Source organism: Streptomyces sp. NPDC002144 (assembly GCF_053593695.1).
In genome coordinates, this window is record NZ_JBSFDB010000007.1 from 55,243 (window position 1) to 112,197 (window position 56,955).

Here is a 56,955-nt window from a genome sequence, read left to right on the forward strand (position 1 = left end):
CCGACGGCGCCGCCACCACCGGCGATCGCGCCGTAGATGCCGAAGGCCTTGGCGCGCTCCTTGGCGTCCGTGAACATCACGGCGAGCAGGGAGAGCGCGGCGGGGGCGAGCATGGCGCCGAAGACGCCCTGGAGGGCACGGGCGCCGAACATCATGGCGCCGGTGGTGGCCGCCCCGCCGAGCGCGGAGGCGGCGGCGAAGCCGGTCAGGCCGATGACGAAGGCGCGCTTGCGGCCCCACAGGTCGGCTATGCGGCCGCCGAACAGCAGCAGGCCGCCGAAGGCGAGCGCGTAGGCCGTGACGACCCACTGGCGGTTGCCGTCGGAGATGCCCAGGTCCTGCTGGGCGGAGGGCAGCGCGATGTTCACGATGGTGGCGTCGAGGACGACCATCAGCTGGGCGAGCGCGATGAAGACGAGCGCCTTCCAGCGGTTGGAGTCGGGAGCACCGACGGTGCTTCCTGGAGCCTTTGAGGCTGTGTCAGACATGGGGGTACCCACTTCGGGACTTCGTGGCGGAAAAACGGAGACGAAGACTCACGGCCCGTCGTCGTCGACGGCCGCACTGCTCGGAGATTGGGACTGGTTCGGAGCGCTGAACTAATCGGTCAGGGGACGGCGCAGCTCCTCCATGGTGGTGGGCGTCCCCGGCAGGACCGACGGGGCCGGAGCCCTCAGGCCGTCCAGGAACAGCTGCAGATGACGGTGGACGAAGCGGTCGTTGACGAGGCAGCCGGTGCCGGCCGGGGGCCGGCTCAGCTGGGCGACGACGATCATCAGGTCGCCGACGCTCACATCGGTGCGGAGCCGGCCGGTCCGCTGGGCGCGGTCCATGAGTTCCGCGACGATCCGCTCCAATCGCTCGCGTGCCGCTTCGAGATCGGGGTGGTGCTTGTCGAAGGTGCTGGAGACCATCGGGCACAGCGCGCTGATCCGCTCGTCGGCGGCCGCGTGCACGAATCGCTCCAGCGCCTCGAAGGCGTCCCCGGTCTCGGCGAGTGCCTGCTCGGCCGCCTCCGACGTCCGGTCCATGACGGAGCAGACGACCTCACGGACGAGCGCGTCGCGATCGGGGAAGTTGCGGTACACCGTGGCGTTGCCGACGCCGGCCCGGCGGGCGATCTCGTCGAGCGGCACGTCGGGGCCGTACTCGGTGAACATCTCGCGGGCGGCGCTGACGATCCGCTCCCGGTTGCGCACGGCGTCGGCGCGGGGCCTGGTCACCTTGCGCTGTGCGGGCTGCGCGGTCGTCGTGGCGGTCACGGCGTCCTCCTCGGTTCTGGGGCCCGTCGACGGGCTCTTGGGTCAACGGGCGGTGCGATCCGGGGAAGCGCTCCCCGTTTCGCTCGGACGCATGGTTAAACGGGGAAGGCGTCCCCGGTTATTTCCCGCCCGCCGCCCTATTTCCTGTGATCTAGGTCACACCCGCGTTTATGCGGGGAAACCCCGTTCGGACTCCTCCAGCGAGCGCCCGCCCCGGCCCCGACCCAGGGTGATCCAAAGGGCGCAGCCCACCGCGACGGCTGCCATGGAGGAAGGGCCCGTGCATGCCGCTCAGCCGTCGGATACGCCCGCGCACGGTGGCTGCCCTCGCGTCCGTGACCGCGCTGATCCTGGCCCTCGGCACCTCGGCCGGCACCCGCCACCCCGGCACCGGCACCAGGGCGGCCGGGGCGGGCCCGAGCGCGATGGCCCGCAGCGCCGCCCTCGCACCCTGCATGATCACCGGCAACCGGACCGTCCAGATGTCCGAGGGCGTGCCGACGACGACGGGCTACTCCCGCTCCACGGGGACCGTGCACGCCCTGACGCTGATGATCGACTTCCCGGACGCGCCGGGTCCGGGCGACGCCCTCGACCGGTTCCGTGAGTTCTTCCCCCGGACCCGCGAGTGGTTCCGCACGGCCTCCTACGGCCGGCTCGACTACCGCCCCGAGACCCCGATCCCGCACTGGCTGCGCATGCCGAAGCCGTTCAGGGCGTACGGCATAGAGCGCGGCGCCCCCTTCGACCCCGGCTACCGGGAGCTGGTCCAGGACATCGTCGGCGCTGCCGATCCGCAGGTGGACTTCCGCTCGTACGACTTCCTGAACGTGCTGGTGACCCCGAGCGCGGGGCCCTCGGCGCTGGACACGGTGCTGTCGGTGACCTTCGCGGGCAACGCGGACGCGCCCGTGGCCGACGGTGTGCCGGTGGCCAACGCGTCCTTCGTGTACTCCCGGCAGGACGACGGCTCGGGCTCCTACGCGGAGACCGGCTACCGCGTCCTGCCCCACGAGAACGGGCATGTCTTCGGGCTGCCCGACCTGTACACGCAGGAGGGCGGGGGCGCGGTCGGCCACTGGGACATCATGAGCGAGGACTGGGGGGCCGACAACGACCTGCTGGGCTGGCACAAGTGGAAGCTCGGCTGGCTGGACCCGTCCCAGGTCAGCTGTGCGGCGACGCGGGGCACGACCGAGTACACGCTGACCCCGCTGGCCCGCGCGGGCGGCCCGAAGCTGGTGTTCGTGCCGGTCAGCGGCCGCGCCGGGTACGCCCTTGAGCTGCGCACCCGTGAGGGCAACGACGAGGCGGTGTGCCGGGCGGGCGTCCTCGTCTACCGGGTCGACGCGGACGTGGACACCGGGATGGGACCGGTGACGGTGTACGACGCCCACCGCGACAGCGGCGGCTGCACCCGCAGTCCCAACGTGAACGCGGAACTCTCCGACGCGCCGTTCACCCCGGGCGAGGTGTTCCGGGACCAGAGACGCCGGATCCGCATCGCGGTGACGGAGGTGGACGGCACGGGCGCGTACCGGGTGCGGGTCACTCGGCGGTGAGGGGGGCGAGGGTTTTGGGGGCGGGCAGCCGGGGCGGGGCAGGGCGCCTTGGGGGCTGGGCGGCCGGCGGTGAGCGGGGGCAGGCGCCGTGGGTGCTGGTGGCCGACGGTTTGCGGGACGGGGCGTCCCTGGGGTGCGGCGAAGTGCCCTGAGTGCTGGGCACCCGGCCATAGAACCGAGCCGGGGCGTCTTGGGGGCTGGGCACCCGGCGGTGAGCTGAGCGGGCGTCCTGGGGTGCTGGGCGGCCGGCGGTGAGCGGGGGCAGGCGCCCTGGGTGCTGGTGGCCGGCGGTTTGCGGGAAGGGGCGTCCCGGGTGCGGCGGAGCGCCCTGGGGGCTGGGCAGCCGGCCATGGAACCGAGGCGGGGCACCCTGGAGCCTGGGCAACCGCATATGAGCGGGGCGGAACACCCTGCAGCCTGGGCGCCCGGCGGTGAGGGGGCGGTGGTCGCATTACGGTAGGGCTGCCCTGACCGCCGTACCGGAGAAGCGATGCCCGCGAACCCCGAGCCCGACGCCGTCGCCTCGTCCGCCGTACCGGCCGAGGCGGTCACGCCGCTGATCCGCGGGGTCGCCGTGCTGCACCGGCTGACGGAGGCGGGCGGCACGCTGAGCCTGAGCGCGCTGGAGCGGGCGACGGGCCTGGCCCGCTCCACGGTCGACCGGGTCACCGCGACGCTGGCCCGCATGGGGTACGTCCGCCTCGACGGCCGTGACGTGTTCCTCGCCCCCCGGCTGATGGAACTGGGCAACGCCTACCTCGCCGCCCTGCGCCTGCCCGCGCTGCTGGACGCGCGCGCGGACGCCCTCGCCGACGAGCTGGACGAGTCGGTGTCCCTGGCCGTCGCCGACCGCGACGGCATCCGCTTCATCCACCAGGCCACCCGGCGCCGGGCGATGTCCCTCAGCTTCCGCATCGGCGACCTCCTCCCGGCCGAACGCACGGCGCCGGGCCCACTGTTCGCCACGGAGTGGACCGAACCCGACTGGCAGGCATGGCGAAAACGCCGGACGGCGGACCCGCAGGACAGAAGCTTCCCGGCGGTCCCGCCGCGGGAAGAACCTGGCGCCGCCCCGGACTTCGAGCGGCGGGTGGCCGCGGCCGCGGAGGACGGGTGGGCCTTGGACGATCAGTTGATCGAGCCGGGGCTCGTCGCGGTGTCCGTGCCCGTGCGGGATCCGCGGACCGGGCGCATCGTCTGCGCGGCCAGCGTCGTCAGTCACACCAGCCGGCACACCGCGGCCGACCTGCGCGACACCCTGCTCCCCCGGCTGCGTACGGCGGTACGGGCCATGGAGGACGATCTGCGCGCGGCGCCGCCGCGGAAGGGCGAGGCGTCGCCGTCCGGTCTCGCCACCTGGACCGGCGCGTCGAAGCAGGAGCTGGGCCGGGAGTTCGTCGAGTCGCTGGCCCGCGGACTGACCGTGCTGACGGCCTTCGGCGAGGGACGGTCCGCCCTGACCCTCACCGAGGTAGCCCAGGCGACGGGCCTGGCCCGGGCCACCGCGCGCCGGGCGCTGATCACGTACGAACACCTGGGCCTCGTCCGCGCGACGGACCGCTTCTTCGAGCTGACGCCCCGCGTGCTGGGCCTGGGCTTCCCGCCGCTCTCCCGTACGACCCTGCCCGAGATCGCCGGCCCGCGCATGGCCGAACTCGCCGCCCGCGTCCACGAGTCGACCTCGCTGTCCGTGCTGTCCGGCACCGACATCCAGTACACGGCCCGCGTCGCCACCCGCCGCGTCATGAGCGTCAACCTCGCGATCGGGACGCGGCTGCCGGCGTACGCGACCTCGATGGGCCGGGTGCTGCTGGCGGACCTGCCGGAGCCGGACCGTACGCTCGGCCCCCTGCGTCCTCTCACCTCGCACACGATCACGGACCCCGCCGCCCTGGCCGCCGTCCTGGACGAGGTTCGGGCAGCCGGCTACGCCCTGGTCGACGAGGAGCTGGAGGAGGGTCTGCGCTCCATCGCCGTCCCGGTCCGCGGCCGCACCGGCCGCGCCGTCGCCGCCCTGAACGTCGCCATGCACGCCGCGCGCCACTCGGTCGAGGGGTGCGTACGGGATATCCTCCCCGAACTGCGCCGCACCGCGGCCCTCGTCGAGGCCGACCTCCACGTGGCGGGCCGCTTCACCCGGATCCCGGTGTCCTGACCGGCGTCCCGGCGGGCCTCCCGCCCGGTGTTCCGGCCGGTGTTCCGACCGGGTCTCTTCAACTCTTTTCCAATCCCTTGTCGAAAGTCCCCCGCAGGCCATAGCCTTGCGCCGCGCCGGTGCTGGTGTCGGGACCGACCCGGCTCCGGGCCGCCTGGGAAGGGATGGGGACGACGTCAGTGAAGACGCCAGTGAAGCGCACCTCGCGTGACATCCGTACCGCGAACCGGTACGAGGTGTTGCGCCAGATCATCGCGGAGTCCCCCACCTCCCGCCAGGAACTTGCGGCCGCCACCGGACTGAGCCTGGCCACGGTCGCCACCCTCGTCGGCGAACTCCTCGACCTGCGGATGATCACCGAGGTCGGTTTCGAGGACTCGGCGGGCGGCCGCCCCCGGGGCCTCGTCGCCGTCAACGCGTCGGGGGGCGCGTTGATCGGCGTCGACATCGCGGAGACGTACGTCCGCGTCGAGCTGTTCGACCTGGGACTGAACGTCCTCGCCCGCGCCATCGAGGAGATGCGTCCCGGCGAGAACCAGCCCGAGCAGGTGGTCGCCCACGCCGCCGCGGCCGTCGGCTCGGTGGTCATGCAGGCCGGCGTGGAGGGCGCCCGGGTGCTCGGCGTCGGGGTGAGCGTCCCCGGCCAGGTCGACCGCGCCACCGGCGTCTCCGAGTACGCGCCCAACTGGGACTGGCACGACGTACCGCTGCTGGACCTGCTCACCGAGCACATCGCCTACCCGCTGTACCTGGACAACCCGCTGCGCGCCTGCGCGGTCGCGGAGTTGTGGTTCGGGGCGGCGCGGGGCCGCACGGACGCCGTGGTCGTCAACCTCGGCACCGGCGTCGGCGCCGGACTGGTCCTGGACGGGCGGCTGCACCGGGGCGTGAGCAACAGCGCCGGCGAGTGGGGCCACAACACGATCGTGCTGGACGGACGCCTGTGCCACTGCGGCAACCACGGCTGCGTGGAGACGTACGTCGGCGCCCCCGGCATCATGCTGAACCTGCGTGAACTCAGCCCGGACAGCACGCTGTTGCACCCCGAGGACCAGACCGCCACCATCGACGCGCTCTCCCGCGGGGTCGTCGCGAACAACCCCGTGGCGGTCAAGGTGGTCCGGGACACGGCCCGTTACCTCGGCGCCGGCATCGCCGACCTGGTCAATCTGATCAACCCCGAAGTGGTCGTGCTCAGCAGCTGGGTCGCCAAGACGCTGGGCGAGCCCCTGCTGGACGAGGTGCGCGCAGCCGTCGCCCGGCACGCCCTGAAGCGGCCCATGGCCGCCACCGAGATCGTCCTCTCCCCCATTCCCACCGACCCGGTGTGCCTGGGCGCGGCCACGTTCGCGCTCGAGGGGGCACTGCAGTCCGTGGGGCAGAGGGCCACCGTAAGACGCACCATCCCCGCAAGGAGCCGTACCGCACCACCTTCATGACGACGGAAGGGATGCACGTGTCTCACCCCCACCGCAGTAGACCGGTCCTGTTCGCGGCCGCGGCCGCGCTGGCCGTCGCGGGACCCCTGATATCCGCCCCGACCGCCTCGGCCGCCACCCCCACGGCGGCCGAGGTCTCCCCCCACGCCGCCCAGACGATCGACGACATCGGTGCCTCCGGCGCCTGGTGGGTCAACGACCTGCAGCACTTCAAGCCCGAGGTGCAGGCCCAGGTGGCCCGACTGCTCTTCTCCCAGCAGGGGTTGGCCCTGAGCTCGTACCGCTACAACATCGGCGGCGGCGGGGCCGCGGTCACCACCCCGGCCCGCGTCGCCGAGGACTTCCTGAACGCCGACGGCTCCTACGACTGGAGCAGGGACAAGGGCGGCCGGACCTTCCTCAGGTACGCCGCGAAATACGGCGTCAAGGACCTGATCGGCTTCGTCAACAGCGCTCCCGCACAGTGGACCACCAACGGGCAGAGCTGCGGCGGCCAGTTGAAGCCGGAGAACGAGGGCAACTACGCCAAGTACGTCGCCGACGTGACCCAGCACTTCGCCCGGCAGGGCGTGCGGCTGGACTACATCAGCCCCTTCAACGAGCCGGACAACGACTTCGGTTCGTGCGGCCAGGAGGGCATGAAGGTCACCGTCGACCAACGCGACGACATCGTGCGGGCGCTCGGCGCCGAGCAGAAGGCCCGCAAGCAGAAGACCTCGATCATCGCCGACGAGTCCAGCCAGACCACCCAGTTCGTCTCCGAGCTCCCGCAGTGGATCTCGCAGCCGGGCACCGCCCCGTACGTGTCCGCGCTCGCCCACCACACGTACAACAACCCGGGTGACGGGCAACTCGCCAACGTCTACGAGACGTCGAGGACCGTCGGCCAGAAGTCCTGGGCCACGGAGATCTGCTGCTTCGGCAAGGGCTCCACGGGCTGGAACCAGGAGTACGACCCGTCCATCGACAACGCCCTGCTGATGTCGAGGATCATCTACAAGGACTTCGCGACCGCCCACGACTCGGCCTTCCAGTGGTGGGTGGCCCTGGCCAGCGGCTACGGCAGCTCCCCCACCGAGAAGAACGACGTCGGCTGGAACGACGGCCTGGTCTACTACGACCCCGACTACGCGACGAACGGCAACCAGAGCCTGTACTTCACCAAGCGCTACTACGCGCTCGGCCAGTACAGCAAGTTCGTCCGCCCGGGCTCGGTCGCGCACAACGTGACCGGGGCGCCGGACGGCGTCGAGGTCTCCTCCTACGACTCCGGCGGCAAGTGGGTCGTCGTGGTCAACAACCACAACTCCGCCGACACCCCGCTGAGTCTGCACTTCAACAGCAAGGCGCCGGTACGGGCCGCACAGGCCGTACGGACGTCGGCCACCGAGAACTGGGCGAAGGTCGCCAGGCCCTCGGTGAGCGGTGGCACGGTGTCGGCCACGCTCGCCGCCCGCTCGGTCACGACGTACGTCTTCGACCAGAAGGGCCGCGCCAGTACGGCGGTCACGGGCGCGCTGGTGGGCAAGCAGTCCGGCAAGTGCCTGACCGCGAGCGACTCGGGAGCCGCCATCGGCACCTGCACCGGCACCTCCGAGCAGTCGTGGTCGTACGACGCCAAGGGCGGCCTGAAGAGCGCGAACGGGTATCTGACGGCCGGGAGTTCGGGCCTGACGACCAGTGCCGACTTCACCGGTGACGCGAGCCAGCGCTGGCTGCTCAACGCCAACGGACAGATCCTCAGCGAGGCGTCCGGCAAGTGCCTCGACGTCAGCGGACAGGCGACCGCCGACGGCAGCAAGGTGATCCTCTACAGCTGCAACGGCGGCACGAACGAGGCCTGGAACAGGGCCTGACGAGGATCCAGCAAGATCCGAGCAAGATCCGACCGGGATCCGACCAGGATCCGACCAGGATCCGACCAGGATCCGACCAGGATCCGACCAGGATCCGACCCCCACTGACCGAGGGCCGCCGGCCACCTGACCCCGGCGGCCCTCAACCTCCTTTCACCCCACCCCCGTTCGGGATCCCGAACCGCGTACAACGTTTCGCGCAGACTTCGTCCAACCCCTTGCCTAAGCCCTTCGCGAACGCTTAGCTTCCCGCACTGCAATCCCTTTGAGCCATCTGGCGCTGAGCGACAGAGCCGCAGCCGCAACAGAGACAAGGACGTCACCATGTCGGCATCGAGCAACAGCAACTGGTCCCGTCGATCGATCTTCCGGGCCGCCGCGGGCATGGCCGCAGCCGGCACCCTCGCCGCGTGCGGCAGCAACAACGGCCGCGGTGGATCCGGCGGGTCCGGTTCCGGCAAGCACCTGGTCCAGTACTTCCACGCCTACGGCGAGGCGGGTACGGAGCAGGCCCTCAAGCGGTACGCGGCCGCGTACAAGAAGGCCGACGTCAGCACCAGCTGGATCACCGGCAACAACTTCGAGTCCGCGCTCTTCGCGACCCTGCTCAGCAGCAAGGCGCCCGACGTCTTCGAGTTCCACCCGCAGCTGCAGCTCGTCAAGAGCGGCCAGGTGGCGGACCTCAGCGACCTCATCGACCCGGTCAAGGACGACTTCAACCCGAACGACATCAAGTCCCACACGGTCGACGGGAAGATCTACGGGATCCGGATGATCGACGACCCGCAGTTCTTCTTCTACCGCAAGTCGCTGCTGGAGAAGGCCAAGGTCGAGGTCCCGACGACCCTCGACGAGCTGATCGAGGCCGCCGCCAAGCTCACCACCGGCAAGGTCAAGGGCCTCTTCCTCGGCAACGACTTCACCGCGATCCAGAACTCCCTGATCTGGTCGGCCGGCGCCGACACCCTCGACGCGAAGAACCAGATCGCCTACCACACGCCGGGCGTCATCGAGGGTCTGAAGAAGCTGCGGACCCTGTTCACCAGCGGCCACGTGCTGCTGGACGCCCCGACCGACTTCTGGGACCCGTCCTCGCTCAACCAGGGCCTGTGCGCCATCCAGTGGGGCGGCATGTGGTCCATGCCGGCCATGCAGAAGGCCCTCGGCGACGACCTCGGCGTCTTCCCCTTCCCGAAGATCGGCAGCGCCGGCAAGCAGTCCGTCTACAACGGCGGCTGGTCCATCTTCGTCAACGCCAAGGGCAAGAACGTCGAAGCGGCCAAGGAGTACGTGAAGTGGCTGTGGATCGACCAGAAGCAGTACCAGGAGGACTGGGCCACCTCGTACGGCTTCCACATCCCGCCGCGCACCTCGATAGCCAACGAGGCCACCAAGCTCAAGTCCGGCCTGCCGGCTGAAGGCGTCAAGCTCTTCACGGACTACGGCCACTTCGACAACATCGGCTGGGACCAGACGATGATCACCGCCTTCAACGACGTGCTCGCGTCCTCCGTCCGCAAGAACGGAGACCCCGAAGCCGCGCTCGACGCCTGCGACAAGAAGGTCACCGTCGAGCTCAAGAAGCTGTTCGGATAAGCCGCCGGGAACACCACGACATGTCGACCACCACCACACGCGGGGTCGCCCAGCCCGCCCCGGCCAAGGCCTCTCCGGCCCGGCCGCGGCGGGGCCTGCGGGGCAACCCGACCTTCAACTTCTGGCTCTTCACCGGGCCGTTCCTCATCGGCCTGGCGACCTTCGTCTTCGTACCGATCGTCTGGAGCATCTGGCTCAGCTTCTTCGACGCCCGGTACACGGTCACGCCGAGCAAATTCATCGGCTTCGACAACTACAAGCAGATCCTGACCAACAGCAACTTCCCCAGCTCGCTGGTGACGTTCACCGTGTTCGCCGCGTTCATCGTGCCGACCACCTGGGCGCTGTCGCTGGGGCTCGCGCTGCTGGTGAACCGGCTGACCTTCATGCGGGCGTTCTTCCGGTCGGTGTTCTTCCTGCCGACCGCCGTCTCGTACGTGGCCGCCGCCCTCATCTGGAAGATGTCCATCTTCAACGGCGTCCGCTTCGGCCTGGCGAACACCGTCATGAGCTGGTTCGGCGTCGACAACACCGCCTGGATGTCCAACCCGAGCCCGCCCTGGTACTGGCTGGTCATCGTGACCCTGCGCCTGTGGATCCAGGCCGGCTTCTACATGATCCTGTTCCTGGCGGCGCTGCAGAACATCCCGCCGGAGCTGTACGAGGCCGCCGCCATCGACGGCGCCAAGCGGGGCTGGCAGACCTTCCGGTACATCACGCTGCCCCAGCTGCGGGCCACCTCGACCGCGGTGATCCTGCTGCTGCTCATCGCCGCGTACCAGGCGTTCGACGAGTTCTTCAACATCATCGGCACCAAGGCGACCTGGGCGCAGACACCGCTGATGGAGCTGTACAAAACGGCCCTCGGCACCGACCAGGACTACGGCGCCGGCAGCGCGGGCGCGGTCATCCTGTCCCTGCTGATCTGTATCGTCACGCTGGCCCAGGGCAAGATCATGGGCTTCGGAGGAGGGGAGGACAAGTGACCGTCACCACGCCGCACGCGGGCAAGGACCGCAAGAAGCGCGGAGGTGTCCTCGGCAACACCGGCCTGTACATCGCCGTAACCGTCGCCGCGTTCCTCTTCCTGATCCCCTTCTACCTGATCCTCCGCAACGCGCTGTCCACCGACCCGGAGATCACGGGCGAGAACTGGAAGCTGCTGCCCTCCTTCCAGTGGGGCAACATCTCCGAGCTCTTCGACGACCCGACCGTCGAGTTCGCCCACTCCATGTGGAACTCCACGGTGATCGCCGTCCTGAGCACCGTGGGCACCCTGCTGTTCTGCTCCATGGCCGGATACGGCCTGGCCCGCATCCCCTACAAGCACGCCAACAAGGTCTTCTACGTCGTTCTGGCGACCCTGATGGTCCCCACGGCCGTCACCTTCGTGCCCAGCTTCGTGCTGGTCTCCTCCCTCGGCTGGATCGACACCTACCGGGGCATGATCATTCCGGGTCTGTTCAGTGGTTTCACCTGCTTCCTTTTCCGGCAGTACTTCCTGGGATTCCCCAAGGAGCTGGAGGAGGCGGCGCGCGTGGACGGGCTCGGCTACTGGGGCGCGTACTGGCGGATCGTCGTACCCAACTCGCTGAACTTCTTCGCGGCGATCGCCACGATCACGTTCATCAGCGGCTGGAACGCCTTCCTGTGGCCACTGGTGATCGGCCAGGACCCGAGCGCCTGGACCGTGCAGGTCGCGCTCTCCTCCTTCATGACCAACCAGACCGTGAACTTCCATCTGATCTTCATGGCCGCCGCCATTTCCATCCTGCCCCTGGTGTTCGTGTTCCTCTTCCTCCAGCGCTGGCTGGTCCAGGGGATCGCGCAGACGGGCATCAAGGGCTGACGCCTTTCTCACCATGACCTGGAGACCGATGACTTCCCGCACCTCCCCCACCCTCGGCTCCGCTCGGGCGGGGGGACCCGCATCCACCGACTACGTCGAGGACGTCTCCCCCGGCAGCGGGGCGCTTCCGCCCCGCGCCTGGTACGCGACCTCCGACGCGAAGTCGCTTTCCCTGAACGGCAGCTGGCGGCTGCGTGTGTCGCCGACCGCCGACGCCGAGGACGACTCGTTCGCCGAGCCCGGATTCGACGCCGGGGACTGGGCCGAGGTCACGGTCCCGGGTCACTGGGTGCTCCAGGGCGACGGCGCCTTCGGCCTGCCCATCTACACCAACCACCTCTACCCCTTCCCCGTCGACCCGCCGCACGTGCCGACGGAGAACCCCACAGGCGACCACATCCGCGTCTTCGACCTGCCCGCGGACTGGCCCGCGGGCGGCGGCGCGGTGATCCGCTTCGACGGCGTGGAGTCCTGCGCCCGCGTCTGGCTCAACGGCACGGACATCGGCGAGTTCAAGGGCTCCCGGCTGCCGCACGAGTTCGCGGTCGGCCACCTGCTGAAGCCGGCCGGCAACGTGCTGGCCGTCCGCGTCCACCAGTGGTCGGCCGGTTCCTACCTGGAGGACCAGGACCAGTGGTGGCTGCCGGGCATCTTCCGTGACGTGACGCTGCTGCACCGCCCGGCCGGCAGCGCGCTCGACTTCTTCGTGCACGCCTCCTACGACCACCTCACGGGCGAGGGCACCCTGCGCGTCGACTCCGACGTCGACGGGCGGGTGCTCGTGCCCGCCCTGGACATCGATGTCGAGACGGGGACGACGGTCACGGTGCCGGTCCAGCCGTGGTCGGCCGAGGTGCCGAAGCTGTACGAGGGCGAGCTGGTCACCGAGGGCGAGCGGGTGCCGCTGCGCATCGGCTTCCGTACGGTCGCCCTGGAGGACGGCCTGATCAAGGTCAACGGGAAGGCGGTGCTGTTCAAGGGCGTCAACCGGCACGAATGGCATCCGGAGAAGGGCCGCGCCCTCGACGTTGCGACCATGCGCGAGGACGTGCTGCTGATGAAGCGGCACAACCTCAACGCCGTGCGCACCTCCCACTACCCGCCGCACCCCGCCTTCCTCGATCTGTGCGACGAGTTGGGCCTGTGGGTGATCGACGAGTGCGACCTGGAGACCCACGGCTTCACCGAGCAGGCCTGGCGGGACAACCCCGTCGACGACGATCGCTGGACCCCGGCCCTGCTCGACCGGGCCGCCCGTATGGTCGAGCGCGACAAGAACCATCCGTCGGTGGTGATCTGGTCGCTGGGCAACGAGGCCGGCACCGGCCGCGGCCTGACCGCGATGGCCGAGTGGATCCACGACCGCGACGCCTCGCGCCTGGTGCACTACGAGGGCGACTGGAACTGCCGCGACACGGACGTCTACTCACGGATGTACGCCGGCCACGCCGAGGTGGAGCAGATCGGCCGCGGCCTGGACGGCGGCACCCACAAGCGCCGCGAACTCCCCTTCATCCTCTGCGAGTACGGCCACGCCATGGGCAACGGCCCCGGTGGCATCGCCGACTACCAGCGCCTGTTCGAGACGTACGAGCGGCTCCAGGGCGGCTTCATCTGGGAGTGGATCGACCACGGCGTCACCCACCCCGAGCTGGGTTATGCCTACGGCGGCGACTTCGGCGAGGAGCTGCACGACGGCAACTTCGTCTGCGACGGCCTGGTCTTCCCCGACCGGCGGCCCTCCCCCGGCCTGCTGGAGTTCAAGAAGGTCATCGAGCCGGTCTCCCTCGAGGCCGCCGACGGCACCGTACGGGTCACGAACAAGCAGGACTTCGCCGACCTGTCCGCGTTCGCCTTCGAGTGGTCGTACCAAGTGGACGGCGAGAGCGTCGAGTCGGGCTCCCTGTCGGTGCCCGCGCTCGCCCCGGGCGAGTCGGCGGACGTCAAGCTGCCCGAACCGCCGGCCGACCACGGACGCGGCGAGTCACAGTGGACGGTACGGGCGCTGCTGGCGGCGGACACCGCGTGGGCACCGCGGGGCCACGAGGTCGCCTGGGGCCAAGTCCCGGTGTGCGCACGGCCGTTGCAGGCCGTCCCGGCCACCGACGGCCCCGTGCTCGGTGACCGCGTGATCACCCTCGGCCCGGCTTCCTTCGACGCCCGCACGGGCGCCCTGACGGCCATCGGCGACGTCCCGGTGACCGGCCTGCGGCTGGATGTGTGGCGGGCGACCACCGACAACGACGAGGGCGCCGGTTGGGACGACGGCATCCGGTACGCGGAGCTGTGGCGCAAGTACGGCCTGCACCGCATGCGCCACCGCATCGACTCCGTCGAGGCGACCGACGACGCGCTGACCGTCCGCACCCGGGTGGCGCCGGCCGCCTGGGAGTTCGGACTGGCGACCGTCTACCGCTGGACGTCCGACGGCAACCGGCTGCGGCTGACCGTGTCCGTGGGCCCGCAGGGCGAGTGGCCGGTGCCGCTGCCGCGGCTGGGCGTACGGTTCGGACTCGGCGCGGCGGACAGGGTGAGGTGGTTCGGCGGCGGCCCCGGTGAGGGCTACCCGGACACCAAGTCGGCGTCCCGCATCGCCCGTTACGAGTCCACGGTGGACGACCTCCAGACCCCCTACCTCCGCCCCCAGGAGAACGGCGCCCGCCCCGACGTCCGTTGGGCGGAGCTCGGCGGACTGCGGATCGAGGGCGAACCCGAGTTCCTCCTCACGGCCCGCCGCTGGACGACGGAACAACTCGACGCCGCCACCCACCGCACCGACCTCACCCCGGGCGACACGGTATGGGTCAACCTCGACCACGCCCACCACGGCATCGGCACGGCGTCCTGCGGACCGGGGGTGCTGCCGCAGTACCGGCTGGAGGCGGGACCGGCGGAATTCTCGTTCGTGTTCTCGCCGACGGGCTGATGTGATGCCCCTCTGAGAGGGCCGGGCGAGGCAAGGGCCGGAGAGCTCGAAGCAACGCGTGCCTCCCCGCCGCCCACGGCGGCGGGGAGGCGGTATTCCGCGCCCATCCCGCCGACACGAGGAGCTGCCCCATGTACGCCGCCGTAGACCACGTGACCGCGGCCTACGACCTCGGCACCGGCACCGGCACCGGCACCGGCCGCTGGACCATCGAGCCGGTCACCCGGGGCGCGCTGGGCCGGATCTGGAAGATGTCGGGACCGTCCGGCGACTGGGCGGTGAAGGAAATGCTCTTCGGCTGCGACGAGCGCCAGGTACGGCGCGAAGCCGCCTTACGCGACGCGTCCGCGGCCCTGGGTATCGCGTCCCCCCGCCTGCTGAGGAACGGCGAGGGTACGCACGTCACCCGTCTCCCCCCACACCTGGGCGGCTCCTGCCTGAAGCTCTACGACTGGGTGGACGGAACCGCCGCCGACCCCACCGCCCCGGAGATCCTGGCCTGGGTGGGCCGAAGCCTGGCCCAGCTCCACCGGGCCGGGGCAGGACCGACGCAGCCCCCGCACGCCTGGTACGAGAAATGCCCCACCACCTCCGAGTGGCAGGCCCTGCACCGAAAGGTCGCCGACTCCGCCCTCCCCTGGTCCGACGCCCTGGCGGACGTCGCCGCCAGATCGTCCGATCTCTCCCGCTACGTGACCCCGGCCGACCGCACCGCCCTGGTGACCTCCCACCTCGACGTCCAACCCCAGAACGTCCTGGTCGGCCGTGACGGCCCGGTCCTGATCGACTGGGACAACGCGGGACCGACGACACCGGCACGCGAACTGGCGTCGGCGGTGTTCGCCTGGTCGGGCAGGAACCGCCCGAACCCGGACGCGGCCCGGCACCTGGTCCGGGCGTACGTGGCGGCCGGGGGCCCCGGAACGATCCGCACCCCGCACGCCTTCTCCATGCTCCTCGCGACCAGCCTGAACTACGTCCATGTCCAGGCGGAAGCAGCGGCGGACCAGACGAGGACACCGGACGAACGGGCGTTCGCGGACGATCAGGTACGTACCTCCCTCACCGCCCTCCCGGACCTCCCCACGCTCTCCCTCCTGATCAAGGAACTCGCCCCCGAGTGGTGACCAACGCTCCAACCGGCCCCACCACCAGCCGCTACACTGTCACCGGTGACCCGGCCACCGGCCGACCACCAGATCCCAGCCTTCGTAGCTCAGGGGATAGAGCACCGCTCTCCTAAAGCGGGTGTCGCAGGTTCGAATCCTGCCGGGGGCACACGACTAAGGGCCAGCTCAGGGGCGTAATCCCCTCGAACTGGCCCTTTCCCATGATCCCGGCCGTGCCACACCCGTGCCACATGGCCCGCTAGGAGTCCGTCTCGCCCCGCTCCTTGCGGATCATCGAACCGAGTCGATCGGCGATCTCACGGTCACGGCCGTTGACCACGTGCTGATAGATCAGCGCGGCGCGCGGTGTGCTGTGCCCCATCCTGGTCATCAGCTCACGCAGGCTTCGCTCCGAAGGCGGCGAGGGTGTTCCCGGTGTGCCGAAGATCGTGGAACGCACGTCCGCCGTGATGCCCGCCCTGGTTCGCGCGTTGATCCAGTCGTCCCGGAAGTTGCTCCGTCGCAGCCGGCCACCCTGGGACCGACGAAGACGTGACCGTCACGGCCGGCCCCGGCCTGCATCTCTGCCTGTGAACGGCGGACCATGAGCGCGCCGTTGCTCCCATCCCGTACGCCATCGACCCAGGCAGAGCCGAGCAGACGCGGCCCATGGCGTACGGGATGGGAGCCGGGGAGCGTTGTGGTTCCTGCTAGCCAGGGCTGAAGCGGGTCGCGTGACTTCGGGTGCAACAATCATTGCGGAACAGGCCTGGGACGGGACCGTGATCCGGATCGAGCCGGTATGGACCTGGAGGAACTGGGTCCAGATTGCCGTTTTCCTCGCGTGGGGAGTCATGGTCGGACATTTCGGTGGTGACGGCTGGTGGTTCCTTCTCAGCCTTCTAGTCTTGATCGCCCAACTCGTGTATTTGCCCCGCACTGCGCCGTTCCGCCGGGTCAGGCCCGGCAACGCGGACTGACGATCGCCAGAGGGCAGCGCTTGTCAACGCAGCGTGCGGCGACTGACACCAACCGCTGACACCAACAAGCGCGAACAGCAGCGATCGAAGCCGGACCTCAGTGGACGATCTGCCGTGGCGCAGGCCCGGTTGGCCGACGTCGGTAGCCCCCGTGATCGACCTGATAAGGATGAGGCCAGACATCAAAGACTCGGCCTCGGGCGCCGGCCACACCGTCGGTCGGCGCCCTCGTAGCGGCTCGGTCATTGGGACTCCACCGACTAGACGCCGACAGCGAGGCCTCATGGCTGCGATCGATGAACAGATAGAGCAGGTGGAACGCCGTTTTGGCGTGCAGTTGCCGGAGGACTACCGGCTCTTCCTCAGGTCGCGAACCGGCATGAGCCAGTTCGTACCACCGGCCGACGACTACCTCATGCTGGACTCCGCTGACGAGCTGATCGACATCAACGAGGCCGGGGAGTTCCTGGAACGGTTCCCTGGCAGCCTGGTCATCGGTGGCGACGGTGCCCGCGAACTACTGACCTACGACTTCCGGCAAAGCCCGCCCCCGCTCGTCCTGCTGGACACAGCTGCCAGCGACTGGTCAGCAGCCATCCCGCAGGCGCCGTCCCTGACCGTCTTCCTGGACCAGTTCCCCGAAACCGGGTGGATCTGGGGCGGCGATTCCAGATGACCAGGCGAGGAGACGTCAGCGACCCGCTACGCCGATAGTTCGCATCGAGAGTGTTCACGTCGGCCTTGGACCGTTCTCCTTCTCTGCTGTGACCTGCAATGATTCAGCCCGAATCATCATTGCGAGAGGGTCCAGGCATGCAACCTGCGAGACCAGGCTGTCCCAACACCGCGTCTCGCCGGCGCATGAAGCGGCCGCGTGTTTCGCTGCTGGTCGCGCTCGGCATCGTTGCCATCTCCGTTACGGGGTGTGGCAGTTCCGATGACAAAGGGCTGCCGGTGCACGTGGTCAACGAGTCGGCTTGGGATGCCCACGTGTTCGGTTGCCCAGGGTGCGGAAAACTCGGCATTGCGATCGAAGGGGAACCTGACCGAAAGCCCGGCGAGAGCGGCGGTTCCCTCATGGGGTGGACCGAGGGACGCGCGTGGCCCAGGACGTACAAGGTCGTTGTCCGCGGAGTGGAGTCGGTCTGCCCATTCATCGACCCCGAGCCTGGTAAGGCGGAGGGCGCAGTGGGGACCCGTGACGTCATCTACGTAGTGGACCAGAGCGGGAAATGCGTCGAAGGCCCGGCGAGCATGGACGACTTCTGACACCAGCGGCCGGCACCAACAGCGTGAACAGCGGCGGTCAACACCAGATCTCAGGCGAGGGGCCGTGGCACTCTCGTGCCAGAACACGTGTGTCGCAGGTTCGAATCCTGCCGGGGCACGTCTTTGATCAAGGTCCCCGGAGGCGCCGTGCCCGGCGTCGGCGCCCTGGGGGGAGACGTGATGCGCAGCGCGGACGCCCGCGAGGCGCGCCGACGGCGGGCGGAGCTTTTCGCCTCGGTCTCCTCGAGCAGGACTGCCGGCGGTGGCAGGAGGGCTGCCGCGACTACGCCCCCGGACACGGGGCTCCTGGAAGGACGGGGGTGGGTGGTGGCTAGCGCTCGGTCGTGGTGCCGGCCGCCCCCGGCACGATCAGCCCCGTCTCGTAAGCCACCACCACGGCCTGGGCGCGGTCGCGGAGGGTGAGTTTGGAGAGGATGCGGGTCACGTGTGTCTTGACCGTGGCTTCGCTCAGGCCGAAGTGGGTGGCGAGTTCGGTGTTGCTGAGGCCGTTGCCCAGGGCGCGGAGGACTTCCCGTTCTCGGGGGGTGAGCGCCGCGAGGTCGCGGTGGAGGGGGGTGGTGTGGGGGGTGCCGTGGGAGACGAAGCGTTCGATGAGGCGTCGGGTGATGGCCGGTGCGAGCAGCGCGTCGCCGGTGCGGGCGAGGCGGACGGCCGCGACCAGGTGTTCGGGGGTGACGTCCTTGAGGAGGAAGCCGCTCGCTCCCGCGGTGAGGGCGGCGTAGACATAGCGGTCGAGGTCGAACGTGGTCAGGATGAGGACCCGGGGCGGATCGGGCACGAGGCCGGAGAGGATGCGCCGGGTGGCCTCCAGACCGTCGGTCCCGGGCATGCGGATGTCCATCAGGACCAGGTCGGGGCGGGTGCGGTGGACCGCGTCGATCGCCTCGTCGCCGTCCGAGGCCTCGGCGACGACCTCGATTCCGTCCGCGGCGAGGATCAGGCCGAAGCCGGTGCGGACCAGTATCTGATCGTCGGCGATCACCACCCGCGGCGGTGGCTCGCTCACGCCGGTTCCTCGACCGGCAGGACGGCGCGGACCCTGAAGCCACCGGTGGGCCGTTCCCCCGCCTGCAGGGTGCCGCCATGGACGGCGAGGCGTTCGCGCAGGCCCATCAGGCCGTAGCCGGCGGCAGCACTGGGGCCCGGGTCGACCGGGGACATCGCGGTGCCGCCCGTGTCGGACACCTCGATGTGCAGCGCGCCCGGGACGTGGTCGACGCTGACCCGTACCCGGGCGCCGGCCGCGTGCTTCACGGCGTTGGTCAGCGCCTCCTGCACCACGCGGTACGCGGCCAGCTCGACACCGGCGGGTAGCGGTACGGGAGTTCCGGTGACGGTCAGCTCGATGGGCACGCCGGTCTTGCGGACACGGTCGGTGAGGGCCTGCACATGCCCGAGTCCGGGTTGCGGCGCCAGATCAGCGTCCGTGACCGGGCCGGGGCCGTGATCACCATCGGCCGCCATCCTCAACAGGCCCATCACCTGCCGCAGTTCCGTCATCGCGGTGCGGCCCCCCGCCTCCACCGCCAGCAGTGCCTCGCGGGCACGGTCCGGGGCGGTGTCCATCACCTTGCGGGCCGCGCCTGCCTGGATGACCATCACGCTCACATTGTGGGTGACGACGTCGTGGAGTTCGCGGGCGATACGGGAGCGTTCGCGGTCGACGGCCAGCCGGGTCGCGGTCTCGTGGTTCTCCTCCAGGACCCGCAGGCGTTGCTTCCAGGTGTGGACGGCGTTGGCGGCCAGCCCGACCCCGAGCAGGGCGAGGAAAGGGACGACACCGGGCGTGAAGGACGGGAAGTTCTCGTCGTGGAAGACGCCCAGGAGGACGGCCCCGGCCAGCAGGCCGGCCAGCGCCCGCCCGCGGTACGGGCTGTACACGGCCGCGCTGTAGGCGGCGACCACGCAGGAGACGAAGGTGTAGACGGTCGGGTCGCCGCCGCCCAGCCGCTGGTTGAAGAGGAGGCACACCCCGGTCACCGCCCAGAACGCGGTCAGCGGATACCGGCGCCGTACCACCAGGGGCAACGCGGTCAGTGCGGCCAGGGCCAGTTGCCAGGCCTGGACCGTGCCGAAGTGCTGAGCCATGTCCGCCGGCGGGAAGGGGGCGTTCGGCGCGCTCGGCGGGGTCGGTACCGACGAGGGGGTCGACAGCACGACCGGCGGGAGGGGAACCGTGCCCCTGCCCTGGCGGTGGGCGGCGATCACCGTGCAGGCCGCCAGGACGACGGCGAGGATCGCGTCGGCCGCCCACATCCACCGGGACGGCCGCGGCAGCGGGCTGCGCTGCCGCAGCGCCGAGACGCTCGTCCTCCACCACTCCGCGATCTCCGCCGCGGCGCCCGCGGTCCCGCCCGTACGCACCGTCCCGACAGCCCCGCCCATGCGCACAGTGTGGCAAGCCCCGGAGACGGCCACATCCCTCCCGCGGCGGACGGCCGGGGACGGCTCGTACATCGCCCGCGTACATCGCTGGGATGACACGGCCGGAGGGTCATCCGGGGGCGGCAGCCGGTCTCGCCGTCACAGGCGACGCGGCCGCCGCGACCCGGCCCCTACCGTCGGGCCGAATCCGACCACCGGCCCGTGGAGGCACCGTGCCAGCGACCGCGCCCGTCATCGACATCCGTGATGTGACCAGGACGTACGGCGAGGGGCCGCCGGCGCTCGCCGACGTGACCCTGAGCGTGCGCGCCGGAGAGGCGGTCGCCGTGCTGGGGCCGTCCGGCAGCGGCAAGTCGACGCTGCTGAACCTGATCGCCGGGCTCGACCGGCCCAGCGCGGGCAGCGTCACCGTGGCCGGGCTGCGGGTGGACGGGATGGGCGAGGCGAGGTCTGCGGAGTTCCGGCGGACGAAGATCGGCATGGTCTTCCAGTTCTTCCATCTGCTGGACGACCTGACGGTCACCGACAACGTGCTGCTGCCCGCCCAGTTGGCGGGTCTGCCCCGGGCGCAGGCGCGGCGGCGGGCCGCCGGTCTGCTGGAGCATCTGCGCATCGACCGGCACGCGGACGCCTATCCCGGCCGGTTGTCGGGCGGGGAGCGGCAACGGGTCGCCGTCGCACGGGCCCTGATGAACCGTCCGGCGCTGCTGCTGGCCGACGAACCCACCGGCGCGCTGGACACAGCCTCCGGCGAGGACGTCCGGGAGCTCCTGGCCGAGCTCAACGCCGACGGACAGACGATCCTCCTGGTCACCCACGATCTGCGCCTCGCGGAGTCCTGCGCGACCAGGACCGTGGAGCTGGTCGACGGCCGCGTCATACGGGACACCGAGCACACCCCGGCGTTGACCCGATGAGCAGTCCCCGCAAGGCCGCCCTCACGCAACTACGCCTCCACTCCCCGGCGGTGACCGTGAGCGCTCTCGGCAAGGTCGTCCGGGCCGGAGTCGGGCGGCGGCGTCTGCAGACCGCCGTCATGATCCTCACCACGCTCATGGCCGTCACCGCGTCCGTGCTGGCCGCCGGACTGCTCGTCTCGGCCCGGGCGCCCTTCGACCACGGCTTCGCCCAGCAGCGAGGCGCCCATCTGACCGTCCAGTTCGACGGCACGAAGGTGACCCGCCGTCAAATAGCCGCTACCGCCCACGTGTCCGGCGTGAGCGCCGCCTCCGGCCCCTTCCGTACCCTCTCCCTGCGCCCGCGCACCGCCTCGGGGTCGGACGCGCTTCCGGCCGGTGTCGATCTGCCGCCGCTGACCGTCGTCGGCCGGGCGGACGCCGGAGGCCGCGTCGACGGGGTCAGGCTCGTCGCGGGTTCCTGGGCCACCCGGCCCGGACAGATCGTGGTGGCGTACGGCGGGATGCCCGTGCAGCCGGGGGCCCGGCTGACGTTTCCCTCCGCGCCCAGCGCCCCCACGCTGACGGTGGTGGGGGTCGCCCGGTCGGTGACCGGCACCGCGGACGCCTGGGTGACTCCCGCGCAGGCCGAGGCGTTGAGCGCGCGGGGCGGCCCGGTGTCGTACGAGATGCTCTACCGCTTCCGTCACGCGGGCACGGACGCCCAGGTCGCCGCCGACCGGGCCGCGATCGCCGCGGCGGTGCCGAAGGACGCGCTGAGCGGATCGCGGTCCTATCTGGCCGTACGGCAGCAGGAGACCGCCAACACGATGGCGTTCGTGCCCTTCCTGGCCGCGTTCGGGGTGCTCGGGCTGCTGCTGTCGGTTCTGGTCATCGGCATCGTCGTCAGCGGCGCGGTCGGCGCCGCGACCCGGCGCATCGGCATCCTCAAGTCCCTTGGTTTCAGCCCCGCGCAGGTCGTACGGGCCTATGTGGGGCAGGCGCTGATCCCGGCGGGCGTGGGGTGCGCGCTCGGGCTGGTGCTGGGCAATCTGCTGGCCGTTCCGGTGCTCGGCGAGGTCGGCACGGCCTTCGGCGGTCCGGAGGCGTCGGTTCCCGTGTGGATCGACGTCGTGGTGCCCGGGGCGGCCCTCGCGCTGGTCGCCGGGGCCGCTCTGGTGCCCGCGCTGCGGGCCGGGCGGCTGCGGACCGTGGAGGCGATCACCGTCGGACGTACGCCCGGTACCGGCCGGGGGCGTCTGGCGCGGCGGCTCGCGGGGCGGCTGCCGGTTCCGCGGGCGGTGGGGCTCGGGCTGGCGAACCCCTTTGCCCATCCGGCGCGTTCGGCGACGACGGCCGCCGCGGTCGCCTTCGGCGCCGCCACCGTCACCTTCGGGGTCGGGCTGGCCCTGACGCTCGGGGCCGTCCAGTCGGGCCGCATGCTCGACTCGGCCGGGTCCGTCATGGTGGCGGCCGGCGGCGGGCAGGCGCCGCCCGGTGCCCAGGCGGTCCACGCGGGCGGCGGCCCCGACGCGCCGAAGGCCGATCCCGCCCAGGTCGCCGCCGCGCTCCGCGCCCAGCACGGCACCAGCCGCTTCTACGGCATCGCGCAGGCGGAGGTGAGCGCGTCCGGGATCACCGGTGCCACCACCGTGGTGGCCTACCAGGGTGATACGGCGTGGGCGGCCCCGCAGATGGTCTCGGGCCGTTGGCTCGACGGGCCGGGGCAGGCGGTGGTCACCACCCGGTTCCTGAAGGCCGCCGGGATTCGGGTCGGGGACACCGTGACCCTGACGGAGCGGGGGCGGCGGGCCTCGGTGCGGATCGTCGGTGAGGCGTTCTTCACGGCGGGCGAGGGCATGGAACTCCTCACCCGGACCTCTACGCTCGCGGCATTGGGGCTGGACGCGACACCGGGCCAGTACGGCGTACGGACGAAGCCGGGGACGGACCTGGCGGGGTACCTGACCTCGCTCAACGCGGCTCTGCAACCGGTCGGTGCGGTCGCGCAGGCCAACACCGCGCAGGGGTCCGACGTGATCGTGACGATGGACGCACTGGTCGGGACGCTCACCCTGATGCTGGTCGCGGTGGCGGGCCTGGGGGTACTCAACACGGTCGTCCTCGACACCCGCGACCGCGTCCACGACCTCGGCGTCCTCAAGGCCCTGGGCATGGCGCCACGCCAGACCGTCGCCATGGTGGTCACCTCGGTCGCCGGGATCGGCCTGCTCGCGGGCGCGGTGGCGGTCCCGGCCGGCGTCGCCCTGCACCGGTACGTCACGCCGCTCATGGGCAAGGCCGTCGGCATGACCCTGCCCGCCTCGGACATCGCCGTGTACCACACGCCCGCGCTGGCGGCGCTCGGCTGCGGCGGGCTGGTCATCGCGGTACTGGGCGCCCTGCTGCCGGCCGGCTGGGCCGCCCGGACGGACACCGCCACGGCGCTGCGCACGGAGTGAGCACTCCGACCAACACCGCCACCGCGCTGCGCACCGAGCGAGCCACCCGGACCCACACCACCACCCCACTGCCCACCGGGTAAGCCACTCGAACCGACACCGCCACCGCACTACGCACCGAGCAAGCCGCCCAGACCCCCACCGCCACAACACAACGCACCGACCGAGCCACTCGAGCCACTCGACCCCGCACCACCACAGAACCGCGCACCACGTCCGCCGCCCCATGCGCCAACCCGCCTTCACCACACGCACGTTGGGCCGCGAGCGGCAAGAAGTCCGGTACCGAGTCCGCGCGCCTCAGGGCTTCCGGCCCCCTCACCCGGTACGAAAGCCCTCATACGATCCTGGCCGCCCCGCACGCGGTTCCATTCGTCAACTTGCTTCACAGGAAACCCGGTTACGTTCACCGGATCCATCCGAAAGGACCGCAAGTCATGGCCACACCCCTGACGGCCGCACAGATGCTCGCCGCGCTGAAGGCCGAGGGCCTCACCGTGCACGAGCACGCCGGCTGGAAGACCCACAACCGCGACGCGGCGACCGGCAAGAGCTTCGGTCCCGTGATCGGCGTACTGATCCACCACACCGCCGGTCACGGTGACAGGGAACTCTGCTACAACGGCAGATCGGACCTGCCCGGTCCGCTCTGCCACGCCTGGCTCGGCAAGACCGACGGCCTGTGGACGATCGCCAACGGCCGCGCCAACCACGCCGGCGGTGTCGACCTCGACGTCCTCAACGCCCTGCGCGCGGAGAAGCCCCTCCCCGTCGACAACCAGGCCAACGCCGACGGCAACGACGTCCTGTACGGCCTGGAGATCGAGAACCTCGGCGACGGCAAGGACCCGTACCCGGACGCGCAGTACGACCAGGCCGTGCTGTGGGCCGCCGCGATCTGCCGGGCGCACGGCTGGTCGGAGAAGTCGGTCGCCGGGCACAAGGAGGTCCAGCCCGGCAAGGTCGACCCGAGCTTCGACATGGACGACTTCCGCGCCGACGTGAAGAAGCAGCTCGCGACGGAACCGGCCAAGACCGCTCCTGCCCCGTCCAAGACCTCCCCCGCACCCTCCAAGACCCACCCCGCCCCTCCCAAGGCCGGCAAGCCCCGCGTCGACCTCTCCCGTCTCGTCCAGGCCGCGAAGACCGACCCGGGCGCCAAGCAGGGCCACGTCTCCTACATGGCGGGCACCAACCTCACCGAGGCGGCCCTGGTGAAACTGGGCTACCTCGCCAAGACCTACGCGGGCGACGGCTCCTTCGGTACGACCACGATCGCCGCGTACGCCAAGTGGCAGCGCCACCTCGGCTACAGCGGCGCCGAGGCCGACGGCATCCCCGGCAAGATCTCCCTGAGCAAACTGGGGGACACGACAGGTCTGTTCACGGTCGTCGCCTGACCATCGGGGCCGGTGGGTCAGGTCGTCGCCTGACCCACCGGGCCGGACCGACGCGTCACGAGATGGCGCGCAGCCGCCCGTGGGAGCGGCCTCGCAGGAGGTCCACCGCCTCGGCGGTGGCCTCGTCCTCGGGCAGCAGGACCACCAGTTGCTGCGCGTCCGAGGACACGTCGAGGACCTCGCGCAGCAGCCGCAGTTCGTGTCCCGAGGGATGGTTGAGGCGCAGGACCCCGCGCCGGGGGACCACATGACGGTTCAGGCGCCGGGTGAGATCGGGACCGGCCAGGGGGGCGAGCTCCGCGGTGAACCACTCGGAGGTCTCGACGGACGGCCCGAGCCACAGATCGAAGGCCTGCTCGTCGGCGACCTCGTCCCAGTCGGCGAAGAACGTCCGGGCGCGGGGGTCGGTGAAGACGTAGCGGGTCAGGTTCGGGATGTCGGTGTCGGTGTCGGTATCGGTGTGGGAATCGGTACCGGTGTCGAGGAGTCCGCTGCCGTTCATCACCGTCTCGAAGGCGGCGGTGCGGGCGAGGACGTCGCCCAGCTTGTTGGTGACCAGGGCGATGCCCGGTTCGAGCAGCCGCAGCGTCCGCAGGAGGGACGGCCGCACCTGCCGGGACGGCGGCGCGGGCCGGGGATGGGCGACGCACTCACCGCCGGTGATCTTCGCGAGGTAGCGGAGGTGGCCGCGCTCCGCCGGGTCGAGGCCGAGGGCGTCCGCGAGGGCGTTGACCACCGCCACCGACGGGTTGCGGTCGCGGCCCTGCTCGATACGGGTGAGGTACTCGACGCTGATGCCGGCCCGGGCGGCGAGGTCCTGCCGTCGCAGCCCCGGTGATCTGCGGCGACCGCGCTCGGGCAGGCCCAGCGACTCCGGCTGAGTGCTGTCGCGCCTGGCCCGGATGAAATCCCCCAGTGGCGTCCCCATGGGCCGAGCATAGGACGGAGTTCCCGGCCCGCGCAGTGGCTCAGGCTGGCCCTGCGGGGGCCAGCCTGAGCACGGTCTGGCTGCCCGCGCGGCGGACGTCGATCGTGGTGGGCATGGAGAACACACACAGGCTCGTCATCGTCGTCGGCAGCGTCCGGGAGGGCCGGTTCGGTCCGGTCGCGGCCTCCTGGGTGGCCGAACAGGCCCGTGCGCACGGTGGTTTCGAGGTCGAGGTCGTCGATCTCGCCGAGTACGACATCCCGTTGGCGCTGCCCGCCGAGTCGCCGAAGTACGCCGGGGCCGCCTACCCCCGGCCGGCCGGCATGGCGGCGCTGACCTCGGCGCTCGAGGGCGCCGACGCGTTCGTCGTCGTCACGCCCGAGTACAACCACAGCTATCCGGCCTCCCTGAAGGCGGCCGTCGACTGGCACTTCACCCAGTGGACGGCCAAGCCCGTCGCCTTCGTCAGCTACGGCGGCGCGGCCGGCGGCCGGCACGTGGTGCTGCACCTGGAGAACGTGCTGACCGAGCTGCACGCGGTCACCATCCGCGACGGTCTCGCCTTCCCGAACTACTTCACCGCCTGGCAGGACGGCCGTCCGCTCGACCCCGAGGCGTCCGGTTACGCCAAGTCCCTGCTGGACCAGCTGTCCTGGTGGGCGGCCACCCTCCGCGCGGGCCGTGACGCCGCGCCCTATCCCGCCTGAGGCCGGACGAACCGGAAGTCGGCGGGCGCCGGTTCACGGGTGCGGTCCGCGTACTCGCCCATGTAGCCCGGCCAGTTGGCGACGTCCCGGCCGTCCGGTGTGCGGTACCAGGACGAACAGGACTGCCAGGCCGTCCCCGAGAAGCGCGCCCGTACGGCCTCCACGCCCGCCTCCTCCACCTCCGGCCGCACGTCGAGGGCCGACGCGCCCGCGCGGCGGGCCAGTTGCAGGGCCCGGCGGACGTAGGCGGCCTGGGCCTCCAGGAAGAACAGGACGGAGCCGCCGGAGGTGTTGGTGTTGGGGCCGTACATGAGGAACAGGGAGGGGAAGCCGGGGACCATGATGCCGAGGTGCGCGCGGGCGCCCCGGGCCCACGCCTCCTCCATGGACCGGCCGCCCTCGCCCCGTACCGCCATCGGAAGCATGAAGGTGTTCGTACGGAACCCGGTCGCGTGGATCACGCAGTCCACGGCGTGCACCCGGCCGTCCTCGGTGAGCGGGCCCTCCCGGGTCATCCGGGTGATCGGGTCCGTGATCAGTTCGACGTTAGGGCGGCGCAGGGCGGGCAGGAAGTCGGAGCTGAGCAGGACGCGTTTGCAGCCGAAGGGGTAGTCGGGCCAGGCCTTGCGGCGCAGTTCGGGGTCGGGGAGCTGGCGGCGCATGTGGGCGGCCGAGAGAAGGGCGCCGACGCGGCCCGCCGTGCGCGGGTGGCGGATGCAGAGGGTGATCAGCTCGATGCCGTGGTACAGGAACCGCCGCCACAGCCGCCGCGCCCACGGCAGGCGCAGGGCGCGGTCGAGGGCCGCCGGCATCGGGCGGTCGGGGCGCGGCAGGAACCAGTTGCCGGTGCGCTGGAACACCGTCAAATGATCGACCAGGGGCGCGATTTCCGGCACCAGCTGGGCCGCGCTCGCCCCTGTCCCGATCACCGCCACCCGCTTGCCCCGCAGGTCGTGGTCCTGGTCCCAGCGCGCGGAGTGGAAGCTGTGCCCGGCGAAGTCGGCGAGGCCCTCCAGCGCGGGGAGCGCGGGCTTGTCCAGCTGTCCGGTCGCCAGCACGACCGCGTCCGCGACCCGTTCCTCCGCACGTCCCCCGCGCCGGGCGCGGACCGTCCAGGTGCAGCTCTCCTCGTCCCAGGTGCACGAGGTCACCGTCGTGTCCGGCACGACCCGGGGGGTGACGCCCAGGGCGTCCGCGGTCTCGCGCGCGTACCGCAGGATCTCGTCCCGGCGGGAGAACAGCCGCGGCCAGGTGGCTCGTTGGGCGAAGGAGTACGAGTAGAGGTGGCTCGGCACGTCGCAGGCGGCGCCCGGGTAGCGGTTGTGGAACCAGGTCCCGCCCAGCTCGGGGGCGGCCTCCAGCAGGGTCACGCCGTCCAGTCCGTGCCGCAGGAGTTCGGCCGCGACCGCGATGCCGCCGAAGCCCGCGCCCACCACGACGACCCTCGGAGCGGGTGCCGGCTCCGGGCGGTTTTCTTGACGTTCTCCTGACGCTCGTGAGCGCATCCGGTCAACTCCGTCCGGTGTCTTCTCCTCTGTCTCAGTCCTTTCGAGGATCGATCCTTCCGAGGAATGGAGTGCCATGGAAGGCACTGTGGTCGCGGTCGTGCTGGTGGCCCTGGTGGCCCTGCTCGTGCTGCGCAGCGGGATGCGGGTGGTCAACCAGGTCGAGCGCGGGGTCGTGTTCCGCTGGGGCAAGGCGCGTCCGGGGCACCGGAATCCCGGCATCACCTTCCTGATCCCCTTCGCCGACCGGATGCGCAAGGTCAACGTGCAGGTGGTGACCATGCCGGTGCCCACGCAGGAGGGCATCACCAAGGACAACGTCTCGGTCAAGGTCGACGCGGTCGTCTACTTCCGGGTCGTCGACCCGGCACGGGCCGCGATCGAGGTCCAGGACTACGTCTTCGCCGTCGGCCAGGTCGCCCAGTCCTCGCTGCGTTCCATCATCGGCAAGAGCGACCTCGACGACCTGCTCTCCGACCGTGAACGGCTGCACGAGGGCCTGGCCCTGATGATCGACAGCCCGGCCGCCGGCTGGGGCGTCCACATCGACCGCGTCGAGATCAAGGACGTCCAGCTGCCGGAGTCCCTGAAGCGGTCCATGTCCCGCCAGGCGGAGGCCGAGCGCGAACGCCGGGCCCGGGTCATCACCGCGGACGGCGAGTTCCAGGCCGCCCAGCAGCTCGCCAACGCCTCCCGCATCATGTCCGACACCCCGGAGGCCATGCAGCTGCGCCTCCTGCAGACGGTCGTGGAGGTCGCGGCCGAGAAGAACTCGACCCTGGTGATGCCGTTCCCGGTGGAACTGCTGCGGTACTTCGACAAGGCGGCCCAGCAGATCGGGGCTACGACTCCTGCGGCACCGGTACCCGCTCCGGCGCCCCCCGTCGAGCAGCCGTAGCGAGCGCCACCGTCACCCCGCCCGACGCGGCCGCCATGAGGGTCATCGCCGTGCCGGGCGTGGTGAGTTGGGCGATGGAGCCGGCCAGGGCCGCGGCCACGCCCTGCATCGTCAGCATGCCGGAGGAGTGCAACCCCAGGGCGTGGCCGGAGAGTTCGTCCGGGGTCAGGGCCATCAGCCGCTCCTGCTGGACGAGGCTCGCGCCGAAGCCGACCGAGGCCAGGGTCACGGCGACCGCGGCGAGGGGGAGCGCGGGGCGCAGGGCGAAGAAGAGGTAGGGGCCGGCCAGCAGCAGGAGCAGCGGCGTCGCCAGGCGCCGCCGTACGGCCGTCGGGACCAGGCGGCCGACGGTGACGTCCCCGGCGAACATGCCCAGCGCCCCGCAGGCGAACAGCGCGCCGGCGGCGTGGGGCGCGTAGGAGACGTAGAGCGACTCGCAGCCCACGACGAGGCCGTTGGGCAGCCACAGGCCCAGATAGGTGAGGCGGCGCGGGCGGTCGGACCACAGCAGGGCGTTGGTGCGCCAGGTCGCCGAGACGGACGGGCGGCCCGAGGAGCGCGGCGGGCGCTCGGTCAGCCCCAGGCGCATGCCGAGGGCGGTCGTGGCGTAGAGCGCGGCCGCCAGCAGCAGACAGACCTGCGGGGACAGGAAGGCCAACAGGGCCCCACCGGTCGCGAACCCGGTGATCTGCATCAGCCCGGAGAGCATGTTGAACACCGAACGCCCCAGCAGATAGCCGTCCTTGGACAGGATCTCGTTCAGCAGCCCCCAGCGCACTCCCCCGCCCAGCGAGGCGACCAGGCCCTGCAGGAGGACGACGCCGAAGACCGCCCCGATCGGCAGGCCGGGCAGCGCGAGGACCGCCGTACTGGCCGCGAAGGCGAGGGCGACGCCGGTCAGCGCCGTGCGCGGGCGCAGCCGGTCGGCGCCCGACAGCAGCAGGGAGGCGCCGAGCACCTGGGCGAGCTGCGGCCCGAACATGCTCACCGCCGACAGCAGCGGCGAGTCGGTCGCGCGGAACACCAGGGTGCCGAGCGCCAGCCCGCCGACCGTCTGCCCCACGGTGTGGGTGGCGGAGGCGAGGAAGAACGGGGTGAACTCGGGCGTGCGGAAAAGCTCTCGGTAACTGCGCATGCGGGGAGTCTCCGGAGGGCGGGAAAGCGGGCGTTAGTGTTTCGCGCGAGCGCGAAAGGTCACTGGGGGTGGCATGGGCTGGTGGCAGATCAACGCGGACACCCTCGCGGGCAGCCGGTTCGTCCTGTCCCCGCTCGCCGAGACCCTCGCGTCGCTGAAGCTGCTGCACGCGGGCGAGGCCGCGCACCCGGGCGAGCAGGTCTGGCTGGGCCGGCATCTGCCCGCCTACCGCGCGCTGCTGGCCGCCGACCCCGTCACCGCGCTGCTGGTGCGCGCCGGGCTCGGCCGGGTGTGGACCGCGGACTTCCTCGCCCCGACCCCGCGGGACGGGGAGGGCGTCGAGGAGGGCCTCGGCCGCGTCCGGGCCACGCCCGCCGACCGGGCCCGCGCCGACCTCGTCGTCGCCCTGGCCGGCGGCCCGCTCCCCGCCGCCCTGGACCGCGACGACCTGCCCGAACGCGCGGCCGGTCTGCTCTCCCGCGTGTGGACCGAGACCGTACGGCCGTACTGGGACCGGCGCCGACGGGTCCTGGAGGCCGATGTCGTCGCCCGCACCGCGCAGGTCAGTCAGGGCGGCTGGGCTGCCGTGCTGGACGAACTGCGGCCGGGGCGGACCCGGTGGCTCGGTGAGAACCGGCTCCAGGTGAACCTGCACGAGTATCCGCCCCGCGAGATCTCCGGCGCCGAGCTCGTCTTCGTGCCCGTGACCCCGCAGCGGCAGGGCGGCTGGGTCTCCTGGGAGGACGCCCGGGAGCGGTACGCCCTGGTCTATCCGTGCGCGGGCGTGCTGTCGGGCGGTGAGCGCAGGGCCGTGCCGGCGGCCCTCGGCGCGCTGCTCGGGGCGGCGCGGGCCGAGGTGCTGGTGCTGCTCGACTCGCCGCTCAGCACGACCCAGTTGGTGGCGGTGACCGGGCAGGCGCTGGGGTCCGTCGGCCGGCATCTGAAGGTGCTGCTGGACGCCGGCCTGGTGGAACGCCGCCGTGCGGGGCGGTCGGTGCTGTACTCCCGTACACCGGCCGGACACGTCCTGGTGGAGGCCCGGAAACGGGCCGACACTTACCGGAGTTAGCATCCGGTTATGACGACTGCAGAGAGCAACGGCGCCGCTCCCCTCGACGTGGAGATCGGCGCCCTCCAGGGTGGATCAGCCGACCTGTCCCAGTACGCGGGCAAGGCGGTCCTCATTGTGAACGTGGCCTCCAAGTGCGGGCTGACCCCGCAGTACAACGGGCTCGAGCGCCTCCACGAGCGCTACGCCGAGCAGGGCTTCACCGTCCTCGGCGTGCCCTGCAACCAGTTCATGGGGCAGGAGCCGGGCAGCGCCGAGGAGATCGCCGAGTTCTGCTCGGCGACCTACGGCGTGACGTTTCCGCTCACCGAGAAGATCGAGGTGAACGGCGAGAACCGGCACCCCCTCTACGACCGCCTGACCGGCTTCGCCGACGCCGAGGGCCACGACGGGGACATCCGCTGGAACTTCGAGAAGTTCCTGATCGGCCGCGACGGCAAGGTCGTCGCCCGCTTCTCCCCGCAGACCGAGCCGGAGGCGGCGGAGGTCGTGACCGCCGTCGAGAGCGCCCTCGCCTAGCCATCCGTTGACCTTGCCCCTGGGGCAGGCCCGAGCGTTCCCGTCACCGGGCGGAAAGGACCCGTCCGGTGACGGAGGACGAGCGAGCCGAAGGGGCGCGCCGGTGTCGAGCCGCCCAGTGAGAGGGGCTGCTGTGGTGGACGAGGAACTGCTCACCATCGGCGCGTTCGCCGCGCGGGCGCGGCTGTCGGCGAAGGCCCTGCGGCTGTACGACCGGCTCGGGCTGCTGGCGCCGGCGCAGGTGGACGAGCTGAGCGGCTACCGCTACTACCGCGCGGAGCAGGTGGAACGCGCCCGGCTCGTGGCGCTGCTGCGGCAGCTCGACATGCCCCTCGCCCGGATCGCCGAGGTGGTCGAGGCGGAGGGCGCCGCGGGCGCCGACCTGCTCGCCGGTTACTGGGCGGACGTGGAGACGCGCTTCGCCGGGCAGCGGACGCTCGCCGAGTACCTCCGTGGACGGCTGTCGGGGAGGAGCTCCGAGATGTACGGGAAGTTCGTGGTCGAGACGGTGGACGTACCGGAGCGGGTGGTGATCACCGAGTCGCGGCACACGCTGGCGGACGAGCTGCCGGCGTGGATCGGGGCCTCGCTCGGACGCCTGGAGGAGGCGGCCCGCGCCTGCGGGGGCGTGACGGCGGCGCCGTACGTCGTCTACCACTCCGAGGTGTCCATGGAGAGCGACGGCCCGGCGGAGTCCTGCGTGCCGGTCGCGGACGCGGCGGCGGCACGGGCGTGGGCGGCCGGGCGGGGACGGGCCCGGGAGACCGGGGTGCGCGTGGAGCCGGCCCAGCGGCTGGCCTACACCCGCATCACCAAGGCGCAGGTGGCCCACCCGCAGATCCTGGCCGCGTTCGAGGCGGTGGAGGAGTGGATGGCGCGGGAGGGCCTGGAGACGGCGGGCCCCTGCCGCGAGGTCTACTTCGCGGACTGGGACGCGGCGGGCGCGGAGGACGAGGTGTGCGACGTGGCGTTCCCCGTCAGGCGACCGGGTGAGCGCCTGATCACTTGAGCTCGTCGGGGCAGGGCGTACCGCGGGGCAGCGTGTAGGGGGCCGCCAGGCGGTACGTGCCCGCCTTCGGGGCGATCAGCATGGTCCACCGGTCGCCGTTCGCGTCCTTCTCCGTCTCCATCAGGCAGCCGTTGACGTTGTCGTACGACTTCGGCTGCCCCTCCGCCCGGTGCTTGGACGCCTCCGTCTCCTGCGGCGGCTTGAGCTTCTTGCCGTCGGCGTCGACGATGCTCAGCCACGGCGAGTACGGGATCTTGATGAGGATGCGGCCGGCCTTCTTGACGTCCATCGTCATCTCGCCCTGCTCGGCCCGGTCGACCACCGTGTTCGGCTCGGCCAGCGGGGCGGCGTCGGTGACCCGGAACAGCTGCCAGTTGGCGTCGCCCCAGATCTGCGTCAGATACGGCATGCCCCGCTGCACCAGCTCCCGCTCGCGCTCCCCGCCGTCGCCGTCCGGCTCGTCCTTGGGCAGCACGACGAAGTGGACGGCCCAGCGCTGCAGCCACTCGTGGTAGTTCGCCGAGTTGAGCGTGTCGTCGTAGAAGAGCGGGTTGCGCTCCATGTCGGCCTGGCGGTTCCAGCCGCGGGCGAGGTTGACGTACGGCGCGAGGGCGGAGGCCTCGCGGTGGGAGCGGGCCGGGACGACCTCCACGCGGCCCTTCTCGGCACCGACCTTCTGGAGCTGGTTGACCAGCGGCGCGAGCTCGCGCGCCCAGGACGCGGTCGGGGTGGTGTGGACGACGTCGTCCACCGCCTTGAAGCCGACCCAGAAGACGAAGCCGGCGATGGCCACCCAGGTCAGGTACCACTCGCGGGAGCGCGGCACCTTGAACGGCAGCACCGCCACCAGCGCGACCCCCGCGAACAGCATCGCCAGCCGGGTGATGTTGGAGCCGATCTGCGAGCTGACCAGCCAGACGCCGAGCACACCGAGGCCGTACACGACGGAGGTGAGCCGGACCGTCGTCCACTGCCTGGGGGTGAGCGCGAAGACGAAGACCGCGTAGATGAAGGGCAGGATCGCCGAGGCGATCATCATCGGCTGGGTGCCCGAGAAGGGGAACAGCCAGGCCGAGACCGCCACCACCACGGCGGGCGCGATCCCGAGCGCCCAGGCGCCGGGCCGCCGTTTCTGCAGGAACAGCGCGACGGCGACCAGCCCCACGAACAGGCCGGCGACGGGCGAGGCCATGGTGGCCAGGGCCGCCAGGACGGCCGCGCAGGCGGCCTTCGCGCCCCGCTTGTGACGCCACTTGTACGGCCAGCAGAAGACGACGGCGACCGCGCCCAGCGCGAACACCGTGCCCAGTCCGAAGGTGACGCGTCCGGAGGCCGCGTTGCACAGGAAGGCGTAGACCCCCGCCAGCGAGGCCCACAGCGGGTTCTTCACCGACCGGCTGCGGATGAGGATCATGGTGAGCAGCCCGGCGGAGACCGTCCCCGCGATCATCATGGTCGTCCGGACGCCGAGCACCGACATCAGATACGGCGACACCATGCTGTACGACACCGGGTGCATCCCGCCGTACCAGGCGAGGTTGTACGCCGAGTCGGGGTGCCGGCCGACGAACTCCGCCCACGCGTCCTGGGCCGCGAGGTCACCGCCACTGTTCGCGAACGTGAAGAACCAGACGATGTGCAGCACACCCGACAGGGCGGTCATCGACAGCACCGGGTGACGCAGCAGGCGCTCGCGCAGGGCGTGGAAGGCCCGAATCGCCCTGGCTCTGGCGGAGGAGTCCGTACGACCGCTCTCGTGCCGGTCGTCGCGCGGTGCGGGCACGCGTATTCGCGGGCCGGTTCCCGGGCCCGGGTCGGGGTCGTCGGCGCGTGTCGGCTCCGCAGTGGCCACCTGAAGGCACTCCCCGTGGGTGTCCTGTCTTGTGTTGAGAGACGCGTCCCGTTGGCCGTCCGTTGCCGACCACGTCCCGGGGCGTTCCCCGGCCGCGTCCCGTGGGCGGCGACCTGCCCCGTTTCGTGACGCTAGCACGCACCCCGCCGGACGGCTCCCAGGTGGGCCCGCCGACGGGGTACGTGGCAGCGGCGCGGCCGGTTCAGCCGAGACGGGTCAGCTTGGCGGTGAGTCCGGGTTCACTGAGGTCCTTCTGCAGGGCGACCGGGACCTTGACCGCGCCGCTGGTTCCGTCGCCGACGGTGAGCGTGCCCACCGTGGTGCCGGCCTTCGCGGAGTGCGGTACGTCGTCGGCGTCGAAGGACAGCTTCACCCGGAAGCCGGACCAGCCGACGGCGGCGACGTCCTTGGTGGCGACGACGGGGGTGCGGCCGCCGAGCTTGTCGTCCACGTACCCGACGACGTCGCCCTTCTTCAGGATCTTCGCCGACTTCAGCGCGTCCTGGGCGGCGAGCATCGCGGTCTTGCTGACCGCGTTGACCGTGTCGATGATCGGGCTCGTGTGCTGGCCGAGGATCGCGCCGACGACGGTGACCGTCTCGCCGTCGACCTCCTTCGTCGCGGCGAACAGGAGGTTGCCGCCGGCCTTGGTGGTCGTACCCGTCTTGATGCCGATGGCGCCGTTGTAGGGCACGAGCCGGTTGTAGTTGTCCCACTTCTTGCCGGAGGGGTCGACCCAGCTGGGGAGCTTGGTGATGGCCATCAGGGCCGGGATCTTGACCAGCTGGTTGCCGAGCTTGACCTGGTCCGAGGCGGTGGAGACGGTGGTCTCCTTCAGGCCGGAGGCGTCGGTGTACGTCGTGTTCGTCATCCCGAGCCGCTGGGCGGTGTCGTTCATCTTCTTGATGAACGCGGCCTCGGAACCGGCGTCCCAGCGGGCGAGGAGGCGGGCGATGTTGTTGGCCGACGGGATCATGATCGCCGACAGGGCCTGCTGCTCGGTGAGGACGTCACCCTTCTTGACGGTGGTGAGGGTGGACTCGCCGTCCTTCCAGTAACCGGCCTCCTTCTCGGCGAGCGCGTCCACCGTGATCTTCGGACCGTCCTGGCCCGCCTTGAGCGGGTGGTCCTTGAGGACGATGTAGGCGGTCATCGCCTTGGCCACGGAGCCGATCGCCACCGGCGTCTGCTTGCCGAAGGCACCCATGGTGCCGATGCCGTTGACGTCCATGCGGCCCTGGCCCTCGTTCGGCCACGGGAGGGTGACCGGGGAGCCGTCGAAGGTGTACGAGTCGTCGGCGGTGAGAGCGAGGGTGGGGGTGGGCAGGGGGCGGACGGCCTGCACGATCGCAAAGACGAGGGCGAGGAGCAGGACGAGGGGGGTCCAGATCTTGATCCGGCGCAGGATCGTGCGGACCGGGGTCTGGGGCGGGGGCGGGGTGTTGGTCAGCTCGGCCAGGAGGTCGAGCGGGGGCTTGGGCGGAAGCGGCTGCTGGGTGGTCCGCTCGGGGCCGACCTGCGGGACGGGCGCGGTGGCGTCCGCCGGCTTCTTGGTGGCGGGCTCGTCGAGGGGCTTGAGCGCGACGAACTTACTGGTGCGCTCGGGGTCGGTCTTGGGGTCCGTCTTGGGGTCGCCGAGCTTGCCGCCGAGTTTCAGCATGGTGGTCGGCTGGTCGACCTGGGGCTTGGGGCGCTTGAAGACGGCGGTGGGCTGGTCGACGGGTTTGGCAGGTGCGGCCGCGTTGGCGTCGGCGTTGGCGTCGGCGTTGGCCGTTTTCCCACCCGCACCACCCGTGCGGCTCTCGTCGTCACCTGCGGGTGGCCCCTGCGGTCCCTTCCCACCATCGGCGACTGCGGGCCCGCGCACGGGAGCCCCACCGCCGGCCGCCTCACTGTCACCGGGGACCTTGTCCTCGACCTCGGGCTGGTCATCCTCGGGCTCGGCCTCGCCATCGTTGCCACCGGGCCGGGCATCGTCGATCGCGGGGCGGGCATCCTCGATGTCGTCCTCGGCACCCTCGCCGCCGGGACGGGCATCCTCGACACGAGACTTCCCAGCACCGGACGAAGCGTCCTTGGCGGCGGGCCGAGCGTCCTCAGCGCTGGACCGGGCATCGTCGCCGGCCGGCCGGGCGTCCTCGCTTGCGGGTCGAGCATCCTCGACGCCGGACTCGGGATCCGTCCCCGTAAGGCTGAGGGTCTCACCGGCAGGCCGCTTGGCCTCAGCACCGGAGCGGGGGTCTTCGGCCGCGGGCCGGGCATCCTCGACTACGGACTCCGGGTCCTCCTCCGTCGAGCCGGGGATCTTGGCAGCAGGCCGTGCGTCCTCAACGCCGGAGCGGGGGTCCTCGGTCGCCGGGCGGGCATCCTCAAACCCGGACTCCGGGTCCTCCTCCGTAGCGCCGGGGGTCTTGGCGGCAGGCCGCTTGGCCTCAGCGCCCGAGCGGGGGTCCCCGTTCGCGGGCCGGGCATCCTCGACGACGGGATCGGGGGCCCCGGCCGTGGAGCGGGGGTCCTTGGCGGCGTTGGGTGCCTTTGGCTTGTCGGCGGGCTCGGGCTCGGGGCTGTCGTCGTTCTCGTCCGTTGCGGCGCTCTCGGGCTCCGCGGTCTCGGAGGCGTCCTTGGCCTCCCCCGTACGTACCCACGCCGCGACAGCGGCACGCAGGCGTGCGTCGCCGCCCGTCTCGCCGTCGCCGGCGACATCAGCGGAATCGTTACCCTCCGCCGAGCCATCTTCCTCGGCGTCGGCGTCCCGCGCGCTCGCGGAGTCACGGCCGTCCTCAGCGTCGCCGGACTTCCCGGCACCCTCCAGGTCCGAGTCGCCCGTACCCGCGGTGTCCTTCGAGTCCTGAGCATCCTCGGACTCCCCGGCCTCCGCAGAGCTCCGGCGGCCCTGGGTGCCCACAGCGCCGTCGGCGGCGCTCTCTGCGTCCTCGGAGTGCTCGGAGTCCCCTGTGGCCTCCCCAGCCGTCTCCGGCCGGCCAGAGCGCCGCTCGGGCGCCGTCTCGCCGTCCACGGCACCGCGGGGCGTCTCGTCGTCACCCGTCTGCGCCGCAGCCCCGTCCGAGGAGCCGTCGGTCATAGCCTCGCCAGGCGCCCCCTCGGCCTCCTCGTCGGTCCCCCGGCCGTCCCTGGCGCGGGTCGCATCGCCGCCGACCCCCGCGATCCCGTCCCCGGAGGAACCGCCGTCAGCCCCCGCGGTCCCACCGCCGGACGCACCACCGTCAGCCCCCGCCGTCCCGTCCCCGGACGCACCATCGTCAGTCCCCGCCGTCCCGTCCCCGGACGCGCCACCGTCAGCACCCGCAGCCCCGTCGCCAGACGCACCGCCGCCAGTCCCCGCCGTCCCGTCCACAGACGCATCGCCGCCAGGTCCCGCAGTCCCCTCCTCGGCCCCGGAGTCCGTCGTCCCGGGCTGGGGCGATGTTCCCTCGGGGCCGCCGTCCGATGTCGCCTCAGGTGCCTCAGGCGCCTCCGGTTCAGGCGAGGCCTCGGGGGTGGCCGTTCGCTTCAGGTCCCGTACCGAGAGGGTTCGGGTCGCTGTGTCGACGCCGCCTCGGGGGGTGGACGGATCCCGGGACACCGCCATGCGGGGGTCACTCGGGTTGGGAACCGGAACCGCGCTCCCCGACGTCGGTTCTGCCGACGACTCGCGCTGCTTCGACCTGTCGGGGGACTCGCCCGCCACCGATGCCTCCTCCATCTGCCGCCGCATGCCCCGCACGCGGCTGCCGAACCGTCAACCGAACCGTGAATCGCCGCCCGGGACACCGCCGTACGCGCTGTCCGAACCATGTACCAGTGTCCTGTGTGGGGGCTTAACCCCTGCGGTAGACGAGAACGACATACCTACCGGTTCCCTCACAAACAGGTCACGCACCCTCGACAGACCAATGTGAGAGGGGTCACCCTGTCTTTCATCCACGCGGGGAGGCATGGATGGGCAGGAGCCGCAGAACACTTCCGGAGGAGCTTCTGCTGCTGGCACTGGACCCGACCACGGGTACCACTGCGCAGCCGCAGTCGCTCGACCTCGGTCTGGCCGGAGCACAGCTAGTGGAGCTGGCGCTGGCCGGACGGATAGCCCCAGACGGGGATCGTATCGCCGTGGTGGCCCCACGGCCGACTGGAGATCCAACGTTGGACTGCGCGTTGGAGTTGCTGCGAAGGCGTGGCGCTCCCGTGCGGGCAGTGAACTGGATTGGCGGGCCGCGTCTCGGGCTGCGCCAGACCTACCTCTCGCATCTCGAGCGGTGCGGCATGGTGCATGCCGTGGCCGGTCAGATGTGCGGGGTGCTGCCGACGACTCGCTACCAGGCGACGGACACCGCCATCAGCCGGGAGATCAGGGCCCGGCTGGATTCCGCGATCCGTACCGGCGTACCGCCGGACCCACGGACCGCGGCGCTCGCCGCACTGGCGCACGCGGTCGGTCTCGGCAAGCATCTGTACCCGGGCAACGAGGGTCGTTCGTCCAGGTCCCGGCTGCGGGACCTGATCCGGCACGACCCGATGGGCGGTCTCGTCGCGCACGCCGTGATGGACGTCCAGAACGGCGTGGCGGCCCAGCCGCGCCGCAGCCCGGCCCCGGCCGGCCGCCAGGCCGCCGCCGGACCGGTGAGGTCCGCACCGGAACCCGCTCGTGGTGTTCCGATGCAGCCGCGCCGGGGTTCCATGGCACGCGTCGTGGCCCACTGAGCCGCGGTTCCACGACACAGCACCACCCAGGCACCATCCAGGCACCACCCACGCACCACCCACCGCACCACCGAGAGCCGCACCCGAGTCCCCGGAAACCCGGTTCGGGAGCCGCTGGTTCGCGCGGGGTGACGAGGCCGCGAGGTCTCGTCACCCCGCGCGGCCGCATGTCCGGCCTGTTCGCGCCGGGTGCCGTGAACTGACGTGCGTTCAACGCATATCCATCGTTTGCCAGCGGTAGAAAGCACCTTGGTGGCAGTCTGCTCAACAGCAGATACGCAAAGTGGTAACCAGAGGTCCGCAGCCGGAGGTGCACGTCCCGTGGCGTCCAATGTCAATCCCACCGTCAGGCGGCGCCGGCTGGGCCAGGAGTTGCGCCGGCTCAGGGAACTCAAGGGCATGACGGCCGAAGAGGTCGCGGAGCGGCTGCTGGTGTCCCAGTCGAAGATCAGCCGGCTGGAGAACGGGCGGCGCAGCATCAGCCAGCGCGATGTGCGCGATCTGTGCGGGGTGTACGAGGTGGAGGACCACCGGATCGTCGACTCCCTGATGCAGATGGCCAAGGACAGCCGCCAGCAGGGGTGGTGGCACTCCTTCGGGGACATCCCCTACAGCGTCTACATCGGGCTGGAGACGGACGCGGCCAGTCTGCGGGTGTACGACCCCCAGGTGGTGCCGGGGTTGCTGCAGACCCGGCAGTACGCGGAGGCGCTGATCGCGGGAGCGCTGCCGGAGACGGCCGCCGCCGACGTGGACAAGCGGGTGCAGGTGCGACTGCGGCGGCAGGAACGAATCACCGCGCCGGACAACCCGCTGCGGCTGTGGACCGTGATGGACGAGGCGGCGCTGCGCCGGGTGGTGGGCAACAAGTCGCTGATGCGGGACCAGTTGGAGCATCTGGTCGAGCAGGCCCAGCTGCCGCACGTGACCGTGCAGGTGATCCCCTTCGACATGGGCGCCCACCCGGGTGTGAACGGCCAGTACGCCATCCTGGAGTTCCCCGACGCGGCCGACTCCAGCGTCGTCTACATCGAGGGCGTGACCAGCGACCTGTATCTGGAGAAGGCCAACGACGTGCAGAAGTACAGCGTGATGTACGAGCACCTCAGGGCGCAGGCGCTGAACCCGGAGCATTCGCGTCAGTTCATCGCGGACATCGCGAAGGAGTACGCGCGCTGAATCGGCCAACGGCACCCGCACGGGCCGCCATCGACGGAAGGGGCCGTACAGTACACCTTCCCCAGGCCGGATTGGAAGACCCGCCTGGAATATGCCATCCAGTCGAGTGAATAGTCGCTTCGTACGCCGAGGTGGGCGAGTAACGTCGATCACGCCAATCGGGCACCAGGGTTGGCGGAAACCCGGTAACTCATCACCAGGCACTACGGAGCAAAAATGGCAATTCGTCAGGGCGCCACGACCACCTGGACCAAGTCCTCGTACTCCACCGGCAACGGCGCGTGTGTCGAGGTCAAGTCCCCGGTGATCGCGGCCATGGCCGTGCGGGACTCCAAGGTCACCGACGGTCCGGTGCTGGCCTTCCCGGCCGACGCGTGGAACGCCTTCGTCACCTCGGTCAAGGCGTAACGGCACGCCGGTCACTCACGTATGAGACAACTTCACAAGCTTCACCACCAGAGCCCTCTCGACCAGCCCGCCGTCCTTGCCGAGGGGGCTCGGCTTGTGTCCGGAAACGGCGCCCCGGCTAGCGCAGCCGGTCGACGTACCGGTCCGTGCCGGGCACGGTGGGGATGAACGGGGCCACCAGTTCCACCCGCCCCAGGCCCGCCTCCCCCACCGGCCCGTCCAGGTCCGTGAAGGACGCCTCCCAGCAGTCGCGCGGATCCGCCTCCAGGAACCACAGCAGGGTCAGCCGGGTGTCGACGCCCTCCACCTGCTTCACATAGGTCATCCGGTCCCCGGGCAGCGGTGTCGGCCGGAACACGGTGACCATGGCGGCCGGGGAGCCCGCGAGGCGCTTGGGAAGGTGCCGCGAGCGCAGCCACTCCAGCAACTCGGCACGCTGCTCGGGGGATTCGGCGTCGATCACCTCCACCACCAGGCCCGCGTAGGGGTGGTCGAGGGCGTGGAAGTCGCGCGGCCCCGCGGCGCCGTCCCGGTACACGGTCGCCTCGTGGTCCTGGAAGGCCGTGAAGACGTGCGTACGGTCCTGGTAGACCCGTGCGTCCCGGTTGAGGCGCCGGTTGATGGCGACGGTCCACTTCATGTGGTCGTCGTAGCGGCCCTCGGTGACCCAGTACGTCGAGATGTAGCAGCCGGCGGTGACGGGCTGGGCGATCGCCGACTTCTCGGGGTAGCGCAGGAGTTGGAGGTCACGGGTGGCCACCCAGCGGCGGCCGGCGTACATCCAGGGCATGGCCATGGCGCCGGCGTAGTAGTGGTCGTCCTCGTACCAGCGGTTGTACGCGTACTCGTGGCCCGGGTGCGGTTCGACCATGGTGATCAGGGCGTGGCCCGGCCGTACCCCGTAGGGCCCCACGGCGGCCAGCTCGGCGTACACCTCACTGCGGGTTTCCTCGCTCACGTCGCTCCCCTTCCGTCCTCCGCCGGTCGCCCATACTCTGACGCCCCGTCAGATAATTGGCCATACCCCCGGAGGCTCGGATGTCACTGCTCACGGGCAAGACCGTCGTCGTGTCGGGAGTCGGCGCCGGGCTCGGTCACCAGGTCGCCGCCGCGGTCGTGAGGGACGGCGGGAACGCGGTCCTCGGGGCCCGCACGGAGGCGAACCTCGCCAAGAGCGCCGGCGAGATCGATCCGGACGGAACGCACACGGCGTACCGCTCGACGGACATCACGGACGAGGGGCAGTGCGAGGCGCTGGCGGGGCTCGCCCGGGAGCGGTTCGGGCGGATCGACGCGGTGGTCCATGTGGCCGCCTGGGACAGCTACTTCGGCGGTCTGGAGGATGCCGACTTCGCGACCTGGCAGTCGGTGATCGACGTGAACCTGCTGGGTACGCTGCGCATGACGCGGGCGTGTCTGCCGGCGCTCAAGGAGCGCGGGGGCTCGGTGGTGTTCATCGGGACGCAGTCGTCGGTCGCGGCCCCCACCCAGGTGGCGCAGGCGGCGTACGCGGCCTCCAAGGGGGCGCTGACGAGCGCGATGTACTCACTCGCCCGGGAATTCGGGCCGCACCGCGTCCGGGTCAACACCGTGCTGCCGGGCTGGATGTGGGGGCCGCCGGTGCAGGCGTACGTGCAGTTCACGGCGCACACCGAGGGCGTCCCGGAGGCGGAGGTACTGGGGCGGCTGACGGACCGGATGGCGCTTCCCGACCTCGCCACGGACGCGGACGTGGCCGACGCGGCCGTCTTCCTGGCCTCCGACCGGGCCCGGGCGATCACGGGGCAGTCGCTGCTGGTCAACGCGGGGGAGCTGATGCGCTGAGGGCGGATTTCAGCCACGCCAAAAATTCATATACGTAAACGCGGGCCATCGAGCGGAACATTTTTGCCGTCTCTTGACCCGACGCTTGCTTGCCGTGATCATGCCACCCCACTCAGAGTTCACATGCCCGAACCCGGCAGCGGACCCTGGAAGGGGGCTCATGAACAGTCTCGACTGGGCCGTGCTCATCGGCTACTTCGGCGTGATGGTGGCGATCGGCGTCTGGTCGCACAAGCAGGTGGGCAACGTCAGCGACTTCTTCACGGCCGGCGGCAAGATGCCCTGGTGGCTGTCCGGCATCTCGCACCACATGTCGGGTTACAGCGCGGTCCTGTTCACGGGCTACGCGGGCATCGCCTACACCTACGGCGTCACCTCGTTCGTGACGTGGTCCTTCCCGATCGCGCTGGGCATCGCCATCGGCTCGAAGCTGTTCGCGCCGCGGATCAACCGGCTGCGCTCCAGGCTCCATGTGGCCTCCCCGCTGGAGTACCTGAAGAACCGTTACGACCTGAAGACACAGCAGGCCCTCGTCTGGTCCGGCATGCTGCTGAAGATCGTCGACGTGGCCGCGAAGTGGGCGGCGATCGCGACGCTGCTGTCCGTCTTCACCGGCATCACCCTCAACCAGGGCATCCTCATCACCGGCGCGATCACCGCCGTCTACTGCACGATCGGCGGCCTGTGGGCGGACGCGCTGACCGAACTCGGCCAGTTCGTCATCCAGTTGCTGGCCGGCATCTCGATGTTCTTCGCGGTCGTACTGAAGCTGAACGACAAGAACATCGGCTTCTTCGACGCCTGGAACCAGCCGGCCCTGCACGGCCACGGCAAGGGGCTGGTCGGACCGTACGGCACGGTCTTCCTGCTCGCGTTCCTCTTCATCAAGCTCTTCGAGTACAACGGCGGCATGCTCAACCAGGCCCAGCGCTACATGGCCACGGGCAGCCCCCGGGAGGCGGAGCGCTCGGCGCGTCTGTCCGCGGCCCTGTGGCTGGTCTGGCCGGTGGTCCTGTTCTACCCGATGTGGATGTCGCCGCTGCTGGTCCACGCCCAGAAGCCGGACGGCTCCGACTCCTACGGCCTGATGACCGAACAGCTGCTCCCGCACGGCCTGTTGGGCCTCGTCATCGTCGGCTTCTTCTCCCACACGATGGCCATGTGCTCCTCCGACGCCAACGCGATCGCGGCGGTGTTCACCCGGGACGCGGCGCCGGTGCTGTCCAAGCGGGCCCGGGAGTGGGGCCAGCGCTCCGGACTGATCGCGGCCCGGGTGACCACGGTCGTCTTCCTCGGTCTGTCGATGACGGTGGCGACCCAGGTCAACTCCCCCACGTTCAAGGACATCATCACGGTCGTCATCAAGTGGGTGGCGGGTCTGATGGGCCCGATCGCGATCCCGATGATGCTGGGCCTGCTGCGCCCGTTCCGCCGCTCCGGCCCCACGGCGGCCCTGACCAGCTGGTCGATGGGCCTGCTCGCCTTCTGGCTGGTCAACTACCCGATCAACTGGAACGTCAAGGGCGGGGTCCCGCTGCAGTACCAGGTCTCGGTCCCGCTGGCGGTCTCCCTGCTCCTCTACATCCTCATCGGCTACCTCAAGCCCGAGGACACCCCGGACCGGCTGGCCATCATCGAGCGCATCAACACCGATGACGACAGCACGGCGGCCGCGGTCCCGGTCCCGGCGGGCGGGGTGGACGACACCCTGGGCAAGACGCCCGTGAAGGACTGACCGGGCGGAGTACGGCGGCGGGCGGTGGCCCGGGTTCCCGACGAGCCCGGGCCACCGCCCTTTCACACCGCCGGGAGGCGACGGCCGGGGTACAACAGGCCTTAGGCCCGCGGGTAGCGCGCCAGCCAGCCCGGGGAGGAGCCGGCCGGGCCGTGGAGGGCCGGGCCCTGGGTCATCTCCATGGCGAAGTCGTCGGCGAGTTCGAGGACGGTGGGGCGGCCCTCCAGTTCGGCCAGCCAGGCCGGGGGCAGCGCCGTCTCGCCGTGCAGGGCGCCCAGCAGGCCGCCGGTGAGGGCTCCGGTCGGGCCGGAGGGTCCGTCCTGGTTCACGGCGAGGCACAGGCCGTGCCGTACGTCCTCGCCGACCAGGGCGCAGTACACCGCGGCGGCGAGCACGCCCTCGGCGGAGCCGTCGCCGGCCAGTTCCTCCACACGCAACGGTGTCGGCATGCCCTGCCGTACCGCGCCCAGCGCGTGCTGCAGCGCGTCCGACACCGGCTGGTGCCCCGGCCGAGCGGCGAGCAGCGCCAGCGCCCGCTGCACCGCGCCGTCCAGGCTGTCGCCCCGGGCCAGCGCGTGCACGATCACGGCGTACGCCCCCGCCGACAGGTAGGCGGTGGGGTGGCCGTGGGTCTGGGCCGCGCACTCCACCGCGAGCTGGACGACCAGTTGCGGCTCCCAGCCGACCAGCAGCCCGAAGGGCGCCGACCGGGCGACCGCCTCGGGTCCGACCTCGGCGGGGTTCTTGGGGGCGTCCAGCGTCCCCATGGTGTCGTCGCCGAGCCCGATCAGCAGCGAACGGGCCGGATCCCGGCGCGCGTACAGCCACTCCTCCCGGGCCAGCCAGCCGTCGTCCTTGCGCCGCTCGTCGGGCCCCCAGTCCCGCTGGGTGGCCGCCCAGCGCAGATAAGCCCGGTGCAGATCGGTCGGCGGGTGCCAGGCGCCGGTGTCACGGCGCACCTGGGCCCGTATCAGCCCGTCGACGGAGAACAGGGTGAGCTGGGTGAGGTGGGTGACGGCGCCCCGCCTGCCGAAGGCGAAGGCGAGGTCCACGAGCCCCTCGGCGCCGTACGTCTCGCGGATCTGGTCGAGGTCCAGGGCGTCCACCGGCGCCCCGAGCGCGTCCCCGACGGCCGCCCCGAGCAGCGTCCCGCGCACCCGGCTGCGGAAGTCCTGCTGCTCGACCCGGCCCCACACGGCCCCGGTAGTCACAGTCACCAAGACCTCCCCTGCGGCACCGCCCGACGCATGACAGTCCAGCACTGTAATCGAACGGGGACGGTGCGTTCAGAGGGCATACGTGTATGGGAGGAGTGACGGAAGTGGCCGGTCATGGCTGTTCATGGCCGGTTTTGACCGGATGTGCCGTCACCCACCCTGCTGATCGAGCCGGGCGAGGACGGCCGCTCGCTGCTCCCGTGCCCACGGATAGTCGGGGTTGAGCTCCAGGGCCCGGTCCAGGGCCGCGAGGGCCTCCGTGTGACGGCCCAGGTTGCTCAGCGAGGCGCCGCGGCTGGCGTGGGCCGAGGCGTAGTCGGGGTCGATGGCGAGGGCACGGTCGTAGTCGGCGAGGGCCTCCTCGTCGCGGCCGGCCACCCGCAGCGCGTCCCCGCGTTCGCAGTGCCCCCAGCCCCAGTCGGGCCACAGCCCGAGGGCGTGGTCGAGGTCGGCCAGCTGCCGGGCCGGCTCCCCCAGCGCCCGCCACACCCGGGCCCGGCGGCCGAGCGCCCAGCCGTAGTCCGGCTTGAGTTCCAGCGCGCGGTCGAGGTCCGCGAGGGCCGCGTCGAGCTCGCCCTCCCGCTCCCGGGCGGCCCCGCGCGACGCCCAGGCGAACTCGTTGGCCGCGTCCAGCCGGATGCCCTCGCTCAGGTCGCGCTCCGCGGCCTCCGAGTCGCGCAGGAGGCGGTGGAACTCACCGCGCAGGGTGACGTTCCAGGCGTCGTCCGGCTCCAGCGCGACCACCCGGTCCAGCAGGGCGACCGCGCCCCGGTGGTCGCCGGTCCGGCTCAGCGTGACCGCCTTCGCCCGCAGCGCCCGTGCCAGGTCGGGATCGAGGGCGAGGGCGCGGTCGTACTCCTCCAGTGCGCGCCCGTCGTCCCGGTCGCGGGCGAAGGCGTCGGCCCTGACGCTCCACGCCCGGGCCCGCCAGGGCTCGTCACCCCGGGCCCGGTCCAGGAGCAGCCCGAGCAGCGGGACCGTCCCGCCCGCCGCGAACGCCTCGGCGAGGTCGTCCGCCCACGCGCGCACCGCGTCCGTGTCCGCGTCCTGCCCCGCCTCCGCGAGCAGGGCGATCCAGCGCCGTACGACGTCGTCGCCGTGGTCGCAGGCGTCGACGAGGTCGTGCAGGACCGCCGGCAGCGCGGCCCGGGGCGCCTCGCACAGCGCGTGGTAGGACTCGGCGAGGCGCAGGTCCCGCCACTGCCCGTCCGGCCAGAGCTGGTCGGGGGCGAGGTTCTCCTCGAGCCGTTCCCGCCACCGCCCGAACGCCCGGGTGAGCCGGCCGTGCCGTTCGGTCCAGGTCCGGGGGTACCAGCGGCGCTGCAGCCGCAGCATCGGCGCGCGCACCACGTCGTGGTAGCGCAGCCGGTCGCCGCGCTCGCCGACGAAGGGCATGCCCCGCAACCAGCCGTAAAGGGCGTCGAGTTGGTCGTCGGGGCAGTCGAGCACGGCCCGCAGGACGTCCGCGTCGAGCCATCGCGGCAGCGCCCCGGCCAGCGCGGCGGCCCGGCGTACGGGATCGCGCTCCCACTTCAGGAACCGCTCCACCGCGTCCGCGCTCGGGTCGTCGACCTCGTCCAGGCCGGCCGGGCGGGCCTCGGCGAGGGTGGAGACCAGCACCGGCAGTCCGCCGGTCAGCCGCAGGACCTCCGCGACGACGGGCTCGTCCCGCACACCCCGGTCCGCGAGCAGCCCACGTGCCTCGGCGTCCGTGAAGGGGCCGAGCGGCACGTCGGCGAGGAAGTCGGCGAAACCGCCCCAGCGGGCGGTGTCGAGGGGACGCTGTCCGGCGGTGACGACCACGACCGTCGCCGGCAGGGTGCCGTACCGGTCGGTGGTCATCACCTGGTGCAGCCACCCGTCGAGGACCGGTCCGGTCCGCTCGTACGTGTCGAGGAACAGGACGGTCCACGGTGCCGTCTCCGCCGCCTCGGACAGCGCGTCCAGCAGCACCGGGGTGAGTACGGCGGCCGGGTCCAGGACGAGTCGCACGTCTTCCTGGCTGCGGAAGCGGGCGCTGAGCCCGGCCCGCAACCGGTCGACGCCTTCGGCGAGTTGGACGGGATCGAGGGCGCCGGCGAAGGGGCCGACCACGGGCACGGCCGCCGCGCCGATCAGCCCGGCCCGGGTCACCGCGAGGCTGCCCGCCGAGGGCCCGTCGCGGTCCGTGTCCGGGGCGGCGAGCACCGCCTCCGCCTCGTGCCGCCGCTCCCGATGGGCCGCGAGCAGCCGGTCGAGTTCCTTGAACCGGTGCCCCTGGGCCGCGAACTGACGGCTGATCACCTCCAGCGCTTCCGGCAGGCCTCCGGCGCTCTCGTCGACGTACGCGGTGAGCGCGCCCCGTTCACGGGCGATCTGCTCCAACTCCCGTACCAGGAAGGTCTTTCCGACGCCCGCGTTGCCGTGCACATGGAAGCGGAAGCGGTGCCGCTCGTCCTCCGGCGTCAGGTCGAAGTTGCCGCGGAAAGCGGCCCGTTCGGCCGCTCTGCCGACGAAACCGGCGCGTCTGCGGCGGGCGATCAGCTCCTGCATCGACGGCCGCGACCCCCGTGCCTGCGCCACCGGTCCGTCCTCTCGTCCGGGAACCCCTCGCGTCGGCAACATTCTGGCCTACGGGGGTGAGGACGGCTGATCATCCCGGGCAAGATTGCTGTCATGTCCACCAACACACCCCCCACCACCCGTGCCCTCGACCTGACGGCCGCGCTGCTCACCGCCGGCGTGGCCCTCTACATCGCGCTCGTCGCCTTCGGGAACATCACCGACTTCGGGACGAACCAGGCGTTCGTGCAGCATGTTCTCGCCATGGACACCACGTTCAAGGACGACGACCTGATGTGGCGTGCGATCACCAACAAGGGCCTGCAGAACACCGCTTACGTCCTGATCATCGTCTGGGAGACCCTGGCCGCGCTCGTGCTGATCTACGCCACCTGGCTCTGGGCCCGGCGCGACCACGCCCGTGCCCGCAGCCTGTCCGTCTACGGTCTGCTGATGCTGTTGCTGCTCTTCGGCGCCGGGTTCATCGCCGTCGGCGGTGAGTGGTTCTCCATGTGGCAGTCGAAGACCTGGAACGGACTGGACGCCGCCCTGCGGGTGTTCGTGTTCGCCGGGGTCACGCTGCTCGTCGTGCTGCTGAGCGACGACCGCCGCACGGACGCCACTACTTGACGACCGCGACCTTCGTGCCCGCGGTCCCGAAGGTCCACAGCGCCGCCCCGTCCGCCGTCCGCATCCGGACACCGCCGGTTCGGACGCCGGACGCGGGCGGCGGCGAGGAGCCGTCGACCGCGTTGGAGAAGGCGATGTTGACGCCGGACTGGGCGGAGAAGTACACGATGTGCTCGATCTTCACGCCGTCGGATCCGGTGATCGGGCCCTCGGTGCGGGTGCCGACCGTGTAGGTGCCCACGGCCGGGCTCACCGTGCCCGGCCAGACGGCGAAGGTGCGGCGGGCCGCGTCGCTCGCGTCGACCAGCCAGACCGTCTTCTGCCCGAGCGAGTACACGATCCGGCGCCCGGTCCCGGAGCCGTCCGGCACCTTGGCCGGGGCCGCGGTCCTCGTGGCGGAGGGGTGCGCGCCCGCCGAGGCCGACGCGTGCGCCCGGGAGGCGGCCACGTGCGGCTTCGTTCCCTTGTCGGCCTGCACGGCCAGGACGGCGACAGCGGCGATCGCTCCTACCGTCAGACCGGTCACCCAGACCTTGGGGGCTGGCACGGCACGCATCTCCTCGGTTACAGGACCCCTGGAACCCGTCGGAACAGGGGTCCGATCATCGTACTGTGAGGCTCCCGGTCCTCAGTCCAGCACGGGCAGCAGCTCCGGAAGGTGCCCGTCCGAGACCGTCGCGGCCCGCTGCCGTTCCTCCGGCACCTCGCCGTAGAGCGTGGTCCGCGGCCTCGCCGGCCGCCCGGCGGCCTCGGCGACGGCGATGAGGTCCTTGACCGACTTGTACGAGCCGTAGGAGGACCCGGCCATCCGGGAGATCGTCTCCTCCATCAGCGTGCCGCCCAGGTCGTTGGCGCCCGAGCGGAGCATCTCCGCCGCACCCTCCGTGCCCAGCTTCACCCAGCTGGTCTGGATGTTGGGGATGTGCGGGTGCAGCAGCAGACGGGCCATCGCCGTCACCGCCCGGTTGTCGCGGACGGTCGGTCCGGGCCGGGAGATCCCCGCCAGGTAGACGGGCGCGTTGGTGTGGATGAACGGCAGGGTCACGAACTCCGTGAAGCCGCCGGTCCGCTGCTGGATGCGGGCCAGGGTGCGCAGGTGGCCGAGCCAGTGACGGGGCTGGTCGACATGGCCGTACATCATCGTGGACGAGGAGCGGATGCCGAGTTCGTGCGCGGTGGTGACGACCTCGATCCAGGTCGCGGTCGGCAGCTTGCCCTTGGTCAGGATCCAGCGGACCTCGTCGTCGAGGATCTCGGCGGCCGTCCCGGGGATGGTGTCGAGGCCGGCCTCCTTCGCCGCCGTCAGCCACTCCCTGATCGACATGCCGGTGCGGGTGGCGCCGTTGACGACCTCCATCGGGGAGAAGGCGTGCACATGCATGCCCGGCACCCGCTCCTTCACCGCCTTCGCGATGTCGAAGTACGCCGTCCCCGGCAGGTCGGGGTGGATCCCGCCCTGCATGCACACCTCCACCGCGCCGACGTCCCAGGCCTGCTGGGCGCGGTCGGCGACCTGCTCCAGGGAGAGCGTGTAGGCGTCGGCGTCCGTCCGCCGCTGGGCGAAGGCGCAGAAACGGCAGCCGGTGTAACAGACGTTGGTGAAGTTGATGTTGCGGGTGACGATGTACGTCACGTCGTCGCCGACCGCCGCCCGGCGCACGTCGTCCGCGATCCGGGTCAGGGCGTCCAGGGCGGGCCCGTCCGCGTGCAGCAGCGCCAGCGCCTCGGCGTCGGTGAGGCGGGTCGGGTCGTCGGCCGCGGTCGCCAGGGCGGCCCGGACGTCGGTGTCGATGCGCTCGGGCGCCATGCCGGGTGCCGCGGCCTCGCGCAGCTCCGCCCAGTCGCCGTACACCTCGTCGAAGTCGTCGCGGCGGTCGGACGTGCGGCCCTCGGTGTCGATGGCGGTGTGCAGGTCGGTACGCCCGGAGGCGGTGAAGGCCTCCTCGGGTTCCTGCCAGGGGTGCCCCTCCACCACGGCGTCCGGGAGGGCCAGCCCCGTCTCCGGGTCCGCCAGGGCCCGTACGTGCGGGCGCAGCCGCGGGTCCAGCCAGGGTTCGCCGCGCCGGACGAACTCCGGGTACACGCAGAGACGTTCCCGCAGCGCGAACCCGGCCGCCTTCGACCGTACGGCCAGCTCCTCGATCTGCGGCCAGGGGCGTTCGGGGTTGACGTGGTCGATGGTCAGCGGGGAGACCCCGCCCCAGTCGTCGATGCCCGCCCCGATGAGCCGCTCGTACTCGCCCTCGACCAGGTTGGGCGGGGCCTGGAGACAGGCGGCCGGGCCCATGATGTGCCGGGCGACGGCGATCGTCGCCACCAGCTCGTCCAGCTCCGCGTCCGGCATGCCGCGCATCGCGGTGTCCGGCTTGGCGCGGAAGTTCTGGATGATCAGTTCCTGGATGGAGTGGTAGGCGCGGGAGACCTTCCGCAGCGCGAAGAGGGACTCGGCCCGCTCCTCGTAGGTCTCGCCGATGCCGATGAGGAGGCCGGAGGTGAAGGGCACGGAGGACCGCCCGGCGTCCTCGAGGACCCGCAGCCGTACGGCGGGCTCCTTGTCCGGGGAGCCGTAGTGGGGCCCGCCCGGCTCGGACCACAGACGGGTGGCGGTGGTCTCCAGCATCATGCCCATGGACGGCGCGACGGGCTTGAGCCGCTGGAAGTCGGTCCAGGACATCACGCCGGGGTTGAGGTGGGGCAGCAGCCCCGTCTCCTCCAGGATGCGGATGGATATGGCGCGGACGTAGGCGATGGTGTCGTCGTACCCGTGCGCGTCCAGCCACTCCCGCGCCTCGGGCCAACGCTCCTCCGGCTTGTCGCCGAGGGTGATCAGGGCTTCCTTGCAGCCGAGGGCGGCGCCCTTGCGGGCGATGTCCAGGACCTCGTCCGGCGACATGAACATCCCGTGCCCGGCGCGGCGCAGCTTGCCGGGGACGGTGACGAAGGTGCAGTAGTGGCACTTGTCCCGGCACAGCCGGGTCAGGGGGATGAAGACGCTCTTGGAGTACGTGATGACGCCGGGCCGGCCGGCCGCCTCGAGGCCCGCGTCCCGCACCCGGGCGGCGGACGCGGCGAGGTCGGTGAGGGCCTCGCCGCGTGCCTGGAGCAGGACGGCGGCCTCGGTGACGTCGAGGGCGACGCCGTCCCGGGCGCGTTTGAGGGCGCGACGCATGGAGTTCTCGGTGGGGCCGGTTCCGGGGGTCGCGGAAGTCGTCATTCTTCGAGCATAAGGTCGAGCTGATCAGTGCCCGGAGGTCAGCCCGAGGTCAATCCAGGAAGGCGGCGCAGCCGTCCAGCGCCCTCAGCACCTCCGCCTCCCCCTCCGGCGGCAGCTGGACCACGACCTCCTCGATGCCGAGGTCCGCGTAGTGGGCGAGCTTGCCGGGGGTCGGGAAGACGGCGTACGGGACGACCTGGAGGCCGGCCGTGTCGCGTCCCGCGTCGGTCCACGCGTCGCGCAGCACCGGCAGGGACTCGGTCAGCCCGCGGCCGCCGATGGGCAGCCAACCGTCCGCGTACTCGCAGATGTGCGAGAACAGCTTGGGGCCGGCCGCCCCGCCGATCAGCGTGCGGGGCCCGACCACCGGGCCGCGCGGCTTCTGCACCGGCTTGGGGAAGGCGGAGGAGGCCCGGACGCCGCCGAACTCACCCTCGTACGCGGTCGGTTCCTCCGACCACAACGCGCGCATCAAGGCCATCCGGTCCTTGACCAGCTCCCGCCGTGTGCGCCACTCCACGCCGTGGTCGGCGGCCTCCTCGACGTTCCAGCCGAAGCCGAGGCCGAGGGTGAAGCGGCCGCCGGAGAGGTGGTCGAGGGTGGCGATCTGCTTGGCGAGGTCGATCGGGTCGTGCTGGGCGACCAGCGTGATGCCGGTGCCGAGGCCGAGCCGTTCGGTCACCGCGGCGGCCTGCCCGAGGGCGACGAAGGGGTCGAGGGTGCGGCCGTACTCGCGCGGGAGCTCACCGCCCGCCGGGTACGGCGCCACCCGCTCGACCGGGATGTGGGTGTGCTCGGGCAGATAGAGGCCGGCGAAACCCCGATCCTCCAGCTCACGGGCGAGCCGGGTCGGGGTGATGGTCTCGTCGGTGAGGAAGATCGTTACGGCGATACGCATGACCCATCTGTACCGGGCAGGGGTGCGGATGTCCATACCGACCGGTCGGCACCTTGGTCACAGTGGCCGTATGCAGACTGCCCCTGCTCGCGTACATGACATACCGTCGATCCCCGATTCCCTTCTCTTCCACGGCAGTTCACACCCGTACCGGAAGGTGGCCTCCATGTGTGAGGACGCGCACGGCATCGGACGACGAGCTCTGTTCGTGACGGGCGCGGCCGCCGCCCTTACGTTGGGAAGCGTGAGCTTCGCGGCGGCCGACGGCCAGGACCAGGAGACCAGGACGGTACGCGGCACCCTGCCCCCGGGTTCGCCGGACTTCGTCTACGTACCCGTCGAAGTCCCGTCCGGGGTACGGGAGATCAGGGTCGCGTACACCTACGACAGACCGTCCGTCCCGGCGGGCACGCAGGGCAACGCCCTCGACATCGGCATCTTCGACGAGCACGGCACCGAGCTGGGCGGCCGGGGCTTCCGGGGCTGGTCCGGCGGGGCCCGCTCGGAGTTCTTCCTCCGCGCGGACGACGCGACGCCGGGGTATGTGCCGGGCCCTGTCCGGGAGGGCATCTGGCACGTGGCGCTGGGCCCGTACACGGTGGCGCCGCAGGGCCTGTCGTACGAACTGACGATCACGCTGACGTACGGGGAGTCCGGCGAGACACCTCGTCCGGTGTACCCGCCGTCCCGTGCCCGGGGCCGGGGCCGGGCCTGGTACCGCGGCGACTGCCACCTCCACTCCTGGTACTCGGACGGCCGCCGCACCCCGGCCGAGATCGCGGCGCTGGCCCGAGCGGCGGGCCTGGACTTCATCAACACCTCGGACCACAACACGCACGCCTCCCACCCCCACTGGGCCGAGGAGGCGGCCGACGACCTGCTGATTCTGCTGGGCGAGGAGGTAACGACCCGCAACGGCCATGTCGTGGCCCTGGGAACGGACCCGGGCACCTTCATCGACTGGCGCTACCGGGCCCGCGACAACCGCTTCGGCCGCTTCGCCCGCGAGATCCATCGGGCCGGCGGCCTGGTGGTCCCGGCCCATCCGCACGCCACCTGCATCGGCTGCGGCTGGAAGTTCGGGTTCGGCGAGGCGGACGCGGTGGAGGTGTGGAACGGCCCGTACACGCCGGACGACGAGGTGACGCTGGCGGAGTGGGACAACATGCTGGTCGCCTCCGTCCGTGACGGCCGCGACTGGATCCCGGCGATGGGCAACAGCGACGCCCACCGGGACCCGGACGCGGTGGGCCTGCCCCAGACGGTGGTCCTCGCGGACGACCTGACCCGGGAGGCGATCCAGGCCGGCATCCGCGCGGGCCGCTCCTACGTCGCCGAGTCGAAGAACGTCTCCCTGACCTTCACGGCATCGGGCGCCCGGGGCGAACACGCCGGGATCGGCGAGCGGTTGAAGGTCGCCGCGGACACCCCGGTCACGATCCGCGTCGAGGCCACGGGCGCCCCCCGCTGCACGATCCGCCTGGTCACGGACCAGGGCGTCCTGTACACGAGCGACCCCCTCCCGGTGGGGGGATCCGGGGTGGCGGAGTGGCGCACGACCCCGGCGTACGCGGCGTATGTCCGCGCGGAACTACGGCACGAGACGGCGGCGGGACCGGTGCCGGGGGCGTTGGCGGCGTTCACGAATCCGATCTTCCTGGGGCGCCACTAGGAGGGCACGGTCAGTCCACAACCTGTGGATCACGGAAGTAATAGACGACCGTCACTCCATGCCCGGGGTGTGCGTGTACACGACGGTGATCGCCTCGGCCGAGTCTCGGGCCAGGCGTGTGGTGTACGTGTACGCCACCGACGGCGGACGCCAGCCAGGGATCTCACGGCCGACCGCCGGGTCGCGGGCGACGGCTGCCAGCGCTTCGCGGACGACTTCCCGCTCTCCCTCCGTCAGGTCGCCGAACGCCTTCCTGGCGGGTTCAGCCTCTTCCAGCGGACATTGTTCACTCGCCGCCGCCTCCGGCCCGCGCGTTTCCCAGGGCCGCCATGATCTCCGGCGCGTTCCTGATCAGCACCCGGTGCCGGTAGGCCCGGACCTCGGCTGCTGCGCCCGCGAAGTCGTTGGTGGGGGAGGCTCCTATGGCGGCTGCGAGTTCGTCCTCGAACCGCTCCCGGTCCCCGCCCCGCACTCCGCCCACAGCAGCTTGCCGCCCTTCGAGGCGCCCAGTTCGCGGAGGACCGACGCGCCCCAGGCGTCCGCGCAGGCTCGGACCAGGGGGAGGCCGCGGCCGTGTTCGGCGTGGGGTGGGGGTTCGGGGGTGGACGGGGTCGTGAAGGCCGGTGGGACATGGGGGTCCGTGTCCCATACGGCTACTCGGAGGCGGCCCGGTTGGGAGGAGAGGAGGCGCAGGGCGTACGGGCCCTTGGTGTGGCAGTGCGAGTTGGTCAGCAGTTCCGCCGCCAGGAGTTCCGCGGTGGGGGTCAGCTCCGGCATCCCGTGGGCGGCGAGCACGAGTCTGAGGGTGCCCCGTGCGATACCCGGTGCGCGTGGATCACGCGGAAGGTGCAGGGTGTAGTTCCAGGACGGGGATACGGTGGCCATCGGAAGTCTCCGGTCACTGAGGGGAGTTGGACAGGTGCCTGGTGTCGATGCCGTGGCGTCCCACGGTGCGCTTCCAGACGGGGCGCCCGGAGAAGACGATAGAGGGATCGCAAAGCTGCTTTGCGTGAATTCGAAGAACCTGGGCGACTTCTCCCTCGTGTGGGTGACAAACTCGCCGTACGGCCGCTAGGAGGAGGTCCCATGGCGCCCAGACCCGCGCCAACGGCCCGACGCGTCCGGCTCGGCACGGAGCTGCGCAAACTCCGTGAGCGGGCCGGGCTGACCTCGACCGAGGCAGCACAGTTGCTCGGCACCAGTTCGGGTCAACTCAGCAATGTCGAGTCGGCCCGGTTCGGCGTGAGTCCGGACCGTGTGCGGGCGATGGCCGGTGTCTACTCCTGCACCAACCAGCCCTACGTCGACGCCCTGGCCGACATGGCCGCCGAGAAGGCACGCGGCCGGTGGTGGGACGCGTACCGCGAGGTGCTGCCGTCAGGACTGCTCACCCTCGCCGAACTGGAGCACCACGCCACCGCCGTCCGTACCGCGTTCACCGCGCACATCCCCGGCATGCTCCAGACCAGCGACCACGCCCGGGAGATCTTCAGCCACGCGATCCCGGCCCCCACCCCGCCAGAGGTCGAGCACCGCGTCTCGCACCGGATCAAGCGCCAGGACTTCGTGTTCCGGGAGCACCCGAATCCGTACAGCACGGTGATCCATGAGGCAGCCCTGCACATGCGGGTGGGCGGTCGGCGGGTGGCCCGTGAGCAGTTGCGCCACCTGCTCGACATGAGCGAACGGGACCACATCACCCTGCGGGTGCTTCCGTTCGACGTCGGGGCGTTCCCCGGCTCGGGTCAGTCCATCAACTACCTGTGCGGTCCCGTTCCGGCCCTGGACACCGTGCAGTTGGACCAGTTCCACGGTCCCGTGCTTCTGGACGCCGAGGCCCATCTGGAGAAGTACCGGCGGCTGCTCGACGTCGTCGAAGCCATGTCCCTCGGCCCGGCGAAGTCCCGGGATCTGATCCTCGCCATCGTCCAGAACATGTGAAGGAGCCCCCATGCCCACGCACGCCTGGCGGAAGTCGTCCCACTGCCAAGAGGGAGAGGCCTGCGTCCACATATCCACCACCCCCACCGCCATTCACATCGCCGACGACGACCCGCCCCGCACCGTCCTCACGGTCAGCCCCGTCGCCTTCGGGGCCCTGGTCAGGCAGCTGAAGTCATCCGTCGGTCGCTGAACCGGTCAGGTCCGCC

General features: G+C 71.2%; 46 protein-coding genes, 1 tRNA gene and 1 pseudogene (2 of these 48 cut by a window edge). 29 read left to right on the plus strand and 19 right to left on the minus strand.

What is annotated here, in order from left to right; all coding sequences use genetic code 11:
• Together ACWCQ1_RS12620 and ACWCQ1_RS12625 are read right to left on the minus strand one after the other, a co-directional pair.
• A protein-coding gene (locus ACWCQ1_RS12620) for an MFS transporter (RefSeq protein WP_133045825.1) crosses the window boundary here: on the minus strand, positions 1-488 show its start. The gene continues 1,054 nt to the left of window position 1, outside the view; 488 of the gene's 1,542 nt are visible here — the first part of the coding sequence; it begins with the start codon at positions 486-488; its stop codon lies beyond the left edge, outside the window.
• Between the two features lie 111 nt (positions 489-599).
• Positions 600-1,262: a TetR/AcrR family transcriptional regulator gene (locus ACWCQ1_RS12625; protein ID WP_358592604.1), complete on the minus strand. Its 663-nt coding sequence runs from the start codon at positions 1,260-1,262 to the stop codon at positions 600-602.
• Positions 1,263-1,546: 284 nt separating this feature from the next.
• Between ACWCQ1_RS12625 and ACWCQ1_RS12630 the strand changes: the two genes are divergently transcribed.
• From ACWCQ1_RS12630 to ACWCQ1_RS12675, 10 genes are all read left to right on the plus strand, one after another.
• Complete coding sequence (locus ACWCQ1_RS12630; protein ID WP_451026436.1) at positions 1,547-2,824, plus strand: M6 family metalloprotease domain-containing protein; 1,278 nt, start codon at positions 1,547-1,549, stop codon at positions 2,822-2,824.
• A gap of 490 nt (positions 2,825-3,314) precedes the next feature.
• The gene (locus ACWCQ1_RS12635; RefSeq protein ID WP_451026437.1) at positions 3,315-4,979 is read left to right on the plus strand and encodes an IclR family transcriptional regulator domain-containing protein; all 1,665 of its coding nucleotides are present in this window, start codon (positions 3,315-3,317) and stop codon (positions 4,977-4,979) included.
• A gap of 191 nt (positions 4,980-5,170) precedes the next feature.
• Positions 5,171-6,418: an ROK family transcriptional regulator gene (locus ACWCQ1_RS12640; protein WP_133046010.1), complete on the plus strand. Its 1,248-nt coding sequence runs from the start codon at positions 5,171-5,173 to the stop codon at positions 6,416-6,418.
• A gap of 11 nt (positions 6,419-6,429) precedes the next feature.
• Positions 6,430-8,274 (plus strand): glycoside hydrolase, encoded by a 1,845-nt coding sequence (locus ACWCQ1_RS12645; protein WP_451026438.1) that lies wholly within the window; start codon positions 6,430-6,432, stop codon positions 8,272-8,274.
• A gap of 324 nt (positions 8,275-8,598) precedes the next feature.
• Complete coding sequence (locus ACWCQ1_RS12650; RefSeq protein WP_133045820.1) at positions 8,599-9,870, plus strand: ABC transporter substrate-binding protein; 1,272 nt, start codon at positions 8,599-8,601, stop codon at positions 9,868-9,870.
• A 20-nt stretch (positions 9,871-9,890) separates the two neighbouring features.
• Entirely contained in the window at positions 9,891-10,856 is a 966-nt protein-coding gene (locus tag ACWCQ1_RS12655) for a carbohydrate ABC transporter permease (RefSeq protein WP_358592595.1), read from the plus strand.
• The gene (locus tag ACWCQ1_RS12660) at positions 10,853-11,719 is read left to right on the plus strand and encodes a carbohydrate ABC transporter permease (RefSeq protein ID WP_133045818.1); all 867 of its coding nucleotides are present in this window, start codon (positions 10,853-10,855) and stop codon (positions 11,717-11,719) included. The genes ACWCQ1_RS12655 and ACWCQ1_RS12660 overlap by 4 nt, the downstream gene beginning before the upstream one ends.
• Positions 11,720-11,747: 28 nt before the next feature.
• Positions 11,748-14,645 carry a glycoside hydrolase family 2 TIM barrel-domain containing protein gene (locus ACWCQ1_RS12665; RefSeq protein WP_451026439.1) on the plus strand — a complete coding sequence of 966 codons (2,898 nt, stop codon included), beginning with the start codon at positions 11,748-11,750 and terminating at the stop codon, positions 14,643-14,645.
• A gap of 131 nt (positions 14,646-14,776) precedes the next feature.
• Complete coding sequence (locus ACWCQ1_RS12670) at positions 14,777-15,772, plus strand: phosphotransferase enzyme family protein (RefSeq protein WP_451026440.1); 996 nt, start codon at positions 14,777-14,779, stop codon at positions 15,770-15,772.
• 78 nt (positions 15,773-15,850) lie between these two features.
• A tRNA-Arg gene (locus ACWCQ1_RS12675) sits at positions 15,851-15,923 on the plus strand.
• 90 nt (positions 15,924-16,013) lie between these two features.
• On the opposite strand, the pseudogene ACWCQ1_RS12680 reads toward ACWCQ1_RS12675, so the two are convergent.
• Positions 16,014-16,330 (minus strand): annotated as a pseudogene (locus ACWCQ1_RS12680) (tyrosine-type recombinase/integrase); the annotation flags it as partial.
• Positions 16,331-17,017: 687 nt separating this feature from the next.
• Here ACWCQ1_RS12680 and ACWCQ1_RS12685 point away from each other — a divergent pair.
• Together ACWCQ1_RS12685 and ACWCQ1_RS12690 are read left to right on the plus strand one after the other, a co-directional pair.
• Positions 17,018-17,410, plus strand: coding sequence for an SMI1/KNR4 family protein (locus ACWCQ1_RS12685; protein WP_451026441.1), 393 nt, complete (start codon positions 17,018-17,020; stop codon positions 17,408-17,410).
• A 185-nt stretch (positions 17,411-17,595) separates the two neighbouring features.
• Positions 17,596-18,003 (plus strand): hypothetical protein, encoded by a 408-nt coding sequence (locus ACWCQ1_RS12690; RefSeq protein ID WP_451026442.1) that lies wholly within the window; start codon positions 17,596-17,598, stop codon positions 18,001-18,003.
• A 331-nt stretch (positions 18,004-18,334) separates the two neighbouring features.
• On the opposite strand, the gene ACWCQ1_RS12695 is transcribed toward ACWCQ1_RS12690, so the two are convergent.
• On the minus strand, positions 18,335-19,030 hold the full coding sequence (locus ACWCQ1_RS12695; RefSeq protein WP_451026443.1) for a response regulator: 696 nt from the start codon (positions 19,028-19,030) through the stop codon (positions 18,335-18,337).
• Positions 19,027-20,409, minus strand: coding sequence for a sensor histidine kinase (locus ACWCQ1_RS12700; RefSeq protein ID WP_451026444.1), 1,383 nt, complete (start codon positions 20,407-20,409; stop codon positions 19,027-19,029). Before ACWCQ1_RS12700 ends, ACWCQ1_RS12695 begins: the two co-directional genes overlap by 4 nt.
• A gap of 212 nt (positions 20,410-20,621) precedes the next feature.
• On the opposite strand from ACWCQ1_RS12700, the gene ACWCQ1_RS12705 reads away from it, so the two are divergent.
• The 3 genes from ACWCQ1_RS12705 to ACWCQ1_RS12715 all read left to right on the plus strand — a co-directional run bounded on the left by ACWCQ1_RS12705 (position 20,622) and on the right by ACWCQ1_RS12715 (position 25,167).
• Positions 20,622-21,326 carry an ABC transporter ATP-binding protein gene (locus tag ACWCQ1_RS12705; RefSeq protein WP_451026445.1) on the plus strand — a complete coding sequence of 235 codons (705 nt, stop codon included), beginning with the start codon at positions 20,622-20,624 and terminating at the stop codon, positions 21,324-21,326.
• Positions 21,323-23,767, plus strand: a complete 2,445-nt coding sequence (locus ACWCQ1_RS12710; RefSeq protein ID WP_451026446.1) for an FtsX-like permease family protein — start codon at positions 21,323-21,325, stop codon at positions 23,765-23,767. The genes ACWCQ1_RS12705 and ACWCQ1_RS12710 overlap by 4 nt, the downstream gene beginning before the upstream one ends.
• A 437-nt stretch (positions 23,768-24,204) precedes the next feature.
• Positions 24,205-25,167 carry an N-acetylmuramoyl-L-alanine amidase gene (locus ACWCQ1_RS12715; RefSeq protein WP_451026447.1) on the plus strand — a complete coding sequence of 321 codons (963 nt, stop codon included), beginning with the start codon at positions 24,205-24,207 and terminating at the stop codon, positions 25,165-25,167.
• 55 nt (positions 25,168-25,222) lie between these two features.
• On the opposite strand, the gene ACWCQ1_RS12720 is transcribed toward ACWCQ1_RS12715, so the two are convergent.
• Complete coding sequence (locus tag ACWCQ1_RS12720) at positions 25,223-26,095, minus strand: helix-turn-helix domain-containing protein (RefSeq protein ID WP_451026448.1); 873 nt, start codon at positions 26,093-26,095, stop codon at positions 25,223-25,225.
• A 113-nt stretch (positions 26,096-26,208) separates the two neighbouring features.
• On the opposite strand from ACWCQ1_RS12720, the gene ACWCQ1_RS12725 reads away from it, so the two are divergent.
• On the plus strand, positions 26,209-26,802 hold the full coding sequence (locus ACWCQ1_RS12725; RefSeq protein WP_451026449.1) for an NADPH-dependent FMN reductase: 594 nt from the start codon (positions 26,209-26,211) through the stop codon (positions 26,800-26,802).
• Here the strand turns inward: ACWCQ1_RS12725 and ACWCQ1_RS12730 are convergent.
• Complete coding sequence (locus ACWCQ1_RS12730) at positions 26,790-28,235, minus strand: flavin-containing monooxygenase (RefSeq protein ID WP_451026450.1); 1,446 nt, start codon at positions 28,233-28,235, stop codon at positions 26,790-26,792. The two genes, ACWCQ1_RS12725 and ACWCQ1_RS12730, sit on opposite strands and share 13 nt — an antisense overlap.
• A gap of 148 nt (positions 28,236-28,383) precedes the next feature.
• Between ACWCQ1_RS12730 and ACWCQ1_RS12735 the strand changes: the two genes are divergently transcribed.
• Positions 28,384-29,205: a slipin family protein gene (locus tag ACWCQ1_RS12735; RefSeq protein WP_451026451.1), complete on the plus strand. Its 822-nt coding sequence runs from the start codon at positions 28,384-28,386 to the stop codon at positions 29,203-29,205.
• On the opposite strand, the gene ACWCQ1_RS12740 is transcribed toward ACWCQ1_RS12735, so the two are convergent.
• Positions 29,150-30,340 carry an MFS transporter gene (locus ACWCQ1_RS12740; RefSeq protein ID WP_358592567.1) on the minus strand — a complete coding sequence of 397 codons (1,191 nt, stop codon included), beginning with the start codon at positions 30,338-30,340 and terminating at the stop codon, positions 29,150-29,152. The genes ACWCQ1_RS12735 and ACWCQ1_RS12740 overlap by 56 nt on opposite strands.
• 73 nt (positions 30,341-30,413) lie before the next feature.
• Here ACWCQ1_RS12740 and ACWCQ1_RS12745 point away from each other — a divergent pair, with 73 nt between their 5' ends.
• From ACWCQ1_RS12745 to ACWCQ1_RS12755, 3 genes are all read left to right on the plus strand, one after another.
• Positions 30,414-31,409: a winged helix-turn-helix domain-containing protein gene (locus ACWCQ1_RS12745; protein ID WP_358592564.1), complete on the plus strand. Its 996-nt coding sequence runs from the start codon at positions 30,414-30,416 to the stop codon at positions 31,407-31,409.
• Positions 31,410-31,418: 9 nt separating this feature from the next.
• Positions 31,419-31,928, plus strand: a complete 510-nt coding sequence (locus tag ACWCQ1_RS12750; RefSeq protein WP_133049530.1) for a glutathione peroxidase — start codon at positions 31,419-31,421, stop codon at positions 31,926-31,928.
• A gap of 136 nt (positions 31,929-32,064) precedes the next feature.
• Entirely contained in the window at positions 32,065-32,937 is an 873-nt protein-coding gene (locus ACWCQ1_RS12755; RefSeq protein WP_451026568.1) for a MerR family transcriptional regulator, read from the plus strand.
• On the opposite strand, the gene ACWCQ1_RS12760 is transcribed toward ACWCQ1_RS12755, so the two are convergent.
• Together ACWCQ1_RS12760 and ACWCQ1_RS12765 are read right to left on the minus strand one after the other, a co-directional pair.
• The gene (locus tag ACWCQ1_RS12760; RefSeq protein WP_358592561.1) at positions 32,930-34,789 is read right to left on the minus strand and encodes an MFS transporter; all 1,860 of its coding nucleotides are present in this window, start codon (positions 34,787-34,789) and stop codon (positions 32,930-32,932) included. The two genes, ACWCQ1_RS12755 and ACWCQ1_RS12760, sit on opposite strands and share 8 nt — an antisense overlap.
• Before the next feature lie 202 nt (positions 34,790-34,991).
• Positions 34,992-37,871: a D-alanyl-D-alanine carboxypeptidase gene (locus tag ACWCQ1_RS12765; RefSeq protein WP_451026452.1), complete on the minus strand. Its 2,880-nt coding sequence runs from the start codon at positions 37,869-37,871 to the stop codon at positions 34,992-34,994.
• Between the two features lie 857 nt (positions 37,872-38,728).
• On the opposite strand from ACWCQ1_RS12765, the gene ACWCQ1_RS12770 reads away from it, so the two are divergent.
• The 3 genes from ACWCQ1_RS12770 to ACWCQ1_RS12780 all read left to right on the plus strand — a co-directional run bounded on the left by ACWCQ1_RS12770 (position 38,729) and on the right by ACWCQ1_RS12780 (position 41,074).
• Positions 38,729-39,487 (plus strand): GOLPH3/VPS74 family protein, encoded by a 759-nt coding sequence (locus ACWCQ1_RS12770; protein WP_133049532.1) that lies wholly within the window; start codon positions 38,729-38,731, stop codon positions 39,485-39,487.
• 321 nt (positions 39,488-39,808) lie between these two features.
• Positions 39,809-40,666 (plus strand): helix-turn-helix domain-containing protein, encoded by an 858-nt coding sequence (locus ACWCQ1_RS12775; RefSeq protein WP_133049533.1) that lies wholly within the window; start codon positions 39,809-39,811, stop codon positions 40,664-40,666.
• A 216-nt stretch (positions 40,667-40,882) separates the two neighbouring features.
• On the plus strand, positions 40,883-41,074 hold the full coding sequence (locus tag ACWCQ1_RS12780) for a DUF397 domain-containing protein (protein ID WP_208785440.1): 192 nt from the start codon (positions 40,883-40,885) through the stop codon (positions 41,072-41,074).
• A 118-nt stretch (positions 41,075-41,192) separates the two neighbouring features.
• On the opposite strand, the gene ACWCQ1_RS12785 is transcribed toward ACWCQ1_RS12780, so the two are convergent.
• Positions 41,193-42,032: a hypothetical protein gene (locus ACWCQ1_RS12785; protein ID WP_133049535.1), complete on the minus strand. Its 840-nt coding sequence runs from the start codon at positions 42,030-42,032 to the stop codon at positions 41,193-41,195.
• A gap of 80 nt (positions 42,033-42,112) precedes the next feature.
• Here ACWCQ1_RS12785 and ACWCQ1_RS12790 point away from each other — a divergent pair, with 80 nt between their 5' ends.
• Both ACWCQ1_RS12790 and ACWCQ1_RS12795 read left to right on the plus strand, forming a co-directional pair.
• On the plus strand, positions 42,113-42,898 hold the full coding sequence (locus tag ACWCQ1_RS12790; RefSeq protein ID WP_451026453.1) for an SDR family oxidoreductase: 786 nt from the start codon (positions 42,113-42,115) through the stop codon (positions 42,896-42,898).
• A 160-nt stretch (positions 42,899-43,058) separates the two neighbouring features.
• Positions 43,059-44,633 carry a sodium:solute symporter family protein gene (locus ACWCQ1_RS12795; RefSeq protein WP_133049537.1) on the plus strand — a complete coding sequence of 525 codons (1,575 nt, stop codon included), beginning with the start codon at positions 43,059-43,061 and terminating at the stop codon, positions 44,631-44,633.
• 101 nt (positions 44,634-44,734) lie between these two features.
• Here ACWCQ1_RS12795 and ACWCQ1_RS12800 read toward each other — a convergent pair whose 3' ends face one another.
• Both ACWCQ1_RS12800 and ACWCQ1_RS12805 read right to left on the minus strand, forming a co-directional pair.
• Positions 44,735-45,850 carry an ADP-ribosylglycohydrolase family protein gene (locus tag ACWCQ1_RS12800; protein ID WP_358592549.1) on the minus strand — a complete coding sequence of 372 codons (1,116 nt, stop codon included), beginning with the start codon at positions 45,848-45,850 and terminating at the stop codon, positions 44,735-44,737.
• A gap of 150 nt (positions 45,851-46,000) precedes the next feature.
• Entirely contained in the window at positions 46,001-48,412 is a 2,412-nt protein-coding gene (locus ACWCQ1_RS12805; RefSeq protein ID WP_451026454.1) for a tetratricopeptide repeat protein, read from the minus strand.
• Between the two features lie 93 nt (positions 48,413-48,505).
• Between ACWCQ1_RS12805 and ACWCQ1_RS12810 the strand changes: the two genes are divergently transcribed.
• Positions 48,506-49,021, plus strand: a complete 516-nt coding sequence (locus tag ACWCQ1_RS12810) for a DUF2165 domain-containing protein (protein WP_358592547.1) — start codon at positions 48,506-48,508, stop codon at positions 49,019-49,021.
• On the opposite strand, the gene ACWCQ1_RS12815 is transcribed toward ACWCQ1_RS12810, so the two are convergent.
• The 3 genes from ACWCQ1_RS12815 to ACWCQ1_RS12825 all read right to left on the minus strand — a co-directional run bounded on the left by ACWCQ1_RS12815 (position 49,014) and on the right by ACWCQ1_RS12825 (position 53,133).
• Positions 49,014-49,577, minus strand: a complete 564-nt coding sequence (locus ACWCQ1_RS12815) for a hypothetical protein (RefSeq protein WP_133049541.1) — start codon at positions 49,575-49,577, stop codon at positions 49,014-49,016. The genes ACWCQ1_RS12810 and ACWCQ1_RS12815 overlap by 8 nt on opposite strands.
• 72 nt (positions 49,578-49,649) lie before the next feature.
• Positions 49,650-52,235, minus strand: a complete 2,586-nt coding sequence (locus ACWCQ1_RS12820) for a bifunctional FO biosynthesis protein CofGH (protein WP_358592546.1) — start codon at positions 52,233-52,235, stop codon at positions 49,650-49,652.
• Between the two features lie 49 nt (positions 52,236-52,284).
• Positions 52,285-53,133 (minus strand): LLM class F420-dependent oxidoreductase, encoded by an 849-nt coding sequence (locus tag ACWCQ1_RS12825; protein ID WP_451026455.1) that lies wholly within the window; start codon positions 53,131-53,133, stop codon positions 52,285-52,287.
• A 166-nt stretch (positions 53,134-53,299) separates the two neighbouring features.
• Here ACWCQ1_RS12825 and ACWCQ1_RS12830 point away from each other — a divergent pair, with 166 nt between their 5' ends.
• Positions 53,300-54,805, plus strand: a complete 1,506-nt coding sequence (locus ACWCQ1_RS12830) for a CehA/McbA family metallohydrolase (protein WP_451026456.1) — start codon at positions 53,300-53,302, stop codon at positions 54,803-54,805.
• 286 nt (positions 54,806-55,091) lie between these two features.
• On the opposite strand, the gene ACWCQ1_RS12835 is transcribed toward ACWCQ1_RS12830, so the two are convergent.
• A complete protein-coding gene (locus tag ACWCQ1_RS12835) occupies positions 55,092-55,277 on the minus strand; it encodes a hypothetical protein (protein ID WP_451026457.1) in 186 nt (61 codons plus the stop codon).
• Positions 55,226-55,690 (minus strand): ATP-binding protein, encoded by a 465-nt coding sequence (locus ACWCQ1_RS12840; protein ID WP_451026458.1) that lies wholly within the window; start codon positions 55,688-55,690, stop codon positions 55,226-55,228. The genes ACWCQ1_RS12835 and ACWCQ1_RS12840 overlap by 52 nt, the downstream gene beginning before the upstream one ends.
• A 201-nt stretch (positions 55,691-55,891) precedes the next feature.
• On the opposite strand from ACWCQ1_RS12840, the gene ACWCQ1_RS12845 reads away from it, so the two are divergent.
• Entirely contained in the window at positions 55,892-56,746 is an 855-nt protein-coding gene (locus ACWCQ1_RS12845; protein ID WP_451026459.1) for a helix-turn-helix domain-containing protein, read from the plus strand.
• Between the two features lie 10 nt (positions 56,747-56,756).
• Positions 56,757-56,939: a DUF397 domain-containing protein gene (locus ACWCQ1_RS12850; protein ID WP_358592540.1), complete on the plus strand. Its 183-nt coding sequence runs from the start codon at positions 56,757-56,759 to the stop codon at positions 56,937-56,939.
• Here the strand turns inward: ACWCQ1_RS12850 and ACWCQ1_RS12855 are convergent.
• Positions 56,922-56,955, minus strand: partial view of an endonuclease/exonuclease/phosphatase family protein gene (locus tag ACWCQ1_RS12855; RefSeq protein WP_358592539.1) — the final stretch only. The gene runs 755 nt beyond the window's last position; only the last 34 of its 789 coding nucleotides appear in the window; its start codon lies beyond the right edge, outside the window; the stop codon is at positions 56,922-56,924. The two genes, ACWCQ1_RS12850 and ACWCQ1_RS12855, sit on opposite strands and share 18 nt — an antisense overlap.

What these genes read in the sequence shown, in the direction of transcription:
- ACWCQ1_RS12825 (WP_451026455.1), bottom strand. Translation starts at nt 53,133, where the DNA reads ATGCGTATCGCCGTAACGATCTTCCTCACCGACGAGACCATCACCCCG.
- ACWCQ1_RS12650 (WP_133045820.1), top strand. Translation starts at nt 8,599, where the DNA reads ATGTCGGCATCGAGCAACAGCAACTGGTCCCGTCGATCGATCTTCCGG.
- ACWCQ1_RS12845 (WP_451026459.1), top strand. Translation starts at nt 55,892, where the DNA reads ATGGCGCCCAGACCCGCGCCAACGGCCCGACGCGTCCGGCTCGGCACG.
- ACWCQ1_RS12665 (WP_451026439.1), top strand. Translation starts at nt 11,748, where the DNA reads ATGACTTCCCGCACCTCCCCCACCCTCGGCTCCGCTCGGGCGGGGGGA.
- ACWCQ1_RS12715 (WP_451026447.1), top strand. Translation starts at nt 24,205, where the DNA reads ATGGCCACACCCCTGACGGCCGCACAGATGCTCGCCGCGCTGAAGGCC.
- ACWCQ1_RS12780 (WP_208785440.1), top strand. Translation starts at nt 40,883, where the DNA reads ATGGCAATTCGTCAGGGCGCCACGACCACCTGGACCAAGTCCTCGTAC.
- ACWCQ1_RS12850 (WP_358592540.1), top strand. Translation starts at nt 56,757, where the DNA reads ATGCCCACGCACGCCTGGCGGAAGTCGTCCCACTGCCAAGAGGGAGAG.
- ACWCQ1_RS12630 (WP_451026436.1), top strand. Translation starts at nt 1,547, where the DNA reads ATGCCGCTCAGCCGTCGGATACGCCCGCGCACGGTGGCTGCCCTCGCG.
- ACWCQ1_RS12645 (WP_451026438.1), top strand. Translation starts at nt 6,430, where the DNA reads ATGCACGTGTCTCACCCCCACCGCAGTAGACCGGTCCTGTTCGCGGCC.
- ACWCQ1_RS12745 (WP_358592564.1), top strand. Translation starts at nt 30,414, where the DNA reads ATGGGCTGGTGGCAGATCAACGCGGACACCCTCGCGGGCAGCCGGTTC.
- ACWCQ1_RS12725 (WP_451026449.1), top strand. Translation starts at nt 26,209, where the DNA reads ATGGAGAACACACACAGGCTCGTCATCGTCGTCGGCAGCGTCCGGGAG.
- ACWCQ1_RS12830 (WP_451026456.1), top strand. Translation starts at nt 53,300, where the DNA reads ATGTGTGAGGACGCGCACGGCATCGGACGACGAGCTCTGTTCGTGACG.
- ACWCQ1_RS12740 (WP_358592567.1), bottom strand. Translation starts at nt 30,340, where the DNA reads ATGCGCAGTTACCGAGAGCTTTTCCGCACGCCCGAGTTCACCCCGTTC.
- ACWCQ1_RS12810 (WP_358592547.1), top strand. Translation starts at nt 48,506, where the DNA reads ATGTCCACCAACACACCCCCCACCACCCGTGCCCTCGACCTGACGGCC.
- ACWCQ1_RS12685 (WP_451026441.1), top strand. Translation starts at nt 17,018, where the DNA reads ATGGCTGCGATCGATGAACAGATAGAGCAGGTGGAACGCCGTTTTGGC.
- ACWCQ1_RS12770 (WP_133049532.1), top strand. Translation starts at nt 38,729, where the DNA reads ATGGGCAGGAGCCGCAGAACACTTCCGGAGGAGCTTCTGCTGCTGGCA.
- ACWCQ1_RS12840 (WP_451026458.1), bottom strand. Translation starts at nt 55,690, where the DNA reads ATGGCCACCGTATCCCCGTCCTGGAACTACACCCTGCACCTTCCGCGT.
- ACWCQ1_RS12690 (WP_451026442.1), top strand. Translation starts at nt 17,596, where the DNA reads ATGAAGCGGCCGCGTGTTTCGCTGCTGGTCGCGCTCGGCATCGTTGCC.
- ACWCQ1_RS12655 (WP_358592595.1), top strand. Translation starts at nt 9,891, where the DNA reads ATGTCGACCACCACCACACGCGGGGTCGCCCAGCCCGCCCCGGCCAAG.
- ACWCQ1_RS12670 (WP_451026440.1), top strand. Translation starts at nt 14,777, where the DNA reads ATGTACGCCGCCGTAGACCACGTGACCGCGGCCTACGACCTCGGCACC.
- ACWCQ1_RS12710 (WP_451026446.1), top strand. Translation starts at nt 21,323, where the DNA reads ATGAGCAGTCCCCGCAAGGCCGCCCTCACGCAACTACGCCTCCACTCC.
- ACWCQ1_RS12635 (WP_451026437.1), top strand. Translation starts at nt 3,315, where the DNA reads ATGCCCGCGAACCCCGAGCCCGACGCCGTCGCCTCGTCCGCCGTACCG.
- ACWCQ1_RS12765 (WP_451026452.1), bottom strand. Translation starts at nt 37,871, where the DNA reads ATGACCGACGGCTCCTCGGACGGGGCTGCGGCGCAGACGGGTGACGAC.
- ACWCQ1_RS12735 (WP_451026451.1), top strand. Translation starts at nt 28,384, where the DNA reads ATGGAAGGCACTGTGGTCGCGGTCGTGCTGGTGGCCCTGGTGGCCCTG.
- ACWCQ1_RS12820 (WP_358592546.1), bottom strand. Translation starts at nt 52,235, where the DNA reads ATGACGACTTCCGCGACCCCCGGAACCGGCCCCACCGAGAACTCCATG.
- ACWCQ1_RS12720 (WP_451026448.1), bottom strand. Translation starts at nt 26,095, where the DNA reads ATGGGGACGCCACTGGGGGATTTCATCCGGGCCAGGCGCGACAGCACT.
- ACWCQ1_RS12795 (WP_133049537.1), top strand. Translation starts at nt 43,059, where the DNA reads ATGAACAGTCTCGACTGGGCCGTGCTCATCGGCTACTTCGGCGTGATG.
- ACWCQ1_RS12700 (WP_451026444.1), bottom strand. Translation starts at nt 20,409, where the DNA reads ATGGGCGGGGCTGTCGGGACGGTGCGTACGGGCGGGACCGCGGGCGCC.
- ACWCQ1_RS12790 (WP_451026453.1), top strand. Translation starts at nt 42,113, where the DNA reads ATGTCACTGCTCACGGGCAAGACCGTCGTCGTGTCGGGAGTCGGCGCC.
- ACWCQ1_RS12750 (WP_133049530.1), top strand. Translation starts at nt 31,419, where the DNA reads ATGACGACTGCAGAGAGCAACGGCGCCGCTCCCCTCGACGTGGAGATC.
- ACWCQ1_RS12815 (WP_133049541.1), bottom strand. Translation starts at nt 49,577, where the DNA reads ATGCGTGCCGTGCCAGCCCCCAAGGTCTGGGTGACCGGTCTGACGGTA.